The following is a 57,671-nucleotide window of genomic DNA, read 5'->3' on the forward strand; positions in this document are numbered from 1 at the left end:
CCAGTTTGCTGCGTGTTTCGAGATATTCCTGCTGGATAGGGATAAAATCAGGATTTTCGATCACGGCGATTACTTCACCTTTCCGCACTTTCATGCCTTGCAGCAACTCCGATTTTCGTACAAAACCGCCCAGCGGAGCGGAAATGCTCACCAGGTTCTGCGGTGGAATGTCGATTACCCCGTTCGCGGCGACGGTCCCGCTCAGTTTCCGCACAGAAAACCCGCCAGTTTCTATCCCGGCAGTTTCATATTGTGCCTCTGTCAGCTCCACCCGGCTCGTTGCTCCATTTTCAGGCACCGCCCCGGCCTGAGCAGTCTCCTTTTCACTCGCCGGTTTGCAGGCGGTTATTCTCAGGAGGAGAACCAGGCCTAATACTATATTTTTCATCGATATATTCGGATTACTGCTCATTTAAAAGATATTCTATTTGGATAACCGATTGATTGTAAGCATATAACAATTCAAGCCAACTCAGGCGAATGCTGAGCGCGCGGTTCCACGCCTGCCCGTATTCGATATACCCGATTTCACCCGATTCGTAAGCTTTGCTCGCATTGTTCTGAATGGTACCGGCCAGCACCAGCGTGCTGGTTTCGTATAAGCCAAGGTTTTCCCGGGCAGTTTCCAGACTTCGGATAGCTTGTTGAAGATCGCTTCCAAGCTGCAAACGGGCCGTTTCGACCTGGTTCCTGGCAAGTTGCTCGCCTATTGCCGAGGCCCTCACCCTCGCTTTGGAAGCGCCATTGAAAATAGGCAGCTGCACGCCTACCTGCACCCCCTGAAAGCGCTTGCCAGAACCGTAAAACACTTCCCCATTGCCGGTATTCTGGAAACCCGTCAGTGACTGATTAAAATACCCGATATTAAACTCCGGTAGCATGGCCGCTTTCTGCACGGCCGTCTGCCTGCTGCCGATAGCCGCCTGCTGTGCGAGGTAGCGCAGGTACGGATTGGCGTTCAATGCGGCGGTGTCCCGTGCTGCGAGGTCTAAGCGGACCAACGAATCGGTTTCGGCTTCGGCGAGACTGGTACCGTTCACGAAAGTCTGTAATGCGCGTTGCAGGTTGAGCAAGTCGCCCTGGTTCCGGATGATCTGCGCTCGCACCTCGCCGAGCTGGCTTTGCGCTGTCGCGAATTCCAGCTGATTCGTCTCCCCGGTTTTGAACCGGATTTCCGCTGCTTTTACAAACCGCTCGGCCCGAAGCAGCTCACCGGCAAGCAATTTCCGTCTCGATTTCAGCAGGATCTGTTGCTGGTAATTGACCTTCACCTGCTTTACCAGTTCTGCTTTTGTAATCTCCATTTCCGCCTGCGCGCCATTCATTTCCTCCGATAGCAACGATTTCCGCTTAGCCACGGCAACCGGGTTCGGCAGGTTTTGGGATAAAAGAAAATGATGATCAAACTTGACACTGTTGTATTGTCCGCCCATCCATACCAGCTCCGTCTTTCCCGGGTCGGCAGCCGTTTTCATCAGAGCCTGCCGGTAACCCACGCGGTACAAATCGCCTTTGATCACCGGATTACGCTCCAATGTCTCGTCGATCGCCTGCCGGAGCGAAATTATCCGGGTTGGCAATGCCTGCTGGGCATTCGCACGGCCCGGCATCAGCATCGCGAGCATGACCAGCACCCCGGCAGCCGCTTTGCCACCCGGCCCCGATCCCCAGCGCCGCTCGACGATCCCATACCAAACCGGGAGCACCAATAACGTGAGCAATGTAGCCGATACCAACCCGCCGATCACCACCGTCGCAAGCGGACGTTGCACCTCCGCCCCCGCGCTCGACGACAGCGCCATCGGCAAAAAACCCAGCGAGGCCACCAGGGCGGTCATCAAGACAGGCCGCAGGCGCGTATCGGTACCCAGAAAAATCACTTTTCGCAAATCCGTCTCGCCCGATTTCCGGAGCAGGTTAAACTCCGCGATCAGCACGATGCCATTTAATACCGCCACCCCGAACAGCGCAATAAACCCTATCCCGGCCGAAATACTGAACGGCATATCGCGCACCCAGAGCGCCAGCACGCCGCCTACGGCCGAAAACGGAATCGCCGTGAGTATCAACAAACTCTGCCGCAGCGAGTGAAATGTAAAATAGAGTAGTAGGAAAATCAGCAACAGTGCCACCGGTACCGCCACAGCCAACCTGCTGTTGGCTTCCTGCAAATTCTGAAACTGACCGCCATAGGTCACAAAATAACCCGGAGGCAGCTTGATTTCCCGGTCGATCCGGCTGCGCAGCTCATTTACAACACTTTCGACATCGCGGCCACGCACATTGAATGCGACCGTAATGCGCCGTTTAGCATCTTCCCGCTGGATCTGATTGGCACCCGTCTTCATTTCAATGGTCGCGATCTGGCCAAGCGGGACTTGCTGGCCTTCCGCATTGGTGACAAACAACCCGCGGACGTCGTCGATATGCTGGCGGTCGGCCTTTTGCAGGCGTACTACCAGTTCGAAACGTTTTTCGCCTTCAAAAACCAACCCCGCGCTTGCGCCCGCGAATGCGGCATTCAACGCACGATTGGCATCGGCTACCGGAATGTGGAATTGGGCCAATTTATCGCGGTCGAACCGGACCACAATTTGCGGCAGGCCCGTTACGGCCTCCACATAAATATCCTCCGCTCCCTGCACTGCGCCGGCAAGCTTGCCTATGCGTGCACCCTGGCGTGCGAGCACGTCGAGGTCTTCCCCGAAAATCTTGATCGCAACGTCCTGTTTCACGCCTGTCATGAGCTCATTGAAACGCATTTGAATAGGCTGCTGGAACCCGAATGTGACCCCGGCAATGGATTCCGAAAGAACCGCGTGCATCTTTTCAGCCAGTTCCTCCCGGTTCGCTGCTTTTTTCCAAAGCGATTTTTCTTTTAAAATCACCATCATATCCCCGGCTTCTACCGGCATCGGGTCGGTTGGGATTTCCGACGAGCCGATTTTACCGACTACTTCCACCACTTCATCGGGAAAGTGTTTTTGCAGCACCGCGGCGGCTTTTAGCGTGGCGTCTACCGTTTCTGATAGCGAACTGCCTGTGAGTACGCGCAATTCAACCGCGAAATCGCCTTCATCAAGCTGAGGGATGAACTCGCCCCCCATCCGGGAAAAGAGCCAGAAGCTTCCGCCCAGCAGTACCAATGCGAGCAGCGACACGAGCCATTTCCTTTGTAATGAAAAAGCCAGCGCCGGGAGGTAAATGCGGCGGAAAAAGCCAACGATCCGGTCGGATATGCCTGGCTTGTAGTCGTTCTTCTTGCTTAAAAACAGGGCCGACATCATGGGAATGTAGGTTAATGAAAGAATAAATGCGCCTAGGATCGCGAAGCTGACCGTCTGTGCCATGGGCCTGAACATTTTGCCTTCAATGCCGACCAGGGCAAGTATCGGCAGGTAGACGATCAGGATAATGATTTCTCCAAATGCAGCCGAGTTCCGGATTTTTGAAGCCGATTCGTACACCTCCCGGTCCATTTCGTCCTGCGTGAGGCGATGGGTGTAACGTTTCGAAACAATGTGATGCAAAGTGGCTTCCACGATAATGACCGCGCCGTCGACGATCAGCCCGAAATCGATAGCCCCGAGGCTCATCAGGTTACCCGAAACACCGAAAAGGTTCATCATGCTCACCGCGAAAAGCATCGCCAGCGGGATCACCGATGCCACCACGAGCCCTGCCCGCATGTTTCCGAGCAGCAGGATAAGCACAAAAATGACAATCAATGCACCCTCGATAAGGTTTTTTGAGACAGTACCTATTGCATTGTTGACCAGCTTGGTACGGTCCAAAAATGGCTCTATCACCACACCGTCCGGCAAACTCTTGCGGATTTGCGTAATGCGCTCCTTCACATTACCGATCACTTCTGAGGAATTGGCGCCTTTCAGCATTAATACCAGTCCTCCCACTACTTCGCCCTCATTGTTGCGCGTCATGGCGCCATACCGTACTGCGCTCCCGAAACCCACCTCCGCAATGTCCCGGATCAGTACCGGCAGGCCGGTTTCCGTTTCCCCAACCTGGATTTTGCGGATATCGTCCAGTGTGCCGATCAACCCTTCGCTCCGAATAAAATAGGCATTGGGTTTCTTGTCGATATAGGCACCGCCGGTGTTCTGGTTATTTTGTTCCAATGCTTCGAAAATGCGGTCAATGGAAATCCTGGCACTTCTGATTCTCAGCGGGTCGATGGCGATTTCATATTGTTTCAAAAAACCGCCGAAACTGCTCACATCGGCAACTCCGGCCGTTCCGAGCAATTGCCGCCGCACGATCCAGTCCTGAATGCTCCGCAGCTCCACGGGCGAGTATTTGGTTTCAAAACCCGGTTTGGTATGCAAAACATACTGGTAAATCTCGCCCAGTCCCGTGGTAACCGGCGCCAGGCTCGGCGTGCCGGTACCAGGAGGAATCTGCTCGACAGCGCTGTGCAGCCGCTCCGAAACCTGCGCGCGCGCCCAGTACACGTCGACATCGTCTTCAAAAACAATGGTCACAACCGACAGCCCGAAGCGTGAGATCGAACGGATTTCTTCGGTATGGGGAATGGTAGCCATCACTGTTTCTACCGGAAAAGTGACCAGCCGCTCCACTTCCTGAGCAGCCAGCGACGGGCTGGTAGTGATGATCTGAACCTGATTGTTGGTTATGTCAGGCACGGCATCGATAGGCAGCCGGGTAAGCGAGTAAGTTCCCCAGGCCACCAAGGCAAGCGTGAATATTCCGACCACAAGCTTGTTGTGGATCGAAAAATGAATGATTTTATCTAACATTTTGGAATTAAATAGAATGGATATGCCGCGTCACGTCAGTCACCTAATGCAACTGTGCGACGAATTGTCCGGTAAAAGAGTGCCAGCCGGCGGATTATGCCTCGTTCTGCGGTGGTTGCCAGAACCCGGCCCTGTCGCCGGTGTACAGAATTTGGAGGTAGGAGAAGCCAGCGGGTGGAATGAGCTGCGAAACAGCGGTTTCGGGCAGAACAGCGACAGCAGCGCTGATGGTCACGCTGGCACAGCATGCGCAAATACAGAATGGGGAACAGAGGTCGATGGCCTCCTGATGGCCGTCCTGGTCGCCGGAGACAACGGCCGCTGCGACGCCGCTGTCGGGCAAGGGCATCGCCTCGTCCTGGCACGGAATGCAGGACAGCGCGAACACGTAAAACGCCAGCAGATATGCAACGATGACTCTCATGTTTCAAAAGTAGGGGAAATGCCGATGCAACAGGTAGGCAAAAACAAAATCGCGGCAAGTAAACGGCGCATTGCCGTTAATCAGCCGTTAACACCGATGGTAATTTAGTTACTAGAAATATAACATTGCCGCGATCGCAACATATCTGCTTTTTTCTAAATTTGGATGCAATGCCATTCCAAAATCAATTCTTTCAAGCAAAAAACCATTAACATGATGAAAGTAAAGTATTTGCTAACCATGATCCTTGCTGTTACCATCTTCGCGGTAACCGCTAAAAACATTAAAACAGCCAACGATCTTGTTGGAACCTGGAAATATACCGTTTCTAATGTACCCCCCGAGTATGAAACCGGCATCATGACGTTCGAGCAAAAGGACGACAAAACGACCGGCTACCTCGGCCAGCAGGAGCGTATGGAAATGAAAGAACTAACCATAGACCAGGGCAAAGTAACCTTCAAACTGGACTTCCAGGGAGGTTTACTGACCTTCACCATGACGCAGGATGGCGACAAGCTCACCGGCACCATTGTTTCACAGGACGGCGAATTCCCGATCACCGCAACGAAGGAACCAGCCAAGTAAAGGGCAAGTAAATCATTAAAAGCCGGAGGTAATTATCCTCCGGCTTTTTGCATTACATCAATTCACCCGCACATACTTCTCGATGTTCAGCCGCTCCACTCCTGCCGCCTCCACCTTCTCCACACCATGTTGAACGAGCGTATCGTTTTGAATGGAAATTGTAAAATGAAACTCGTTGCCTTCCCACTCGCGGGCAGTACAATATTCCAGTTTTTCGGTGTAAGCACTGTCTTTCAAAGTATAAGCCCCGCCACCGGCGGAAAAACTCGCTGTGGAGTCCTTGCCCTTGTTCAGATCGTGCTGTAAGAAGGCAAAGTGGCTGTCGTTGATGACTTTAATGAAGGACACCTTCCTCGTATAATCGGTCACGGTGGTGTCCCCCTTCTCGATCAATGTGCCGTTAATGAGTTTCCAGGTACCTTCGAGCTCGCGCGGCTTGCTTTCATTGCTTTGTTCCGTTTCCGGGCGGCCGCAAGCTGTGAACATCGATACGGCGAGCAGCAATGCAGGGAAATGTGTTTTCATAAATGGTTGAAATGGCTGGGTTTTGGATGGCGCAAGATACATTCGAGAAAGGAGTTACCTCTTGCCGGCAACTCCTTTTTCATACAAAAGTTCTATTACTCCAAACCGGTCACTCATACCCCTTCACCGCCGAATACCCATTCGCAATCACATTCACTGCCCTGGCCCGGTATACATCCGGGTCGGTCGGCGCAGTAGTCGCAAGGCCATCGACGTACCGGTTGAACATGCAGAATGCGGCAGCGATGAGGACGGTATCGTGAATCTGGCGGTCGTCGGCGCCGTGCTCGCGGGCGCGGGCGACTTGCTCGGGCGTCACGTGCTTGCCGCCGCGCTGTACGCTGCCCGCGATCGATAACAGTGCCTTCATTCTTTCCGAAAGATCCGTTTCGGGGTAATTTTCCTTTACACTTTTTACGAACGACCAATCTTCATCTTCCAGGTAAGCGCTGGCAATGGCGCCGTGGATCGTCTGACAGAAAAAGCAGTCGTTTTGGGACGAAACGTAAGTACCAATGAGTTCGCGTTCGCCGCGGGTAAGCCCCTCGTCGGAACACATTAGCGCGTTAGCAAGTAAATTCATCGGTTCGGCAGTATGGGGGCTGAACCGCATCGGGCCGAGGATGCCGGGGAAGCCAGGTTCGAATTGGATGTGTGGCATGGTAAAGTTAATAGGTGAATGATTAAAGCTTTGCGCCCGCCAGCTTCGTTCCTTCTACGCGGGCCCGTATCTTTTCAAATGCAATCTCCCGTGCGGTTGAAACATCATCGGCGAAGGGGGAGAAACCGCAGTCGTCGGTGGAGCCTAGCTGGTTGAGCGGGATGTATTCGGCGGCTTGCACGAGCAGGTCGCGGATTTCGGCTGGCGTTTCGATTCTCGGGTTCAGGACGTCGGTTACGCCGAGAAATACCCGCTGCCCGGGCCGGACGTTTTCCCGGATCGATTCGAGCACCGATACTTTGTCTTTTTCTGCTGCATATTCCAGGTAAAAATTACCTGCATTCAATTGGAAAAACAAGGGCAGAAGGTCTGAATAGGGCACATCGGCACTGTGGGTTGAATCGTGGTCGCCGCCGGGGCAGGTGTGGACGCCTATCCTGCTACGCTCGTCGGCGGTGAAACGTTCGAGAACCTGGTTGTTGAGCGCGATAAATTGCTGCAAAAGCCCTTTGCCCGGATCGAGTTTCAGGGCCAGCCTGGCTTCCGTAAAATCGATCTGAACGTTGTAGGCTTGCTCGGTGAGGCATTTCCGGATGTCGGCCTCCGCCTGGTCGAGCAGGTCGGCGATGAACTGGCTTTGCGGATAGCCATCTATTCCGGCCGCCGGGTAGAGCAGGCTCATGGCCGACGCAGAAATAACGGCTTGCTTTACCGGCAATGCCGTATGTTTTCGTGCCTCCTTCAGGTAATCCACCGCGAAATTGCGGTAACGGAACGGCCCCGACGTCAATACCGGTAATTGCCGTGTATGCCCGTCTTCAAAAGGAATGGTTACACCTCCCGCACCGAGGTTCAACGCGCCGTGGATAGGGTACGTAGCAAAGCTGGGCTTACTCTGTTCGCCGTCGGAGATCACCGGCGAGCCCGTGCCTTCCAGGGATATGATCGTTTCGCGGGTTGCCTGGGAAAACAATTTGCCAAGGTCGGCGGTGGAAATTTCATCTTGGGTATATGCCTGCATCGCTTGTTGCAGGTATGCGGGCCGTGGAATGCTTCCTATCGGCTCGGTAGGAATAGTTGCCATATTTGAAAATGATACGAGTTAATGAATGGGTACCGTACATGCACACACACGCCTGCGCCAGTGGGCAGGCCGTTGCAATGCATTTAAAAATGTGTTACCCAATCATTTCCGGAGGTGGGGTGGCGCGATTGAGCACACCGGCTACGACAACGTGAAACGGCTCAGCAAAGCGGACAGGCCCGCGAAGCAGGCAGGTACCCTTAGCCCATTCATCTTTCGCGGTCGCGCCCGGCAAATAGGTCTTCGCCAGGTCACCCAGCATTTTCAGTAGGCTTCCCAGCGGCGTTGGCAGCGTTTTGGCAAGCTGCATTTCCTGCATGCGTTCCGACAATTCGGCAAACCTGTGCCAGGCCGATGCGTGGGATTGCGGCGCTAAGTTCTGCTCCGGCACCTCTCCCTTTTCCCCCGTAAAAAGCATAGCCACCGACCATCCCAGCGAATGGGATAGCAGCAATGCAAGCAAACCGAGACTGGCAACCGTTTTCATGAACAGGGAGATGTACCTTAAATCTACAAGAATACCGCATTATTCCTTGTAGCAATTATTCATTTCATTTAAATGAATCAATAAAAAATACAGTTTTACAAAACATTCGACTTATTCCTCCATATCCAAACTCAAACCGTAAAGTAATTCGATTCCTAACTACTGTTAACCACTTCTTTATAGCATTACTTTTACCTCCGTCAAACCCTTTTAGTGACAGGTCCAACCTTGCCTCGCGAACCCATGAACCGTTCTTTCACCACTTTTTTGTTCATATTATTCGCATTGAATGCTGGTAAGGCCCATGCCCAATGGGAGCATTTACTACACAAAACCTATCCGCAGCGTTATAAAGATCTGGGTAAAATCTACACCCGGCTGATCGACAACCGCGATTCGACATCGGTATTTCGTGAGATCGCCTCCATGAAGGAATGGGCAAAAGGCCGTCACGACAGGGATCTGGAACTAGAATCGGATCTGTTGAAAGCCTATTACCTCACCACTTGGCATAGAAACCAAACCCCTCGCATTGCCGCGATGCTCAATGAGCTTGTGGCAAAGACTGCCGGACAAGACATCAAACAGCTCAACGCACGGTCGCTTAAAGTACTCGGGGATTATTATTGGTCCGACGGCAGAAATTACGAATTGGCATTTGAAACCTTCATCCAGATGGAAAGCATTCTGAATGAATTAAGTACAGATAAATTCCCCGACAAAAGTTATGCATTGAGCAATATTGCCCACGCCTACTACAATTTTTCGGATTATAAAAAGGCATTATCCCTCTTCGGGCAGATCCTGACTTTAAAATTCAACCCGGACATGTATGCGGGACATAACTCGGCGCTCGTTATGACCGCCGTCATTTACCGGAAGCTGGGCAAGCTCGATTCGTCTGATCATTATTTCCGAAGGGTGCTCCGTAAGGAATCTCCCGGAAACTACAAGACTTGGGCAGCTATTGCACAAGGCGGACTGGGCGAAAACGCCTATCTGCGAGGCAATTATGCAGAATCGATGCCGTTACTGAAAGCCAATATCGATGAAGCTATTCTACAAAAAGATTACGGTTTGGCCGCCCAATCACTGATCACTCAGGCAGATATTCATTTAAAAAACAATGCTTTCGACAAGGCGGGGCAACTTGTCAATACGGCGCGGCATTATCTGGACGTTACGCATCCCGAACGATACAGGCATTTCCAGGATCTATACACGATTCTGGTAAAGTTGTCTGCCGCGCGGGGCAACCCGAAACTGGCGGAGGCATATCTGGACTCTGCCATGTTCGCCAAAGACAGCATGAACCGCAAATACAACGAAAAACTGATGCTGCGGGCACATCAGAAAATGGAGTTGCAAAAACTCCGGGGCAAGATGGAAAAGGCAGAGTCCGACCAGAAGCTGAAAATAACTGAGCGCAATCTCTCGCTAATCCTCGTACTGCTCATTGCGGGCGTGGCCATCTACGTTTATCGAACCCAACGCAAACGGCACCAGCAGGCGCAGCTTTTGAAGGAGCTCAAAATCAGGCAAAAGGAACAGGAACTGGAAAATGCGACCTTGCAATTAAGCGAGTTTGCCCGCAATATTTCCGAAAAAAGCAAACAGATCGAGGCATTGGAAAGCAAGCAGGGCCCCGATGCTGAGGCCCTGATGCAATTGCGTGAAAGTACCATCCTGACGCAGGAGGATTGGGATTATTTCAAAAAACTCTTCGGCAAAGCCCACGGCGATTATCTCCATCGCCTCCGCGAGAAGTTCCCCGATCTCACGCAGGCCGAAATCCGGTTCATTGCGCTCGCCAAACTGGGCCTGGGTTACCAGGAAATGTCGGTCACATTGGGCATCAGCAGCCATGCCGTGCGCACCACCAAATACCGGTTGCTAAAAAAAATCGATGTGCCCGACGACCAGAGCCTCGAAGAAGTCATGATGCAAATCTGACTTATTCGATCGCTATTTTCCGCGTCTGTACCACCGCTCCGCTTCGTACGCGCAGCAGGTAAATGCCTTTGGGTAAATTACCTACCGACAATACCACTTTCCCGTTTTTCAGCTCGTTACGCATCACTGCTACACCCTTCGTATCGAGCAGTTCGACATTACCCGAAACCGTACCGCCCGCCGTCATTTCCATTTGCAGCAATGTCGTTGCCGGATTAGGGAATACCTGCATTTGAAATGCATTCCGGTGTTCTGCCGTGACAATCTGGCTATATGCAAATGATCCGTCCATATCTGTCATTTTTAAGCGGTAATAATTCAATCCCGCGAGAGGCTCGACGTCGCGCGCTGAGTAGCGATGCCCCCCGCTACCAAAAGCGGCAGGTTGTTCGGGCAATACCTGCCAATGCCGTGCGTCGGCGCTGCGGTGTATTTCAAAATGGCTGGTATTAACCTCCTCGGCTGTGAGCCATTCGAGTAATGTGTTTTTTTCAACCGCTTTGGCCGTAAAACTAACGAGCTTTAAAGGCAGCGGGTCGGCATTGCTTATAAAGAAACCGCTGAACCCGGTCACGTCAAAACTGACCTCCCACCGGTTCAGGTCGCCGTTCCAGACAATATCATTATCATCGGGATTAATCGTGGTCGTGTCGCCGCTGTACGATCCGGGTTGTCCGGTGGCTGATGTACCGTGATACTGAACAACGAGCAGATTGGCCTTGCCAGTGCCGTCCGAGAAGAACGCCGGCAGTTTTGCAGCTCCGGCGCCGGCATTGAATGCATCAAATTCTGATTGGAGAAAAAACAGTTTGATCCGGGCAGTCGCATTTTCCGCATTAGCCGCCGGGAGGATTTCGTAATGTCTTTGTACAAAATTTACCGCTCCGCCGCTAATGATACCTCCCTCCACGAACGTCTTCACCTGCACGCTCCCGATGACGGGCGCCACGCCCATAGGCGTTACCTGTGCCAAAACACGGCATCCGGTGGCTAAAAAACCAGAGGTCGTACCACCAATGACATTGTTTGTCGCCACATCACCGTCCTGTGACAAGCTGGTCCCGTCACGGTAAGATTGGAGCTCGAAAGCACCGATATCGACCATAGTATCAAAAATTCTAACCTGCCGGAGAATATCAGACGGGGCAGTCACAAAAACATTCACTCCCTTATTGATGGCCGGGCTGCAAGGAAGCGGTTTTAACCCGTCGTCGGCTGTCATCCATTTCCCATCAGCACCGACGGGAGCCGGTTGGTTTGCAAAAAATGGGTCTTGGTTCAGAATAGAAGTTCCGGCATGACCGTCCTGCACAAGAGAGAACAATACATTGGGTGTGGCCGAATTGTCGTAGATGCCCGCCGGTGCCGGGCCACTATTCCCCCAGATCAGCGTGTTGGAAACAATTGGGTGCGCCAGCAGATAGTTATGCATGCCCGCGCCCTGGATAGCGCCCGAATTACCGGCAATAGTACAGTTCTGAATGGTTGCGCCGCTGTCATACCCATTGAAAATGCCGCCACCGGCACTCCCAGCAGAATTACCGGTAATGATACAATTAGTAATCAACGGATTAGCCGAGCTTCCGAAAACATAAATACCCGCTCCATCCGCACCTGAATTTCCTGTAAAAACGCAATTCGCAACAACCGGCGATGCGGAATAGAGCACAAGCCCTCCTCCTCCAAAAGCGATCACATTTGCTCCCAGGATACTTTGCTCGATACCAGCCCCGTTCGAATTACCATCCCGGACGATAAAGCCATCGAGCCTGGCCGTATTGTTATTGAGTACCGAAACAAGGGTGTGATAGGTGTTATCCGAAGCATTGGAAGGCACACCGATGTCGCCGGAAAGGATCGTCTGGTTCGCGCCCGCATCCCGCTGCCCGAGCGTTGCCTCATTACCCGCGAAGCCACCGTAGATGGAAACATTGTTTATCAGGTAAAAAGCGTTGTTCCGCGAGCCCGTCAGACTTGCATAATAGGGAAACCCGGAAGGTTTGTAAGTACCTGCTTTCACCCATATTTCGGTGATCCCGGTGCAACCGTAGGCTGCATTCAGCGCAGTACTGAGGTCACCCAGGGCATCTTCCCAGCCCGAACCTCCCCCGGAAGCTCCTTCCGCGACATACAAACGGTTTGCAACAACAGTCAAAAGCGCGCTGTTCGAGAAAGCGTCGCCGCAGCTGTTACTGATTTTGACCTTGAATTGACCGCCGTTATCACCGGCACCGATGTTGTTCACCGTGAGTGATGCCGTGTTGACGCCACTATATTTACCGTCATTGGACAATGGCGTATTCCCCAGGTACCATTGATACGACAACGTGGCGGGATTGTCTCCCGTAACGGTAAAAACGGCCGAAGAAGCGCCGGTACACGTTGTGACCTTAGCCGGATGTGTACTGATCGTCGGGCTCACTCCAGTTGCGAGGGCAACACGCGCCGCGGGGTCGGAACTGGTTAGGTAACCCGCCATGACATTGGCGCTTCCCGGTCCCACGCTGGTTGCGGTATAGGTAGCCGTGGCCTTGCCGTCGGCTTGAATGGCACTTTGCGCGCCCGAAATATTCCCGTTCTCTGAGCTGAAACTCACAGGCAAGCCGATCACCTGGCTGAGATTGCCTAATGACATGGCCGTGCCCGCGGAATTATTCAGAAAGCTGGCAGTCACGGTAGTCTGGCTCGTCGACGGCAAACAAAGCGCAGCATTGCTTACAGCCGGTTTCAGTACCAGGAAGGGAACGGTGGTGAGTGTACCCGTGCCTATTTCACCGATAACACTCGCGCTTTCGCTGCATGTACCGGCAGCCTGCGGGTCGGTATTGCATCCCCACCAGTTGTGGGTGGCATTCACCACCCCGTCGCCTGATTTACGCGACGACAGTGCTTGTTTTACCGAGCCGCCCAGCGTATTACCGGCAAAAACATTGTAATTGACATCCACGGCAAAATCGCTGGAAATGGAAATGGCCCCACCTTCACTGTTGGTGGTCGTCCCGGTGCCATTATTGAGAAATTTGTTCTTTTCTATTTTTGTGTAAAAAGAAGGGCTTTGGGGCGACTGCTCCGCATTCAAATGAATAGCCCCGCCGGCGGTAAAAAGCGTAGACGATACGAAGTTGCCGGTAAAGGCAGAATTGGTAATGCTCACGCTGCCTGTCACTGTAATGTCCGAACTAACATAGCCGATCAATATCGCACCGCCGCTGGCATTGTCCTGATTCGTAACATTGATCTGATTGTTTGTGAATGTGCAGTTGTCGACAGTGACCACGCCACCGCCCCCTATCGACAGCGCGCCGCCGCCACGGCCTGTGGACACATTGCCCTCGAACGCACAATTAGTGATACTGACAACATTGTTTGGCCCGCCGCAAAGAATGGCGCCGCCTCCATAGTTACCCGGACTTTTCCCACCCGTGAACTTGATGCCGGAAATAGCAGTCGTCACACCCGACACATCGGCGAACTCGTTGATCAAAAGGATACGGTTCTGCATCGTGGCGGTCATATTGACGATCGTAGAAGCCGCCCCGGCCCCTACGATCGAAATATTCTGCGCTTTGGTTCCAAGTTTGATCGGTCCCAGCGTCAGATTGTAAGTTCCCGCGGGCACATTAATCGTATGCGGCCCACCACCGAGCGCATCCGCCGCCAGGATTGCGCCCCGCAATTGCGAGGCGGCGTTGCCATCGCTCGTTTGGGTTACATTGAAGGTATTTGCATACACACCGGGCATTATGCCGGACACCAGCAATGCAATAGCCAAGATCCTGAACAGGCGAAGGCCGGTAGAAGTTTTCATCATAGATAATGTGGTTAAAAAGAATCAGGGGCGCTGAGGGTAAAAGCCAGCGCGCACGATCAGATATTGAATTGCCTGAAAGGGCATCATGTTGTTATGCGGCTGATCGCCGCCGACTTCCCCCAGGGCAGTTCGGTTCATGGGCGCGCCCGCGCCCTTTTGGCTGGCAAAGCATTTGACCGGCGGGCGGTTATCGTCGTTGGCCCATACCTGCCCTTCGGGACTTTGCACATTGCCGTTGATACTGGCCACGGCCGGGTGATAGTGCACCGGCATTTGGTCGGGTGTCAGTGTTACCGTCGTTACGCCCGCAGCCTGACCGAGCTGGTATTCCGTCAGTCCGAAATCGTGTCGGCCCGTTGCGAAACATACCGGCGCCCTCCCCCGCAAATCGGGCAATGCGAAAGTTGTTTTACCATCACCGCCATAGGACGAGCCTAGGAGAGAAAATAACGCCGTATGACTTGCTATGGGCAACACGCGGCCATCACAGGGAACACAATCTTCCGATTCCAGTTTTCCAGGAAACAGCTTGATGCTTCCAAGGTATCCACCGAAGTTCCCACTCGGAAAGATTCCCTCGGTAGCGATAGCATAGTTGATAGCCTGGTAGGGCGACATGTTATCGTGCCCCTTGCCATAACCGACCAGCTCGAGGGCAGCAACGCTCATGAGTGCATTACTTTCCTTGGTATACCCTGAATCGGCAGGCCAATAATGTCCCTCAGGCGTGGAACTATCCCGGTTAATAGTACTCGCAACAGCCTGGTGCGTGTGCCTTGGCATTTCATTCTCCGTAAGGGGGTGCCTCTCCTCGCCCCCCTGGGCGAAATAGGGATAAGCCGGGCCATTGCCAATCGTCACACGTTCACGAAGGTCCGGTAGTTTAAAAGTATTTCCATCACCGCCGTAGGTGTTACCGATCAAGTGGTAGAGTGCAAGATTAGTGGCAACAGGCAAGGACCTGCCGTCACAGGGAAGCCATCCTCTGGGGACAAATGGAAAGGCAAATGCCCTGATCTCGGAAAGATAATTATCCATTGGAATTTTGGTTAAAGGTTAGTAACTGTCAGGATTTACTCGGAAACACTCCCTCAACTGCCATGATATAGGACATCGCAAGAATCGGCATCCTGTTTTCATGCGGGACGCTGCTACCCACCTTCTCCACGCTGTCCAAGCCCAGCTTAGAACTGATGTCTCCTTTGTCTGAACCGTACCGGCGTCCTCCCGCCGGCGCGGCCGACCAGAAAGCATTTGTAGCGTCTTTCGTGTTCGCAATACCAGAAGTGCTGCATGCCGGCGTATGCGAGTGCCTCGGCAATTCATCCAGCTTCAACTGGATTGTTTCCATACCGGCTTTTTGCCCGATAGGAAAGAGCTCGCTCTGCCCCAGTGCAACGCGCGAGCGTAAATCCGGCAATGCAAAGTTGGTCACCCCGTCTCCGCCGTAGGTGGTCCCGAGGAGATCAAAAAGAACCTCGTAGTCTTTAATCAATAAAAGGCTACCATCGCAAAAGAGCCAGCCAATGGGAGCAAAATTTCCGGCAAATAACTTGATTTCACCGATATAAGATTCGTCCATATAATTTAAAAATAAAGGTGGTTTGGGATTGACGGACAAATAAAGGATCGGATGTCAACGAAGACCAAAAAAGACGCGTCACAAAAACGTCACAATTATCAAAATAGAGTTACAACGGCACAAAAAACCCGCCCTGAATCATTCCAGGACGGGTTTTGTTCATTATGCAAAGAAATTTTGAAAACTATGCCAATCCCTGAACGCTCCCCCTACATACGCGTACTCCCAGGCACGGATACGCTTGACATTATCCTCAAAAACACGCACTTTCCCGACGACCTGCTTTCAGAAAACGTCGAATGCCATTTAAGGTGGGAAGAAGGCACTCCGGTTTTGGTATTCCAGTTCAAACAGGCCGCCTACGATTTCAGCGAACCGCTCCTCGCCTCCGACTTGAAAAACAGCGAACGCGGCTGGCTGCAACAGCCTGCGATAACGGTACGGCTGTTGCTGGCTGATAGTGTCATCGCCGACAAGATTTCACAACGAACATTTTCAATATCTGAACACGAAACCGACGGGATCAGAAAGGCATTCGACTCATAAGGGCGGTGCCGTTCGGAGTTGTCAGGTGTTGTCAAGCAAGGCCTGGCATTGCAAAATTAATACCCCGGATTCTGCGGCGCCAGGTTTGGATTTACCTGCAACTCGACCCGTGGCAGCGGCATGAGATAGTCCCGGGTAGCGCTGAATGTCTCGTGCGGTTCGAGCGAATTGGGCCCTTTGAATACCTTTTCTCCCAGGTTGCGGCGCTTGATGTCGTACCAGCGTTTGTATTCGAAGGCAAGTTCAAGACGGCGGTCGTCGAGGATCAGGTCTATCAACGCATCCTTCGCCAATCCGGCTTTCACGTCTTCCGGGAAAGTCGTCTGCTTGCCGGCCCAGTTTCTGGCGCGTGCCCTGATCTGGTTGATATACCCCAGCGCCTCGGCATTCGGGCCGTTCACTTCCACGGATGCTTCGGCGGCGATGAGCAGGATCTCGGCGTAGCGCATCGCGGCATAGTTGTGATCGGAATCGCGGCCTTCGGAATTGGAATTACCTGCAAAACGGGCGTACTTGGCAATATGCGGGCGTTTAGTATTCGTGAATTCGGTGTAGGGAACAAGCTTTCCGCCAATCAGGAGCGAATCCTCGAAACTAACCTCCTTGCGATAATCGCGGTTATCCCACGTGCTGTATACTTTCATCGACGGTACGATCACACTCCATCCGCTGCGTGGCGCGTCGCCTCCGCGTACGCCGGTCATGGGTGCCATAATGTCGTCGTTAGCCCCGCCTTCGCCCGTTTTCATCCCGAGAAAATCAATGTCGAAAATATGCTCCTTCATATTCGGGGCTTGGGGTGCCTTGAATAGCGTTTGAAAGTCCGCTTCCAGCCCATAACCAAACTTGTCTTTGTTATCGATCACCCATTTCGCTTCGGTGTAGGCCTTCTGGTATTGCCCCATCGTGAGATGCACCGACGCCAGATAGGAAGCGGCCGTTCCCTTTGTAGCCCGGCTGCGTACCTCCGACGGCTGCTTGTCGGGCAGCCATTGTTTGGCAAATTCCAGGTCCGCGATAATGCTGGCATAAACCGTAGCCGCAGGCGTTTTGGAAATCGACTTGACGGACTCCGGATTTTTGATAAAATAGTCGATGTAAGGAATATCGCCGAACACCTGCACGAGGTGGAAATACGCGAATGCGCGTATGAAACGGGCCTCGGCAATGAGCGGATTGGCCGTAGCTTCCGGCAAATTCAGCCCCTGCGCGCCGAAAATGGCCGCATTCGTCCCGCTGATGACCTGATACCACACCGGCCAGAACTGGTTGACCATGTTGTTATTGTCATCCATATTGAAATCGTTAACCTGCTGGCGTTCGGCCGGCGTACCGCGGTCGCCAATGTCCTCCATATCGCTTCGGAGCATCAGCGCTGACACAAACTGCCGACCGTAGAGTCGTTCGGTGGCCATCCAGCCGTATGCACCCATGATGGCCGTTTCCACATCCTTGGAAGTCCTGAACAGCGACTCCGGTGCAAGCAGGCCCACGGGCTTTTCGTCCAGGTCCGCGCAGCCCAGCAGCAGCGAAACCGCCGCGGTAAGGAATATTGATCTATTGAATAAATGTTTCATGTTCTGTCCGTTTAATGCTTTAAAAGCCCAGATTCAGGCCGATGGTGTACGATTTAGCGTTCGGGTAGCTGCCGTAATCGAGTCCCAGGTTACGGTTACTGTCGGTGTTACCATCCGATGAATAGTTCACCTCGGGGTCGTAGCCTTTGTATTTGGTGAAAGTCAGGATATTCTGGGCGCTGGCATAGACGCGCAGTTTGCTGATTTTCAGCTTTTCAAGCACCGGTTTCGGGAAATTATAACCTACTGCGAGGTTTTTCATCCTCACAAAACTACCATCCTTGACCCACCTCGTCGATACCCTGCGCGTGCGGCCGACCGTCGCTTTGGGCACGTTCGTATTCGTATTCGTCGGCGTCCAGCGGTTCAATGCCTCGGTAGTCGCATTGTTGATCGCCGAGAGCAGGTTGAGCTCCATCAATGTATAGCTCAGCAGATCGTTGCCTTTCGATGCCTGGAAGAAAACATTCAGGTCAAATCCTTTCCAACTGAAATCGTTGTTCATGCCCCAGGTGAATTTCGGGTGCGGATTACCGATAATAGTGCGGTCGTCGCTGTTCAGCAGGCCGTCGGGCTCGCCGGTAAGCTGGCCGTTTGTGTTCTTTTTACCATTAATATCCCGGAATTTCTCACCACCTGCCACCACCTCGAAACCGCCGCCAGGGATAAAACTGTCGCCTTCCTGATATACGCCGTCATAGATCCAGCCGTAAAAACTGCCCACCGGATAGCCTTCGCGCAGAACCTGTGTTTGTCCCATCCCCACCATATGCCCCGGTGCGGAGCCATAAAGAATGTCCGTTCCCGCGGGTAGTTTTAGGATTTTATTGCGGTTTATAGAAAAATTGAGATCCGTGCTCCATTTGAAAGCACCGACCAGATTGCGTGTGTTCAGCGTGAATTCAAAGCCTTTATTTTCAACTTCGCCGATGTTCTGCAACTGGTTGGTATAACCTGAATATTGAGGCAGTTGGACACTGAAAAGCAGGTCTTTGGTCACACGCCGGTAATAGTCGGCTACAAGGTTGATCCGGTTGCTGAACAAACTCACATCCGCGCCGAGGTCAAACTGGTGCGTCGTTTCCCAGGTAAGATCGTCGTTAGCGACGGTCGTAGGACGAACGGCATTCACCGGCGTGCCGTTGATAACCGAGTAGACGTTCGAGAAGCGGGCCATCGTCTGATAAGGCTCGATGGCCTGGTTGCCTGTCAACCCGTAGCTCACACGCCATTTCCATTGACTGATCGCCGCAATGTGTTGCATAAACGGCTCGCTCGACATTTTCCAGGCAAATGCGCCCGAAGGGAACGTCGCCCATTTGTGGTTTTTGCTAAAATTCGAAGAACCGTCCTGGCGGATATTGGCCGTGAAAAGGTATTTATCTGCCAGAGAATAGGTTAGCCGGGCATAGTAGGAAGCCAGCACCCATTCGGTGAGCCCGGAGTTCGGGCTTTGCCACACCGACGAGCCGCCCAGGTTCCAGTAAGAAACCGCATCGGTAATGAACGACTGTCCTGAGCCGCCCCAGTTTTCGCTCGACGATTTCTGATAGGAATACCCCGCCATCACCGAGAAATCGTGCAATACACCGATCTTTTTGTTGTAGGTCAAATAGTTCTCGTTCAGCAGCAATGTGCTTTTCGAGCCATTCACCGTCGCCGCGCCGCCCACATTGCGCCCGTCGTTCAAAGTGGTTGGCGTAAATGTGCCTGTGCGGCCACTGTTAGTGGTTGCTCCCAGGGTAATCCTGAATTTCAGGTCTTGGAGGATGTTGTATTCTGCATAAAGATTCCCCTGAATACGATCGGCGAGCGATTCGTTTTCGAGCTGCGTAGCAATCGCATAAGGGTTATCGATCGGATCGCTGAGCCGCCCCACCGTAAACCGGCCGTTGGCGTCGCGGATCGGCTGGTCGGGTTCGAATTTCAAAGCCGCCGACATCACGCCGGGTGTAAGGCCTCCCGAGCCCTCCTGCGTACGCGACTGCTGGCGCGATACGCGCTGCGTAAACAGGTTCAGGCCCAGTTTCAGCCTTTTGGTTGCATTAATGTCGATATTGCTCGTCACCGAATACCGCTTGTACCCGGAATTCAGAATAATGCCTTTTTGGTCATAATAGGCACCTGATACATAGTATTTCACCGCCTCGCTGCCGCCTGCTACCGACAGTTGGTGGTTTTGAATGCCGCCGCGACGGAAGATCTCATCCTGCCAGTCGGTATCGGCGCCTTGCGAAACGATCGTGGGGCGCGCCTCCTTTACATAGTCGAGGAACTGCGTCGCATTCAGCAAATCGAGGCGATTGATCTCCTTCTGGCTGGAAAACGAAGTATTGAAATCGATGCGCGGTTTACCCGCCGTACCTTTTTTGGTGGTTACCATGATCACGCCGTTGGCGCCGCGCGATCCGTAAATGGCTGTCGCCGAGGCATCTTTCAGGATTTCGATCGATTCTATATCCTCCGGCGGGGGCAACGTGCCGCCTACGAAGCCGTCGACAACATAAATCGGGTCGCTGCTGGCATTAATGGAAGTCCCGCCGCGGATCCGCACCTTGAACGACGAGCCCGGCTCACCATTGTTGGCCTGTATCTGCACCCCGGCGGCACGGCCCTGCAGGGCCTGCACGGTCCCTAGCGCGGGATAGGCGGTCAATTCCTGTGATTTGACTGACGCCACCGAACCGGTAATATCGCTCTTTTTGACGGTACCATAACCCACTACCAGCACCTCTTCAAGCGATTTCTGATCGGTTTTCAGACTGATATGGATCTCCGTCCGGCCGCCTGCCTGAACCTCCTGCGGCTCGTACCCTACAAAGCTGTAAATGAGCACTGTATTAGCATTTTCAACCGTCAGTATGTAGTTCCCTCCGGCGTCCGTGGACGTGCCCGTTTGTGTACCCTTTACGAGGATATTCACACCCGGTAACGGTTCCCTGGTTTCCGAGTCTGTCACCCGGCCTTTAATGGTAATTTCAGCGCCGACCTGCCAGCCGCTTTTTACGGAAGTCTCAGGCTCGCCGGAGCTCCATTTGGGTGTTTCCGCCGGACGGATGACGATGTTCTTCCCCGAAACTTCGTAAGTAAGCCCCAGCGGCACCAGAAACTCTTCCAATACCTTCGAAAGCTCCTGGTTCGATTGCTGGATCGTCACCTTCCGCCCCGATTGTATCATTTTAGAACTGAATATAAACCGGACACCGGCCTGCTTTTCAATCTCGTGCAGGACTTTCTTCACTTCCAGGTCCTGTGCTTGCAGGCTGATGCGCTTGTTGAGCAGTTCCTGCGCATGCACGTCCGCCGCGAGCGCATTCCCGACCAGCCAAACCGACATTATCAATTGCGCGACGCTTATCCGCATAAGAACTAACCATTTACGATGGAACTGTACCGGTATTTTCATAAATTTGAACGGTTTTGTTAATTGAAACTTGGCAAAATCTTCCTCCTCATCCCATTTACATAGGATGTGACGGTCTGCTAACCACTGAGGATATCCGAGCCGGCCATGTTGGCGCATGGGCCGGCTTTTTCTTTAGTTATTTCTGCAACCTTTTCCCTCCACCACGATCCGCCCGTCGATGCTCTTATAGCTGGCGTCTACGGCCTTGCAAATCAGGTCCAGCTTCTCGTACAGCGACATTTCGGTAAGCGTGGCCGTAACCGGGCACTCGTCCATAATGTTCTTGTCATAAATAATTTCGATGCCGTAAGCGCTCTGCAATGCACTGAATACGGCCGACACAGGCGCTTCGTCAAACTCAAAATGGGGAGCGGCACCGGCGTTGGCAACAACTTCCGGCTCGGGGACGAGGCTTTTCGTGATTTTGACGGTTTTTCGTACAAAAACCACCTGTTGGTTCGGTTCGATTACCACGCCCGTAAGCTCGCGGGAGCTTTGCTTCTCTGTCGCGTCGGGATCTTCCCTCGAGAAAACTGCCACTTTGCCCGTTTTTACAGCCACTGAAACCTCCCGCTCGTTGGTATAGGATCTTATGGTAAAACTTGTACCCAATACTTTGGTTACCAACTCATTGGCATACACAAAAAAAGGTCTGGAAGGATCTTTGGCAATATCGAAAAACGCTTTTCCGGAAAGAAACACCTCTCGCCGGGCACCGGTGTGCCGCGCACCGCCGTGCCGGGCACCGCCGTGCCGGGAGCTGCTGAAACGTGCGGGATAACTCATTTTGCTCCCGGGATCGAGGGTAATGCGGCTGCCGTCTTCAAGGGCGACGGTCAGCGGATGGGTGGTCTTGTTTACGGTTTCGCGCATCTCGACGTTCGCAGCAGCAACAAGTTGGTCGTAACCGATCGCTTTCGGCTGATGACGCAACCAGAATATCCATGCTAACCCTGCCAGCAACACCAGCATCGCGGCGATTCGCGCCGGCCGACCTGCGTACCAGCGCAAATGCAGGCTTTCGACGACTTCCGGGCTTCTCACTTCCAGCCGCTCCACGATCCGCTCCAAAGCTTTCCTTTTTTCAGGACTGCTTAGTGACGCATTCGCCGGACGAATGGAAAGAACCAGCTGGCGTGCGCGCTCCACCGTTTCGCGTTTGTCGGGGTTGGCGGTGAGCCAGCTTTGCCAGGCCTCATCGTCCTCGCGGGTAGGGCTCAGCACCCAGCTGCGGAACGGTTTATCCCAGACAAACTCCCCCAAACTGAAATCGCGGTAATGGTCCATGTTCAAAATTTAGCTTTTCAAACACCATTAGACCATCACCGGACGACGATACTGTATTTTTCTGATTTTTTTTGAAATTTTTTAAATGCGGCATTTCAAATTCAAAACGGCAGGGTCAGGGCCAGCGAGACGATGGCTTTCCAGTGCGATTTGATAAACTTGAATGCCTCTTGCAGGAGATTGGAAACGGACTGAGGCTGAATGTCCATTACCATTGCAATCTCCTCACGTTCCATATCATTATAAAAACGAAGGAAGACAGCCTCTTTTTGCCGTTTGGGGAGTTCATTGAGCATTTCGGTCATACGGGAGGCTACCAGCCGGTCATTTTCGGATTCTATCAATTGGTACTCGACACTGAATTCGATATCGAAAACAATATCTGATTCATTGTAGTAATCCATGCAATCCATCCGCAGGCGCGACGCGAGGCGGTGCAGGCGGCGGCGTAGCGACGCCAGCAGGTAAGGTTTAGGCGGAATTTCCGGATTTAACGCGTTGCGCTTTTCCCAGACACTCAGAAAAACATCCTGAATGCAGTCCTTGATCAGCTCGCGGTCGCTGTTAAACTTCGTCCCATAGTGAAAAAGCAGGTCATAGGTACGATCAATAAGGTGTTCATAAGCGGTGACATCCCCCGCCAGCATTTCCCGCCACAGTTTCTGCTCTTCTTCGAAATACAAGTCCGGACGGAGTCCCGGACGGGTTAAGGCCTTCATGAAGACGGATGAATTTTAGACAGGTTCGAGAACAGAAAGCACCCCGGACTGCTTTCTTACTACCATACATTTCATTAAATCATGGAACAATTATACTTACTCAACTAACGCCAACCCTATACGCTGACGCCATTCTTACGATTTAAACATCGGCAGCGGATTGAGAGGATGGCGCAAAAAATTAGCGCTGATCTTTTTTATCAAAAACCAATGAAATCCGGCATTCGGGAACTTCCGGCGCAGGCGACGAAGCATTTGTGGGTTGGCACCGAATGTGAGCAGGCCTAGTGACACGTCGGTCCAGTCTGCTTTCCGAAAGGTTTCGACCGTTACTGAAAATGTACCGCGATAGGCCCTGATCTTGTGGTGCCAATAAATCATAGCTGTGATTTCGGCAACACCCGCGCCGCCTTGTGTGGTATTCAGGTAATGCTCAGCTTGCTCGATGGATGGCGGAAGGTAGTCGATCGTGTGGGCCGTCCAGATCCCGATGTCGTGAAATACGGCTGCAATGGCATATTTGTAGCGGTTTGCAGGGTCGGTATCGCGCATCACACAAGTTTCGAAAACCCGGTGAACGTGATTGGAATACTTTTCAAGGTCGGTACCGATTTCCTGTCTGAAACGTTCCAGGAGCTCGCCGATCAGCGGTTCGTGATCTCGCATCGCATTAAAATTGAGTGAATGCGATAATTTACGGATAATCGCGGTAATGGCATGAACTCCGGTGCTATTCGAAAATCTGTTTAGGTTTTGAAGGACTATTTCCGACTGCGATATGCAGCGAATCGGAGCCGAAATGCGTCTGCTAAGCAAGCAGTGACATACCAAAGGATTCAATGGTCATCTTGTGCGCAACAAGGATAAATCTGCCCTTTTGATACTTGATAAAAATAAGTTAAGTTGCAATAAGTTACAACACTATACAATTCAGTTACAAGACATTCCATATCATTTCCAGATCTGCAAGCCCTGTAAAAAATCTAAATCCAACAATAGCCAACCATGAAGACAAATCTATTTCTATTCGGCATTCTCATCATTTCTGCAATCGCCAGCCATGCACAAAACATCCAGGGAGGTCTTCGTCACGGCGGCACGTCCAGCCAGGTCATTTTTGTGATCAAAAACAATGGATCGACCACCATTACGGGAAACCTCACAGGGATAAAGTACACCCTCAGTTTCGGCAGTGGTAAGACCCCGATCAGAAGGAAATTCTTACCTACCTATCCCGACCCGAAAGACGTCATCAAGGATAATTCGTATTACAATTTTGGTGTAAAAAACATGCAAACATGGACCGGAAGTTTGCCCATCTCCCTCGCTCCGGGGGCCACGCTGGATCTGGTCGAATTTGAACTTTACGACGCGCAATGGGGGATCGGCGGGAATTCGAATATCGCCCTGATCGGAGGAGAAATCGAGGCATATCATGAGTGGTCAGTTAAGGTAAATGGTGTAGAAGCGGCTGATCAGGTCAACAGGTTTTTTAGTCCCGAACCCAGCGTAAACGTGTCTAATGATGCAACGCGAAGCTTATTATACATTCAATTGTTTGTCTTACCGCTCCCTGTGGTTTTGAAATCTTTCTCCGCTTCGAAAGAATTGAATCAGACCGTCTTGAATTGGGCTACCACCGAGGAATCCAATAGCCGACACTTCGAAATACAAAGAAGTCCGGATGCAAAACAGTGGTCTGCCATCGGAATTGTGACCTCGGAAGGCGAAAGCAAAGAGCTGAACAACTATACATTAGTCGATCCCACTCCGTTCGCCGGATCAAACTACTACCGGCTCAAAATGGTGGACAACGACGACTCATTCGCTTACAGTAAAATTGAGGTTGTCAACTTCCCCGAATTTTCGCAGGCCTGGCCCAATCCTACGTCGGGGGTGATCCATCTTTCACCGACTGTCGGCCGCAAAATCAAGGCAGCGCAACTTTGGGATATGTCGGGAAAACTGGTAAAAAGTTTCGAGCTATCGGCTGATAATACGGTCCATGTCGGCTCCACTGCCGGAGGGCTCTACCTGATGAAAATTTTACAAGACGACAACAGCCAGGTCACATCCAAGATTGTAGTTAACAAATAAAATCTGTGCTATTCGCTCCCGTGCTGAAAATCCGTTGATGATGGTAAAATTCAGCCGGGAGTGCATAGACTCGATCAATCAAGTCTATTCATTCTTCGAATTCGACTTATCAATAATCACCGCCAGCAAAATCACCAGCCCCTTCACCACCTGCTGCCAGAACGGCGATACATTCAAAAGGACCAAACCGTTGTTCAAAACCCCAATGATAATCGCTCCCTGCACGGTGCCGAGAATGCTCCCGCGTCCGCCCGAAAGCGAGGTGCCACCGATAACGACGGCCGCGATCGAATCCAGTTCATAGCTGATACCCGCGTTGGGTTGGGCGGAATCGAGGCGCGATGTGACCATGATCCCCCCCACCGCCGCGAGCGCTCCGGCAATAGTATACACGATTATTTTGACCTTATTGACATTGATGCCCGATAACCGCGAGGCACTTTCATTGCCTCCAATGGCGTAAATGTAACGGCCAATGCGGGTTTTATCGGTAAGGAAAACGGCGAGCGCCACCACCACGATAGAAATCCAGACCGGCACCGGAATACCCAGAAACCAGCCCGTACCGATAAACAGAAACGTATCTCCCAGCCCGCTGATCGGGAAACCGCCCGTCCAGAGCATGGTAAGGCCCCTCGCGACAGTAAGCATGGCCAACGTAGCCACAAAAGGCGGCACGTTGAACTTGGTGATGGCCCAGCCATTGAATGCGCCCATCGCCGAGCCGGAAAGCGCGCCCGCAAGAATTGCGCCCAACACTGTAAAGCCGATAAACAGATTTTGGCCCGGCAATTCAATACCGTTTTTAAGCAAACCCGCCGTAATAGCCCCGCATAATGCAAGTACCGAGCCGACGGATAAATCAATCCCCGCAGTTAGCACAATCAGAGTCATCCCCACCGAAATGCAGATATTGACCGAAATCTGCCGCATAACGTTCCAAAGGTTCGAAAACGTCAGAAACTTGTCCGACAAAATGCTTAATGCGAGGCACAGCAGGAACAGCGCGATGAGCGACTGGAACTTGGCAAGGTTTTTGGGGCTGTATGCAATAGGCATTAGGCTGTATACTTATGTTGAATGTTCATGTTTACTGCGTCGTAAAAGTGCTTACAGCCTACTGCATAGAACTTATAGCCTTTTTCAAAATCCCATCCTCCGACGCTTCGCTTGCCAGAAACTCGCCCGTCAGACGCCCCTCCGCCATTACCAGGATGCGGTCGGAAATGGCCAGAATTTCGGGGAGTTCGGAAGACACCATTAAGATACCCAAACCTTCGTCGGCAAGCCTGATAATGAGTTTGTAAATCTCCGTTTTGGCATTGATGTCGATGCCGCGCGTCGGTTCGTCGAGCAAGAGCACTTTCGGGCGCGTCGCCAGCCATTTGGCGAGCACGATCTTCTGCTGGTTGCCTCCGCTGAGGTTTTTAGCCTTCTGTTCTTTGTCTGGCGTTTTAATGCGTAACTCACTGATATAGTGATCAGCCAACTCACATTCTTTCGAGTCGCTGAGCGTGCCCAGCCGCTCCATTTCCTGCAATGTGGTGAGGCTGATATTGTTTTTTACTCCCAGGCCGAGCACGAGACCGTCTTTCTTCCGGTCCTCGGGTACGAGCGCGAGCCCGGCTGCGATGGCACGCGCGGGAGAATCGCAACAAATGGATTGTCCGCCGAGCAGCACCTGCCCGCTAGAACGTGCCGGATGGAGCCCGAAAATGGTTTCAAGCAACTCGGTACGTCCTGCACCCATTAGTCCGAAAAGACCTACAATTTCCCCTTTACCTATGTTAAAAGAAACATTGCTCAGCACATTCCCCGCTTTCAACTGGCTTGTTAGGCTCAGGTTCTTCACTTCCAGCAACGGTTCGCACACGCCGCGGTCAGTGGTTTTACGCATAACCTCAATTTTCCGCCCCACCATTTTACTGATCAGCTGATCCTGGGTCATGCCCGCCATTTCGCCGGATTCGATACTTTTACCGTCCCGCAGTACCACGTAATTATCGGCAATGCGGAAGAGCTCGTCGAGCTTGTGCGAAACATACACAACGGCTTTGTTTTGGGACTTAAGATCGGCGACAATATCGAAAAGGACTTCCACTTCCGCGCCCGTAATAGCGGAGGTCGGCTCATCCATGATGATCAGTTCCGCGTCGGTAAGCAGCGCTTTGGCGATTTCGACGATCTGCTGCTGCCCTACCTTGAGCTTAAAAACCTGCGAATCGGGATTGACTTTCAGCTTCAACCGGTCGAGCAATTCCTGCGTGCGCTTACGCATGCGGCTTTTGTCCATTGTGCCATACTGGGTCACGAATTCGCGGCCCAGGAAAATATTTTCAGCAATGGTCAAATAGGGAATCAGGTTCAGTTCCTGGTGGATGATCGCCACACCGTGCTGCTGCGCGTCTTTCGGGTCCGAGAACCGCGCCGGTTCTCCTTTGTAATAAAATTCCCCTTCAAAATCCGGGTAAACGCCCGACAAGATCTTCATCAATGTCGATTTTCCCGCCCCGTTTTCGCCGATCAGAGCCGTAACCTTGCCCGCTTCGATCGACAGTGAGACTTCGTCCAGCGCAACCACACCCGGAAACCGCTTCGTAACCTTCTTCACTTCCAACAATGTCGCTGTTTCCGTCATGGCTTTTCGATTTGGAGACTTACGGGAATAACTTCAATGTCATTCACCTGCAAATGCTCGCGGTTCAGTTCGATCGCGCCGTGAAATACCACGCGATCACCTTTTTTTACTTTGGATTTGAATGCCCGCACCACCTTTTCGCGGATCAGCTTGTTGATCTCGGCCGATACGTTATTAAAATCCATGGAATTTGTAAATGCATTAATATCGATAGCGCCCGAAGCATCGCGGACCGCATTGCCGAAAATGTATTCGGTAGCAATGCGCGCTTCATTCCCGCCCACTTTCAACGTCACCTCATTCTCCTCCACATCGCTTACAACACCTGCTCCTTTTACGAGGAAATAACGGATGTTACCAATGCCCAACGCGTGTGAATGCGCACTGAATGCTTTTTCCTTGTCGGTTTTCAAAAGTGTGGTCAATGCGTTCAGGTCCACGGCTTTGGAAAGGCCCGGCGTTAGCTTTTTTTGCCAGAAATCCCTGGCATAACGGGCGGCGTCGAATGACGTGGTGCCGGCCTTCACTTCATCCAGCTTTTTAAAATACACCGAATTATAAGCCAGTAATGCAATCACCGCCACGTAAATCAGGTATCGGATCGGTTTAGGCATAGCTATTCTTTTTCGCCGTAAGCGGCATAATTTTCGACATTATCCTTTTTCACCAACTCCACAGCCACCGGCATTTTGCCCGGAAAATCACGTTTTCCTTTGAAGTACTCGTCGGCAAAAGTGGCTGCCGTCTGCGCCATTACCTCCGGAAACTGCATGCCTGTTGCCAATATCTTCCCGTCCTGAATAGATTTCACCACATCCTCGGCACCATCGAAGCCAAATACCTTCACGCGATCGGCCTTTCCGGAAGCAACCAATGCCTGGTAAGCGCCCATGGCCATGGCGTCGTTGCCGCAGAATACCCCATCGATATCCGGATGCGCTTGCAGGATCGATTCCATCACTTCCATGGCCTTGTTACGGTCGAAATCGGCACTTTGCTGTGCGACCATTTTTAAACCCGGATAGAAATCCACCACGCTGTGAAAGCCCTTCGAACGGTTCCAGGTGTTGTTATCGCCTACCATCCCGAGGATTTCGACGTATTTACCTTTCTTGTTTAATGTCTCGACGAAATACTTCCCGATAGCCACGCAGCCGGAATAGCTGTCGGACAGGATCTGCGAAGTAGCAGCGCCATTGGCATTCACCTCCCGGTCCATGCAAAACACCGGTACGCCCGCTGCTACTGCATTCTTCACATTCACAATGGATCCGTCGGCATCGGTAGGATTGAATAGAATGGCGTCGTAGCCCGACGCAATCGCATTGTCGAAATGGTCGGTTTCCTGGGCGGTATTGTTTTGGGAATCAAATATTTTGGATTCATAGCCCAGCTGCTTCGCTTTCGCCTCGGCTTTTTGAGCGAGGAAAACGAACCAAGGGTTGTTTAGGGTCGACACGACGATCGCGATCTTCTTCGGCTCGTTTTCGGATTTTTTTGTTTTACAACCTGTAAATCCAAGCCCGAACAGGATACTAAAAAGTGCTATCCGGTAATGTATGCTGATTTTCATGCTTCAATGGGTTTAGACGGCTGCACTTACTGGCCCCCGGCCAGGGGGCCCGGCTAGGGGTACACGGTCACAATCACGCGCTGGTAACGCGTCAGCGCGGGCGAGCCATTGTCGGTAACGGCCAGTACCACGTGAATCGTCTCCGGTTTTTCCACCTTTGGAGCCACAAAAGACGTCTGTGTGGCTTTTATATCCTTAATGCCGAGCGATTCTTTGATATTGTAACTACCCGGCTCCGGGTAATAGATCCACTCGTAGGCTAATGCGTTGCCATCCGGGTCCTGCGAACCTTCCGCACTCAGCTGCACGGTTTCACCCACTTTGGCATGAATGCGCGTACCGCCTTTCACGACGGCTTTTGGCGGATGATTAGCCTCTTTGTAAGGCTTGATCGTCCAATCCATCCGCGCTGCGAAATCGTACTGAAATGCTTCGCGCCAACGCCAGAGCGTCGCTTTGTTGCTGGTATGGTAGGCACCGTCCACGCCTTTCACCTCGTCCATCGCGTCGGTATAGATCGGACGGGTTTCGGGTTCATAAAAATATTTGAGTGTACGCGGCGTATAAAGTTCGTACCGCCCGCCCCAGCCGCCGTACTCGGGGTGCTCGGGATCGTTTAAGCCATTATCAATCAATCCTAAAAAAGAAGGTGTATCGCCCTCCATCAGGAATTTGGTAAATGGATATTCCTTGCCCATCGGGCCGTGGCTGCGTACGTGCTCGTCGAGCCAGGGGTTGTCTACTATTTCAAAGTTAGCGCCTGCAAAACGGCCGTGAAACTTGTCACCGCTGATGCCCGACCAGGTGGCATAGTGGTAAGCGCCCGCCGCGTGATAGCCGGGGCTGCCCACGTAAAACAATTCCGGAAAATTCTTACGGATCCACGGACCTGTATCGTCCTGATCCGAAATAGTATACATTCTTATTTTAGACACAAACTTCTTAACGTCTTCTGGCGAACGGGTCATTTTAACCTTCCAAAGTGCCTGTGCCAAGCAGTTGGCACCGCCCCAGACGGGAATCCATACCGGCCGATCGTCTTTTTTATCTACTACTTTGATAATCCATTCAGAACCTTCCGAATCTTTGCCCTTGCCTATTGCATTCAGGCCAAAATCGGGATAGGCGCTCTTAGTAATACTTATCAGATAGTCTGCCTCAGGATAACCTTTTTCGTGCAAAAGCAGGTTCGGACGCACTTTGCGGTAGGCTTCTATGAGCTGTTTGATTTTTTCCGGTGCCACCCGTTTTTGCTGGTGAATGGAGGTCGTGGCTACGAGGCCCTCGATGTCCCATTGATTGGAATAGGTCAAAAACCGGATCATCGACTGGGTGTCGTCCGGCTCGTTCTCAATGTCTGTCAGTACCAGCACGCGGTGTTTGGGCGTGTCCACGCCGGGCGCTTCCTGTGCACACGCGACGCGGCCGGCTGCAAGAAGCAGCACGGCAGCACAGCACATTTGTCTTATCAGTTTCATAAATTTTGACCAAATAACCCTATTTGAAAAATACCTGATGCTACAACGACTAATTAACCGACCGTTTACACTTACACGGACTGTTGCTTACCTGACAAGGCCAAGTGCCGCGGCGGCGATGCCTCCTTCCGAAATGCCGTAATGGTTGAAAATTTCTGTTTGAGAGCCGGTAACGGTGTATTCATCGGGAATACCCATGATCTTGAACCGGTTATGAAAGTTATGCTGAATCAAAAACGAAGCGCAAGCCTCACCAAGCCCCCCGTAAATGCTATGCTCTTCTACCGTAAGAACAGGCTGGCCGGCAGCAGCGATATTTTGCAAAAGATCGTAATCCAGCGGCTTGATCGTGTGCATGCTCACCACCGTGGCGGAGACATTGTACTCGCGTTCGAGCTTTTCGGCAGCCAGTAATGCAGGTGCCACCGTTTCGCCTGTTCCGATAATGGTAATGTCGCTTCCCTCTCGCACGATGCGCCCTTTCCCGAACCCGAAAGTCTTTTCATCCTCGGAAAGCAAAGGCATCTGTTTCTTGCCAAAGCGGATGTACACCGGAATATTGCTTTCCGCAGCCAGCAAAATGGCTTGCTCCGTTTCGAAATTATCTGCCGGAGCTACTACTATAATGTTGTTAATGGTGCGCAAAACGGCAAAATCGTGCAAGCTGTGGTGCGTGGAGCCCAATGCGCCATAGCTCACGCCGGCACTGATACCGATCAGCTTCACCGGGTTGTTGGAGTAGGCCACATCGTTTTTGATCTGTTCCAACGCGCGGGCCGTCAGGAAACAGGCGGGAGAAACGGCAAAAACCTTTTTACCTGCCGAAGCCAAACCTGCCGAAACGCCCACGAGGTTTTGCTCGGCAATGCCTACCTCGATGATCTGCTCGGGAAATTTTTGCCCGAACGGCACCAGTTTTCCGGAGCCGCGCGAGTCGCTCGTTACCACGATAATGTCCCTGTCGGTTTGGGCGAGGTGCTGCAATGTGCCTGAAAAAACTTCCAGGTTAGCACGCTGGCTCACAGCAATGTTCTCGATAGTCGCATCCAATATTTTTTGCATTTAAATTGGTTATCGGGAGTGGCTCAGGAAAGTGTTTCTTCCAGAAGGTCCAGTTCCTGTATCGCATCGGCATACTGCTTTGGATCGGGTACGCCGTGGTGCCATTTCAATTGGTTTTCCATATAACTCACACCCTTGCCCTTCACGGTGTGCGCGATAATCAGGCTTGGCTTGCCTTTTTCAAAGGGTAATGCATCAAATGCCGCCATAAGCGCTCCCATATCGTGCCCATCCACATTCCGCACGGCCCATCCGAATGCTTCAAATTTCTCGTCGACAGGATCGGTATTACACACGGCGCTGGTTGGGCCGCTGATTTGCAAGGTGTTTTTATCCAGAATAGCGCAAAGGTTGTCGAGCTTGTAATGCGCTGCCGACAATGCAGCCTCCCAGTTGGACCCTTCGGGCAGTTCCCCGTCGCCCAGGATGGTGAACACGCGGTAATCGCGCTTGTCGAGCTTGCCCGCGATAGCAGTCCCCACGCTGAGCGAAAGTCCGTGGCCCAATGCACCGGTATTTTGCTCCACGCCATGCACTTTGCGGGTAGGGTGGCCTATGTAATGCGATTGGTATTTGCACAAAGTATCCAGATCCGATTCCGGGAAAAAGCCCCGGGAGGCGAGCACCACATACAACGCTTCCACCGTGTGTCCCTTGCTTTGAATATACCGGTCGCGGTCGGGCGAGTCGAAATGGTCGGCGTCGACATGCATCGTGTAATTGTAGAGCACATTCAAAATATCGATACACGACAGGCTGCCGCCGGTATGCCCTGCTTTGGCCTGGTAGATATATTTGAGTATTTTCTTACGGTATTCCACCGATTTCTGCGTCAGTTCCTTTTCCGACATGACTTTTAGCATTAGTCCGGCATTGCCGGTATTTGTAATTCCGATAGTTCAGGGTTTCAGTTTTGCGAAACGAGTTCGCGGTCGGGCATGCGGGTGGGGTTCGGTTGCTGCGTGGGTTCGTCGAACACCTGCACTTCCCAGCCCATATAGTTGCCCAAAGCTTCTTTCAATATGCCCGCCGTTTTGGATGCATTCATCACCACATGGTGTTCGAAACCATTGCGGCAGATGTATTGCATGAGGTTTTGCAGGTTCGGAATCTCGGCCACGGCACGGTTACCGAATGTTTTCAGCGAATCGTCTGTCAGCCTACCCTCGCCTATGTACGCCTTCATTACGCCGCGCGGGTCGTCCGTGCTGATGCGCCCGTACGTGAGCGGCATTGCGGGCGTGCGGCCAGCCAATGCACCCCAGGTATTCTCTTCTCCCACCGATGTGCCCAGAATCGGCGCCGTCGCGATTTCGATATCCGGCAAGAACGATTTTGCCCAGTTACCGCAGTGGAAAAGCACGCATTTGTTATCGTCGTTGGCGTAGTTGTTATTCCAATCCACCAGCGCGCTCGGCGAGCCCGAGGCCAGTTGCAATGCATACATACTTAATGTACCCGTCACATCCACCTCACAGCCGCTCGGCATCATATTTTCGCTCATCATGCTCATGCTCGTGCATACATTACAGCCATAATTCTGCTGCACCGAAGTCCAGCATTGAATGGCCGTTGCATCCAGTGCATTCGCCTCAATAAAATCTCCCAAAACCACGTCCAGCTTCGCCATTTGGATCAATGCTTCATCAGGCGTGCGCCCCCGCGAGGCATAGGAAGTGATTTTGTCTAAACGCTCCTTCACTTTCAAATCCTGCGCGTGAAGCTTGTTGGCATTACCCAAAATCTCCGACAAATCGACCGTAACAACCGAAATGCCGTTGCGCTGCAAAATTTTCTCGCTGTAACGCACCGTGTTGAACCCGCCGGGGCGAGCACCGATAGCCCCTATGCGCACATTACGCAGCCCCTTGGTCACCCGGCAAACCGCCACGAAATCATTCAGATCTTTAATAAATGAAGGATCGGTCGGATGCACGACGTGTTTTGTGGTGAGCGTGTATTTAATACCAAATTGATACAAATTATTACAGGCGGAAATCTTCCCACACCACGAATCGCGGCGACGGGCTACATCCAGCTTGTCGAGGTCGTCGGGATAGCCCTGAACCAGCACGGGCACATTCAGATCGGCGAGTTTCAACGTTTCGGCGATACCCCGCTCATCCCCAAAATTGGGCAACACTACCAGCACGCCAATGATCTCATCCCGGTGTGCCCGGAATAATGCCGCACATTTCTGCGCGTCCTGAAACGTCTCGACACCACCCAGCTTCGTAGCCTCGGTGTCGAGCATAATGCCATTGATATTTAATTTTTTAAGTAAATCAACAATCTCCACCCGCGCCTCGGCCACCAGCCGGTCCGGAAAAAAATCCCTGTTACCAATAATGACTCCGATACTTTTCATATTCATGGTATGTATTAAAATCCGCTCCGTCCTTGCCTTCTTCCTTCCCCCGGAAACCTACTCCGCGATGATCAATTCAATCTCATTATCATGAAACAACTGCTGATGCTTCTCCTCGATCCCCGCGTCGGTGATGATGTAATCGATCAACGACAGCGCCCCGAGGCTCGCGAATGCGCTTTTTCCTACTTTCGTAGAATCCGCAACCAGGTAAGTCGTATCCGCTGCGTCGATCATCGCTTTTTTTACAACCAGGTCGGCGATACTCGGGTACGTAAGCCCTGCTTTCAGCGACAAGCCTGCCGTGGCGAGGAACAACTTCTGCACATTCAGGCCTTTGAAAAAATCAGCGGCTTTCTGACCCGTCAGCGACAAGGTAGGCGGCTTAAACTCGCCTCCGGTCATGATCACCTCGATGCCCGTTTCGGCTCCGAGGATTAATGCGATATTCAGCGCATTGGTAATCACCGTCAGGTGCTTATTACTGCCCCGCAGCTTCTTCGCAATCTCCGTCGTGGTAGAGCCCGAATCGAGGATGATCGTATCGCCATTGGAAATAAATTCCAGGCATTTGGCGGCGATCAGCTCCTTTTTATCGAGATTCTCCTGGTTGGCCAGCGAAAAATTGCGGACCTGATCTTCGACATTCTTCAAAAACGCCCCGCCGTGTTCCTTGATCACGAGGCCGTCTTTTTCGAGTTTGTCCAAATCCTGACGGATCGTTACCTCGGTTACTTTAAAGAGCCTGGCGAGATCGATCACCTTCGCCGAGCCATCTTCTTTTAACAGTTCAAGTATTTTCTCTCTTCTCTGATTTGCCAGCATTGTATCAACTTTTGTTTTTTACCTAAAAATAGATGGAAAAGAAACAATTCGTCACATACCGACAAAAAATAAACCTATTCACAGCTCAAATAGAACACCTAAACTTATTAAAAGCAAATTTACGTAAATAAAAGAAAATAAAAAGAGAAAATTGAAAATAATAGTGAGTTATCGTGCTACTATTTCTTTGTATATCAACAACAGTCTGATTTATGCTTCATTTTGCTATTCCAGTCATGCCACACAAATACGCTATAAAGTACCTGTTCACCGGGGCACTTGTACTGGGGATCAACGCTCTGGCCACCGGCCAATCCGGAAAGGAAGACAAATTACCCCCGCCTTCCGCGACCGAAGACTGGTCGTTCAAACCAGCGCTCGTGACGCCGGGCGAAACCTACGCGCAGCCGCCCTCCGATGCCATCGTGCTATACAGCGGCCAAACAGACCTCACCAAATGGGAGCATCCCGATGGCTCGCCCGTCAAATGGAAAACAGACGGCGAGGCGATTACCATCGTCCCAAAAGCTACCGACATTCGGACGAAGCAGAGGTTCGGCAACATGCAGCTTCACCTCGAATGGCGCACGCCCGACCCGTCCGAAGACAAGGATTTCAACCGTGGCAACAGCGGCGTGCTCATCATGGGCCTCTATGAATTGCAGATTTACGAATCCTGGAACTACAACACCAAAATTTACTACAACGGCCAGGCCGGCAGCGTCTACAAACAGCATGCCCCGCTGGTGAACGCCGCCAGAAAACCTCAAACCTGGCAGACCTACGACGTGATCTTCGAAGCCCCCGTCTTCCGCGCGGACAAGACGGTTGAGAAACCTGCCTACATGACGGTTTTTCACAATAATGTGTTGATTTTAAACCATGTAGAATTGAAAGGACCGATGGTGTATCAGGGTTATCCTAAATACAAATTCCACGACTCAAAGCTGCCTTTGCAATTGCAGGAACACGGGAGCCGGGTAAGTTTTCGGAATATTTGGGTTAGGGAGTTGTGAGGAAATCCGTTTGATAAGCAAGCAAGTGCATTTGGGAACAAAAATCACTCTCAACAACAATTGTTTTTAAAATTGAAGCTGTAACTTCATAAAGCAAACTTGTGGTTGTTGTTTCTCACAAAGCGATCAGAATATTCTGTTTAAATAATAGAGACCTGGAAGGCCCGCTAGACAATTGGTATAAAGGAGCCCTGAATGCGAGCTGGGCGAATTTTGCCGATGTCAAACAAACTTTCAACTCTGTCGATTCTGTTGGTAATGCCCTGTTTGTGTTTAATATAGGCGGCAACAAGTGTAGGCTAATAGCACGAATCCTGTTCAAGAAACGAACGCTATTCATTCGGTTCATTGGTACGCACAAACAATATGATGAAGTAAATTTGTCTACATTGTAAGACAGTGATATGGAAACTTTGCAATCAGAAAAGCAATACGAAGACGCATTGGAAGAGCTAAACAGCTTGATGAAAAAGGGCGACGAACATATTTCGGACGAAGAAGCGGACCGTGTGGAGGTGCTTGCGCTGGCGATCCAGGCATACGAAAAAATACATTATCCTTTCCCAATGCCAAAATCCATCCCGGAATTGGTCGAAAGTAAACGCTTCGAGCTTAATCTTACCCAGGCAGGTCTTGCCGATTTGCTGGGATTGGGGAAGGAAAGACTCTCCCAAATCCTGAATGGCCGACGAGAACCAGATGTCACGTTCTTAAAAGCAGTTTACCACAAGCTAGGTATTGACCCCGGTGTTTTGCTGGATAATGCATAAGCTACTACCTTACCAGCGGCAGCCAAACCGACATATCCCCATGCCCCCGGTTCCCCCAGGCATAATAAGGCACCAGTCGCACGGGAATGGTTTTGGGCGCCTCGGCTGATACTTCGCGGTACAACTTTTTGCTCCAATCCGAATTATCAACCAGCACCGCATCGCCCTGCAAGCTCATAATCGGGCTATTTTCGATGGTTAAAAGCGACGGTTTGAAGTTATTTTTAGCGCCGATCGCTACATCAAAGATCGTTTTACCTTGGGGCAGATCAATGGATTCCACACAATAAACGACCGGGCCACGCTTTACGGCGACCTGGTTACGGGTTTCCTCTACCAACGGATTGGATTCGATCAGTTTGACGGGCATATCGAGTGTTAATTCAATCTTATCGCCTGATTTCCAAGCTCTCCGAAGCTCAGCATAACTTCCCGAAGCCAGTTTAACAGTTTCCTTTTTACCATTAACCACCAAACCCGCATTGCTGCACCAGCCCGGAATGCGGAAAAATAATGACACCGCTTCTTTTGGCGCTTCTTCAAGCGTTATAGAGATTTTGCCATTCCACGGATAATCAGTGGTTTGTGTCAGGCGCAGCTTGCCCCCTTTAATCGCTGTTTGAAACTTATTCCCGCCATACAAATTAAAGAAAACACCCGCGTCTGCGAGACTATAAGCATACTGGCTCACTTCCGCGACTGTGCGGACTGTGTTCGGCGGACAGCAATTGGATTTCGAAATGTAGGCCTGCCGGTCCTTCTCCCAGCGTTGCTTGAACGGCAATGCATCGGAATAGGCCAAGGGATTGGTATATAAAAACTTGTCACCTTTGAGATTAATGCCGGAGAGCACGCTATTGTATAGTGCAAGCTCCACGATATCAGCATATTTGGCTTCGCCGGTGATTTGGAGCATGCGCCAGTTCCAGAGGACATTTCCGATGTTCGCGCAGGTTTCGTTGTGGGCGGTGAAGTTGGGCAACTGGTAGTCGCGGCCATATGCCTGATGGATCTTCTGGACTTCGTCGGGCTTGTAGGAGGTACCATCGGGTGAAACCCCGTCGTACAGTGCGCCACAGCCGCCGGTGACGTACATCTTGTGTTGGGTAACGTCGTCCCACATGGCGTGCAGCTGCGCGAGCAGCGCCTCGTCGCCGGTTTCTGCGTACACATCCGCTACGCCTGCGTACAGGTAATTGGCCCGCACAGCGTGACCCATCACTTTGGTTTGTTTCAAAAACGGAATGCGGTCCTGGTTGTCGTCGGTGCCTTCGGTGGCGCCTTTAATGGCGATCAGGTGCTTTACCAGGGTCAAATACTTTTCGTCGTGCGTGGTGCGGTAGAGCTCCGAGAGGCCCATGTAATGTGCCGGACAAATGGCATTGCGGCTTTGCTCGGGGGTGGCCGCATTATAGAAGGTTATCAGAAAATCGGCCGCTTTTTTGGCCACATCCAACATCGTGGTTTTGCCCGTGGCGCGGTAATGCACGCACGCGGCGGTCATGAGGTGGCCAAAGTTGTAGGCTTCGAAACTGAGGCGATCGGCGAACATTTTGCCCTCGCCCTGCTGCTTTTGCTCTATAATGGCTTTGGTATAAATGTACCCGTCCGCTCGTTGCGCTTTGGCGATCACCCCGATGGTTTTGTCCATCAGCCCGTCCAGTTTCGGGTCTTTCGTGGCCGCGTACAGGCTGGCTACTGCTTCAAATGTTTTGTAAAAATCGCCGTCGTGAAAAGACGGACCTTTAAAATTGCCGGGTTCGAGGCCCGCTGCGATCTCGAAATTGCGGAAGGAATGGCTGAGGTTCGGGTCGGTATAGATTTTCCAGAGCTGCGGCACCATCGTTTCGCGGCATACTTTGAAACGATCGGCCCAGAAGCCCTGCGTCCATTGCACGGCGGTCATGTCTGCGCCGTGGAGTTTCACGAATTTACTTTGTGAGGTATTCACAAGCGCCTTTTCCTGAGCAAATGCATGGAAGCTCAGCCCTATCGAAAGTGCAATAATGGTTTTAGTAGTTTTCATATTTTCAAAAATCAGCCATGCCTTTCCGGCAAAAACCTGCATTAGAATGGCTTGGTAATCAAATAATCTATTTTAAAAACCGCCTCCGGGTCCTGAATACCTGCATTTGGCAGGTCGTACATCTGGTCCGTGGGCGTATCGGCATCGGGAAAGCGGCGGGTTTCGCCGGTACGGAATGCAATGCGGCTCACAGCTTCCAGCGGGGCGAAAAGCACACCGGTCCCCACCTGTTTACCATTCACAACGACACTGTAAAGCCGCGTTTCGGTGTTGGCCTGCACCTTAATGTCGTAGCGCTGTCCTTTTTGGTATTCCAAAAGCGTTTTGTTGCGGTAGCCTGCTTTTAACCTGAATATCCCGGTTGAATCAAAAGACAAACGAATGCCCGGCGTACCCTTTGCATCGAGGAATTCTATGTCTAATAAACCGGTGTCGTTCTGGCTGGGCGTCACCGAAAATTCGGCATCCAGCTTTTTCGTCGCGGGAATCACGCGCTCAACGCGGGCATAGTCGAAGTGATCTGTATCTTTGATAATCAATGATTTACCATTTTGACCTTCACCAACACTTACCGGCGCCTGCAAAGGACTGTAAATATTCCATTCATCAAGTTCCTTACCATCCGGCATTTGCGCAAAGCGGTCGGTGGCGTGCTTTTCGGCCTTCTCGCGTACGGGAACGGGTATTCCCGACACCCAGATATCTTCCTTATTCATGCTGTAAGTCACCCAGATATTGCCGTCCGGTGGTGCGCCATCGCCTTCGGAAATACCACGGACGTATTGCGGGCCGTAGGATTTATAGTTGCCTCCGTAGCGCATTGAGGTGATTTCGCCATTTACTAGCAGCAGGTTTTTGTAATCCAAACCATCATCACTCACCGAAATCGCCAGCGGCCAGCGGAACTCGGAGGGATTATAAACCGTCGCGTACTTGCCGTCCGACGTTTTTTGCCCCCAGATTTTCGCATTACTATTCACAAAACCCGGCGCGCGCCTGGGATTGTACAGCCACGTTTTGCCCTCGTTCCTGCTGATACTGGTCAGTGCATTTTTCCAAAGACCGACCACACGGCCGTCGGGTAAGTGATAGGAACTGAATGCCTTATATTCCCCTTTCAAACTGATCACCGGGTCATTACGGTCAGCTTCTTCCACCCATTGCTGGGTTACGAGCTTATTGGCCAGCAGTTCGTCGCAGGCTTCTACAAAGCCTCTGTCCTCGCTTTCGGTGTACATTGGATAATCCGAAGGCGCTTTCCAAGACGCATTGTGCCGAATAAAATAGATCGGGCCGTAAGTACCATCTTTCCTAATCTCCCGCACCACCCGTCCGACCCCGTGACCGTCGTTCGGATCGTCTTTGGCATCGAGCACCATTCCGAAGTAGGCCAATGTGAGCAAACGGTTGCTTTTGGAGACATAAAAACCCATCCGCTGATGCATTACCGCGTACAAATCTTTCGCTACACCGGGGTGTCCCTCCTTTTTCGTACCGTCGGGAATTTTGTAAGGCGGGAAAATCGCAACCGGCTTCGTCCAGGTTTTACCGCTTTTCGAGGTTTGTAAAAGGGTCTGTCCCGGCGGGATGTGCTCACCGACGGGATTACTGAGATAATTCAAATAAAATGTACCATTCCAGTAGGCCAGCATCGGGGCGTGGTTATAGGTCCAGGTAATGGCCGAATCCCTGCTCGCATCGGTGCGGTTGGCCCGTAAAGTCTGGTACGAATGCACGCCGATGGCGGGGCTCAATTGTCCATGGTGGTAGTCGACATTCACAAGCGTTTTGCCTGTGTAACGAATGGTTTCCTGCGCATTTGCCGTTCCCATCGCCATCAAAAGGGCGAACATTCCTGCTAATTCCTTATGCATACCGTTATTTTTCCAACACCAAAACCCAATCGTTCCCGTTTCTAACCCCTCCGGGCGGGTCAAATGTTTTGATTCCTCTGTTTGTTACTTTTCCTAAAATCCGGGTTTGCCCTGTGCGCGGGTCATACCAGCTCGCATTCAACTTGGCACCACCTATTTTCCCCATATTAATCTTCATATCACGACCATTCCAGGTGTAAATCAATGCATAATCTTTCCCACGGGTGGCCAGCAGGCGATCGTAGCGTTCGCCATTTTCGGCAAGGAGCGACTGGTCGGGCACGCGCTCGAAATAGGGTTTCGAGTGCATCAGGTTTTTCAAATGGATCATCTGACCGGCCCCGGGATCGTCAATCGCCTCTTCCCAGGAAGGCAGTTTCGGGTCTCGTGCGTACCGCATTTGCATTACGCCATTGTTCCCGTACGTGAACCCGCAAGCGCCCGCGAACACCGACCAGTAAGCATATCGCCGCACGTCATCGGCCGTCCAAACGGGCAATGTCTTGTCGTGCAGGCCGTACCAGATGTTTTCGTACGATGGCTCGCCGTCGAGCACCGGTTTGATGGGCGTGCGGGCATAATCAGCCTCTACATAACGCCAGTTGTCCTCGCCATACCGCAAATCTTTGGCCTCATTATCCTGTGTATACGTGCGGTGGCCCGACTGGAACATATTGAAATCCAACCAGTCGCGATCATGAAACCATTTCGAAGACTGCATTCTGCCAAACGGATGAAAGGTAATGAGATGGTTCGGATCTTCCGCCCGCAAGGTACTGCCAATCGCTTCCCAGACATCAGGAACAACGTCACCCTGAATGTCCCCGCCATTGATCCATACAATATTGGACCGATCCCTGTAACGCCGCGCCAGAAACTGTGCATAGGCCCTCGCCTGCGCCGCGCTCGTCTTCCCGTTCTTCACCGCGTTGCCCCAAATAGGCACCATACCGATCTTAATGCCCTTCTCAGCAGCTTTTCCGACGACATAATCAACGTGATCCCAGTAATCATACTCCTCCGAACGCTCAAAAGCATTCCCGTCAGTCACTTTCGGCTCGCCCAAATCGTGGTTTGTCAAAGCGGAATCGCCATATACATTCACCGTTCTCAATGCCTGCACCACCATTACCTGCACCACATTAAAACCTTTTTGCTGCCGATCGGTAAGGTAGCGATCAGCTTCCTCCCGGGTGAGGCGATTGAAAAGCAGCCAGCCCGTATCGGCAAGCCAGAAGAACGGTTCCCCGTCCTGATCTGTGAAAAACCGCCCGTTTTCAGAAATTTTCAGCGTCTTCGACTGACTATAAACAGGCTTTGTGCCGGCGATAAAACCGGCACAAAGGAGCATCAGGAGTTTAAGGTTCAAGAGCTTAGAATCCATGCGTCAATACCCTGCATTCTGCGTAATCTTGGCGTTCTGATCCCTGACAAAGTTCGGAATCGGGAATACCAGTTTGTTTTGCGTTACGGGCTTGCCTTTTGCCACCAGGACATCTATCACGCGGTTGGTGCGTTTTAAATCAAACCAGCGATGAAATTCGAATGCGAGCTCCACGCGGCGTTCGTGCTCTACTGCCAATGCTACCGTGTTGTATTTCGCGGGGTAACCGGTTTCTCCGTACAATGGCAATCCGGCCCGTTTCCGCACCTGATTCAGGTAAGTGGCGTCGCCGGTCGCCTCGGAAAGTAACAGCAGCAGATCGGCGTAGCGCAGCACCATGAAATTGTTGTTCGCGGCGATGTTCTGGTTGATCAGCGGCGCGGTTTTATCCTGCCATTTTTTAGGGAATTTAGCTTTGGTAAAATTGCCTTTTGCATCTGTAAAGCCGGTATCGATCGAAGCCTCGCGGCGGCCGTCGCCTTTTTCGTATTCATTCCAGATATCGTCCACAACCTGATTCATACCTGCGCCGTAAAAGCCCAAAGCATTGGAATTCGGGAAAAATTCGAGGTAGTAGTTGCTGTAAGGCGATGTCGCCGAGCCTCCCAGGAACTGGATTTCAAAGATCGACTCTTTCGTATTTTTGTTTTTGGCATCCCAAAGCGATGCATAAGCCGGCAGCAAATCGTATTGCTTGCTGTCGTATACCTCTTTGAGCTCCTTCACGCCATTGGTTTTGTCGCCAACGGCCAGGTACACCTTCCCGAGCAAGGTTTGCGCAGCGCCCTTCGTAGCCCGGCCGGTGATCGCCGATGCAGCCGGAAGTTTGGATTTAGCTTCCGCCAGGTCTTTGGTAATCTGGGCGTAAATCTCAGTCGCCGGGGTACGCAGGATGTCGTAGGCTTCCGCCGCGCTTACCGGACGTGTTACCAGCGGCACATCGCCCCAGAGCTGTACCATATTATAGTAATACAGCGAGCGCAGGAAGAGCATTTCGCCTTGTGTCTGGGCCTTGTAGTTGGCATCGAGATCGGCGCCCTGGATCCTGTCCAAAATGATATTGATATTGTAGATCGAACGGTAGAAATCCTGCCAGAATTGGTACACCATCGTGTTTGCAGGAGCGAGCGTATAGTCACGGAACTGCCATTTGTCGGCTTGGTTGCCCGAAATGTTGTAGATCGTGACGTTGTCCGACATCAGCTCGCCGGCGTAGGAAACCGGGCCCTGCGGGTGATACACGGTATAAAGCGTGTTGTAGGCCGCATTGGCAGCGAGGTCGAAATCCGATTTTGTTTTGTAAAAATTCTCCGCACTCGGGTTCGATACCGGCGCCAGTTCGAGAAATGAGTCCTTGCAGCTCCATTGCGTAGCGATCAATGCGGCGAGGGCTATGGATTTGATATATCTTTTCATTTTTCGTCTTTTAAAAATCAGCCTTAATCCCAACAGTAATCACCCGAGGCAGCGGATACGATCCATAATCAACACCCTGGAAAGCGCCCGGTACAGGTGCATTACCACTGCTATACGAGCTGGAAGTTTCCATACTCGAAGAATAGGAAGTGGTACCATAAGTAGTATTCTCCGGATCGTAACCAATGTATTTACTCCACAAATGCACATTCTCCGCATTCACATATACCCTCGCCCCACTCACTTTCAGCTTTGAAGCCCATTTGCCAGGCAGCGCATACGATACGCGCACATTCCGCAAGCGTACGAACGTCGCATCCTCGACCCAATAGGAAGAAAACTGCTTCTGCAACCCGAGGTAATTCACCGACGGCTTGAAATGCTTCCCATCGCCAGGATTGCTTTCCGACCGCCAATAATTGTACATATCGGCGAAGAAATTCCGGCCATTATCCCAGGTACCGAGGTAGCGCACATTGTTGTTGGCAATTTCGCCGCCGAACGAGCCTTGGAACAGGAACGACAATTCGAATCCTTTGTAACCCACCGTATTGGTAATACCGGCGATAAAATTGGGCTGGTAATTACCCAGAACTGTCCGGTCGGCATCGCTGATCTTGCCATCTCCATTCACGTCACGCACTTTCGGATCACCCGGTGTGGTGCTAGTGTGGTGCGGATAAGCATCTATTTCGGCTTGATTTTTGAAAACCCCGTCGAAAATGTAGCCGTAAAAATTGGAAACAGGCTGGCCTACTTCGGTACGTACGGTCACTACGTTATCGACATACTGGATAGGTGCGTTGCCAGGGCCAAGTTGCAGCACTTTGTTGCGGTTTCTGGAAATGTTAAAATCGGTTGTCCAGGTAAATGCGCCCGTCAGGTTTTTGGTTGAAATATTCAATTCCACGCCCCGGTTGCGCATTTTACCAATGTTGGTAAGCTGAGTTGAGAAACCGGTAATGTCGGGCACCGGCACGAAAAGCAACATATCGCGGGTCACAGAGCTGTAATACTCGGCCGAAAGGTTAATGCGGTTATTGAAAAGGCCTAAATCAACGCCGATGTTGAACTGATTCGTCTTCTCCCATTTCAAATTCGGGTTCGCCAGACTACTCACTTTCAAACCATTGGCCAGGTTTGTCCCATTCACATATTGCGCCGCAGCCAGCAGACTGATCGCCCCATAGTTCGGGATCTGGTTGTTACCGGTCACCCCGTAGCTCGCGCGAAGTTTCAGATTGTTCACAGCCGTCACGCCCGACATAAATGCCTCGTCCGAAAGCAACCAACCCGCCGAAACGGAAGGAAAATAGCCCCATTTGTTGTTCTCGCCAAAGCGCGACATTCCGTCTCGGCGCAGCGCTCCGGTCAGGAAATACCGGTTTTTAAAATTGTATTGAACCCTCGCCAGGTAGGATAGCAGCGACCATTCGCTGGCTGTCGTGTTACCGGCTGTCACCGTTCCGGCATTCAGTGTGTGGACGAGGTCGTTCGGGAAATTGTTGGCCGCCACGTACATGGTTTCGTCGCGCTGCTTCTGACTGGTGTAGCCAAGCAGGCCGGTCAATGCATGTTCGCCAAACTTCTTATCGTACGTCAATGTATTTTCACTCAGCCAGTTCAGCATGTACGCATCGCTCGCATTGCCCTGAGCGGCCAGTACAGCAGAATAGCCGTATTTCTGTTTATCATTCCAATAAAAATTGCTACGCGTATTGTAAAGGTTGCCGCTCAGGCTCGTACGGAACCGGAGCCCGTCGATGAGTTCGTATTCCAAATAACCCGTCGCCAGCGTATTGAACGACTTCCGCCCCTTATCTACCTCGCGTGTAAGCGAGTACGGGTGCCAGAGGTTCATATCGGCAAAAGAAGTAAAGCGAAACCAGGTCGAATTCGGATCGCGGAAACCGAGGTTGCCGTTTTCATTGTAGACGGGAAAAATAGGGTCGCTTTGCAGGCCGAGGCTGATCACGTCACTTTTGCCTTGCGTACCCTCCGTACGGTCGAAAATAGAGGTTATTCCAATATTCAAACCTGCGCTGAGCCGTTTCGTAATCTGGGTTTTAAGGTTTGATCGCACAGCCAGGCGCTTGTAATAGTTAGCGTCCAGTACAGCCGTCTGATCCAGATAAGCGCCTGAAAACATGTACTGCGTCTTTTCGGTGCCGCCCGTGATCGTCACTTGCGCGTTATACGAAGGTGCCGTGCGGAACATCACATCCTGCCAGTCGGTACCCTTCCCGAACTGTTGCGGATTGGTCGTAAAGTCTTCCGGAATACGCAATGTCGTCGGACGGGCGCTGTTGGGATCGCTCGCATTCCCCCCTTGTGCGGTCCATGCGTTGTTCTTTGCATCAATGTAAGTCTCGATATACTGCTGCGCATCCATCATTTTTACGCGGCGCGTTACTTTCTGCGAACCGTACTCGACGTTCGCACTCACATTCACCTTGCCTGGCTTACCGGTTTTCGTGGTCACGATAATCACCCCGCTCGATCCGCGCGACCCGTAAATCGCGGCCGAAGAAGCATCTTTGAGTACTTCGATCGACTCGATATCCTGCGGGTTGATCAGGTTGAGATTGAAGTTTTCCAACGGCACGCCGTCCACAACGATCAGCGGGTTGGTACCGGCGGTAATCGAACTGATCCCGCGGATTTTAATCACCGGCGAAGCACCCGGGGCACCTTGTGATTGCGAAATATTTACACCCGGCAGCGTTCCAGCCAGCGATTGGCTGACGTTGCTGAATGAACGGTCTTTGAATTTGTCATAATTGACGGAAATAACCGCGCCGGTCACCGCCCGCTTGCTTTGCGTTCCGTAACCTACTACCACCACTTCTTCGAGTGATTTGTTTTCAGGCACAAGCCTTACGCCGATGTCGGTGCGGGTACCGACAGTTTCCTCCACAGATTTGTAACCTACAAAACTGAATACCAGCACGGTAGCCTGATCCGGAACTTCGATCTGGAAAGCTCCGTCCGAATTGGTGGTCGTGCCGCGCTGGGTGCCTTTGATGACGACACTCACACCCGGCAGCGGGTCGGCGTCGCTTACACCCGTCACCCTGCCCTTCACGGACAGCGTCTGCGCATGAACCGCCGGAACTACCAGGAGACATGCCAGGATGATGCGTAAGAGTTGTTTCATAAACATTCAAACGATTAGGGAAGTAGTGATTTTCTTTTTCTTTCTTTTATATTCTAATTTTTACGAAAAGTATGAACAATTTTATTTTAAAAAAATATTTGTAAATTTTTTCTGTCTTATTTTTATAAATAATTGTTAAAATCGGGTTTTTGTTACTTCAAGATGCGTAAACAGGGCATTTAATTGCCTTTAAATCGAATCAAAAAGAACTATATTCGTAAGTATAAATATATCATCAGGAAATAAATGGAAAGAATAACGGCACGGTATTACATTGAAACCCCCTATCCAGTCGAAAGAGCAGCAACGGTGCTGGCCGGCGAGCAATCGTCGGGAACATTCGTGGCGGTGCCGGGCGAGACGGAGGAGCTGAAAAACCGATTCGCAGCCCGTGTGGAACAAATCGAACACCTCGAAACCGTTGCTCAACCAGCCATTCCGGGCGCTTCTTCCCCCGACGGATTGTATCGCCGTGCATTCGTAGACGTTTCCTGGTCGGCAGAAAACTTCGGACATAACCTCCCTACGCTTATCTCGACCTTGCAGGGTAACCTGTACGAAATCACGCAGTTTACAGGCCTGAAACTCATGGATATCCGCTTCCCGGAATCTTACGCAAACTACTATTACGGTCCCCGATTCGGCATCGACGGCTGCCGCGAGCTTACAGCCACCGATATCGGCAAACCGCTCATTGGAACGATCATCAAGCCGAGTGTGGGACTTACGCCTGCGCAAACGGCCGAAACCGTGGGGGTACTGGCAAATGCAGGCATCGATTTCGTGAAAGACGACGAGTTGATGGCCGCCACCGCCAACTCCCGCTTCGAAGACCGCGTGGATGCGGTAATGCAGGTCATCAACCGCCACGCCGACCGTACCGGCAAAAAAATAATGTACGCATTCAATATCAGCGACGAAATGGAGCCGATGCTCCGGAAATACGAGCATATAGTCAAATCGGGCGGAACCTGCGCGATGATCAGCCTCAACAGCGTCGGCCTGTCGGGCACCAAGCGCATATGCGACCTGGGCGAGCTAGCGATCCACGGCCACCGCAACGGCTGGGGCATGCTGAACCGCCACCCATTGCTCGGTATCGAATTTCCGGCTTACCAAAAACTCTGGCGGCTCGCCGGTGTGGACCAGTTGCACGTGAATGGCATCCAAAACAAGTTCTGGGAATCGGACGATTCCGTGGTACGCTCAATTGCCTCGTGCCTCGATCACGCACCGCTGGATAAACCGATCCTGCCGGTAGTATCCTCCGGACAATGGGGCGGACAGGCATTTGAAACTTACCGTCGCACGAAAACCACCGACCTGCTTTACATGGCCGGAGGCGGCATCATGGCACATCCGGGCGGACCTGCGGCCGGTGTTGCCGCATTGCAGCAAGCCTGGGAAGGCGCTGTAAACGGCTTGACACTCGAAGAAGCCGCACGGCAATATCCGGAATTCGGGCAGTCGGTTGAAAAGTTCGGAAACCTGCAATTCGACCGCGCATGAGTTCCAGCAACGTGCTCCTGGCCTTTTATGGTGACGATTTTACAGGCTCCACTGACGCGCTGGAGATCCTTGAACGAAACGGCGTCCGCACCGCATTATTCATAGAACCACCGACGCCGAAAGACCTCGCCCGCTTCCCGCATATCCGGGCATTCGGCATCGCGGGGATGACGCGCGCGATGGCCCCGGCGCAAATGGAGGCTACGCTCCGCCCTGCGTTCGCGGCGCTTAAAACTTCCGGTGCGCGGCATATTCATTATAAAGTCTGCTCCACGTTCGATTCGTCGCCGGCCATCGGCAGCATCGGCAAAGCCATTGACATCGGAGCGGAAGTATTTGATCCGAAATTCACATCATTAATCGTGGCGGCGCCTGTGCTCGGTCGCTATTGTGCATTCGGGAACCTATTTGCAAGGATGGGCATCGGCAGCAACGGCCACATCCACCGACTCGACCGCCATCCTAGCATGAGCAAGCACCCGACCACACCGTCGGATGAAAGTGATCTACGGCTGCATTTGAGTAAGCAAACGGGCAAACTCTGCGGCCTGATCGACATTTTACAGATCGAAAAGCCCCGGAAAGAGACCTCGGCATTACTCCAAACCATTGTCGAGGGAAATGATATTGTACTTTTCGACGGACTTTACGAACACCAGATGCGGCGTATCGGCGCACTTATCGACCCATACGGAAGCCCCGCCGCGCCGCACTTTTCGGTTGGTTCATCGGGCGTTGAAATGGCGCTGACCGGATTCTGGGAAACCGAAGGTATTGTCCAAAATCGCACCCAATGGCCCGATCCGGGCGAATCCACACCGTTACTAGTTATCTCCGGCAGTTGCTCGCCAGTCACAGCGCAGCAAATTGAATATGCATTGGCGCGCGGTTTCACCGAAATCGCCCTCGACACACCCGCCATAGCAGCGGGAACGCACGACGCTGCCTTTTCAAACGAAACAAACAAAGCCATGCACCTGCTCGCGACAGGTAAAAGCGTGATCATCCACACCAGCAAAGGCACCCAGGACGAACGTTTTATACAATCTAATAACGTTCTAAAAAGCAAAGGCCTATCATCTACGGAAATTCAGGCACTTACCTCATCCCTGTACGGCGAAGCGCTGGGCAGTATTGCCCGATACGTTATCTCGGCCTCTCCTACCAAACGCATTGTCATCGCCGGTGGCGACACATCGGGTGTGGTAGCACGGGCAATGGGCATCAAAGCGGTTGAAATGATCGCCTCTTTGTCCCCCGGCGCACCACTCTGCCGCGCATTTGCGCCCGGCACGGTTGCTGATGGGCTGGAAGTTGTTTTTAAGGGCGGACAGGTTGGTGGGGAGGATTATTTTGAGGTGGTTCAAAGAGGAAGCCGCACTGACCGATAGTAAGTCAGAGCATTCCTTCTGCTGATCCATATATAGTGGTTGATAAATAGCACTCCAAACCTCCTATTAACTTCGTATCTTTATTAAAATCAATGTTTCAAAATCATGCAGCACTGGCAGGAACGGATCAGCATTAATCCTGAAATAAGGTTTGGAAAACCTTGTATTAAAGGTACGAGAATAGCTGTACGTGACATACTGGGTTGGCTAGCGAGCGAAATGACATATGAGCAAATCATCGAAGACTTTCCACCAATCACCCGTGAAGATATTCTTGCTGCCCTGGAATTCGCGGAAAACGGGGAAGAAAATTCTAAAATTCTGATCACAGCAACATGAAATTTCTTTTTGACGAGAACATATCTTACCGAATCGTCAAAAAGTTAAAAGCCTCATTGCCCGATTGCATTCATGTTAGTCAAACGCCACTGAGATACGCCTCCACAGACCGCACCATTTGGGAATACGCCAAGGCCAGAAGTTACATTATTGTAACCTTTGATGCGGACTTTAAAGGCTTGGCCAACGTACTCTCATTTCCCCCAAAAGTCATCCTTTTAAAAACCGGAAACTGCTCCACAGAGTCCGTAGTGACCTTATTGCAAAATAGGCTGGGGGAAATCTCAAAGTTTAACAAATCTGAAATCTATGGCGTGATGGAGATCTCCTGAATCTCCTCCCCCCGTCTTATCTCTTTCCGCCGCCAGTAATTCGCCAATATCGACCCTGAAATATTCATCCAGGGACTAAATACAGCCGCGGCGAGCCCGACCGTCCCCAATTTCCCCATCGCCCCTGCCAGGCCCGAGGCCATTCCGCCATTTTGCAACCCCACCTCAAATGCCATTGTACGCGCCGAGGGTTTATCCAGGCCCAACAGTCGGCTTAGCCAATACCCAAAAAAATACCCGGCCGAATTATGCACAACCGACACGAAAAAGAGCAAAAACCCGACTTGCAAAAGATTGTCGCGACCGGCCGCGGTGGTTACGCTGGTGAAATAAATAATACCGAACATAGAAACGTAAGGCATATACCGGTCAAGTTTTTTGAATGATAATGTGGCTAAATGATACACCAAGCCTACCAGCACAGCACCAGCGAAGAATGACAGCACTTCCAGCGATTGCAATGCAGGTTCGGAAACCGCTTCGGCCAACCACGACCACAAGCCGAAAGTCAGCGATCCCAGCCACATCAAAGACACTAACGCTACTCTATAAACGTTTCTTTTTCCATGAGGCGTCGAAGTTTTCATAAAGTCGTGGATCAACGCGGCGCCTATGGGCACAATGACGATCTTGATGATCTCCATCATCATATCCAGAAACCGGATCTGAATGAGCGTTCCCGCAAGAATTTTCATCAGGAACGGGGTCAAAAATGGAGCGGCGAGAGTCGTCATGGCAGTTACGGCCACGGAAAGCACGAGGTTCGCTCTCGCAATGTAAACCATCACATTGGAAGCCAATCCGCTCGAACAAGAACCTAGAAGGATGATCCCCGCTGCAATTTCAGGGTCGAAATGAAAGACCTTAGTCAATGCAAAACCGGTAAGGGGCATGATGGTGAAATGGCTGCACAGGCCAACGAGAACTCCTTTACCCGAGGTAGCAAGCTCCGAGAAATCACGCAGGCTCATCTGTATGCCCATTCCGAACATGACAAATTGCACCACGATCAGTATCAGCCACTTATTTCGCAGATCAAAATCTCCCACATGCAGCAAAGATTGCGGATATGTCATGCCGGCCACTACCGCAGCAGCGATCCAGGCCGTGTATTGATACCCTTGCAAAAACGGGACTGCGCCCATGCCGATAGCCGAGGCGACTGCCGTACCCAGCGCGGCTGCCCTGAACAGCTCATCAGCCTGTGTTAACCATGCGAAAGCCAGTAATGCGAGGCCAAACGAGGCCAATGCAAGACATATTTTCCTGAATATCAGCATCATTATAATGGGTTAATAACCGAAGCCAGGTAACGTACCGCTTCCGGCGGGCTAGCTATAATCGGAACCGTTTTCTCCGCCTCCGACAGCGCGTCCACAACACGCGCCATCGACGCCTGCGCGAGCAGGATCACATCCACTTGCGCAGATAACTCGCGTAACGCCTGCGCGACCATCTGATCGTGCAAACCCGGATTTCCGCCCATCAGCGCGTCGAAAGCACCCTCGCAGAGCCTGGTGGTCAATTCAATTTCCTTTCCCGCAATTCGGGCACGACGCGTTACCAGATCGGCGGTCGGTTCCAGCGTAGTGGGCAATGTCGCCACCACGCCTACTTTCTTTCCTTTCGCAACGGCCAGATCCGCCATAGGCTGATCAACACGGAGCACCGGCACCGACGAAAGTGCGGCAGCGGCCTCCACAGCTCTTCCGATGGAGGAGCATGTTACCAGAATATGGTCCGCACCCGCCGCCTCGGCCGAGGCCACATAATCGACAACCCGGCGGGCCGTTGCCGGCACAAGCTTCCCTTTCGCGATGACATCCTTGATCAGACTATCGTCGACGATATTGAACACATTTACGCCCGGCAGGTATTCACGGCATAGTTGCTGAAAGATCGGCACGAGCGTGGCCGAGGTGTGAATCAATCCTAATGTTACTGGTTTCATGAATGAGCTTTCGGAAATCAATTGTGGACCTTGTAGCGGAGTGAAACGAAAAAATCTTTCGTTTATATTCTAATTATTTCGAAATTTAACTAAATAGAATAATTTCACAAAGATAAACCAAAAAAAGACCGGACATCGCCCGGTCTTTTTAATCCTTTACTATCTATGTTAACCAATCAAAGTCTTTGTCATTCCCGGTATTCTTTGATCCGGAGCGCCAGGTACGGCGTCACAGGCAAGCGGATCGATGTTCTTTTCTTGTCATAAATGCGGTAATCACTTGTTTCGGAGATCTCGAAAACCTCTGGTCGCACATCGACCGTCATGTTCCAGGTGTCGATTACTTCTACCTTAAACTTCCTCCCTGCTCTCGGCCCGCCCTTGCGCGGAAGGCTGAATTGCCATTCAGGCTGCATATTTTTACCCAAATACACCAGGTAATAACTGCTGTCAGCACGCGACGTGTGATGGTCTTTCCACGGATCCGATAATTCCAGCGGACCGGGCGCCTCTTCCAGTATCTTTCTCAAAAAACCAATCCGTGCCGGACTACTGCCAATCAGGCGGCCGCCTTTGGCCCAAAAAATAGTGTCGCCCTCGTTTTGATACGTCTCCCCATGCGTTACATACGTACCCGCGATCACGCCCTGCCAGAATGCTTCGGTCATTTCCTCTCCGCTCAAATGGCCCCAGCGCTGCTGCAAATCGCCTTCATAACACACTTCGTCGTAAACCATGGGCTTGAAGAACACATCTCTTAGCAGCGTCGCCCTGCCAAAGTCCTCCACTGCCGAACCATTCTGAATACTGACATGCGTAAATTCCGACTTCCAGTTGTCGTAGTAAACGCTACCGTTATGGATCGAGCAAAGGTGGCCATATGGATCTGCATCCACTACGGCCTTCGTATAAATGTCCCAATCGTCGCGCGGCTTCGTTTTGACGTAATCAAACTCATTGGCCATCGACCACCATACATTGCGGAATGATGCCAACCGGGCCGTCAGGTATTGAATATATTTAAGGTCGTTCTCCCTACCAAGACTATCAAATCCCCAATGACCCTTATCGTAAGGATGAAAAACGATCACATCTGCTTCGATACCCAGCTTTTTCAGATCGTCAATCCGATCTTCGAGGTGTTGAAAAAAAGCTGGCTCAAAACGCGAATAATCCCATTGAAATTTGATTTTACCTTTCGCATCCTTCTTTTCAGACGTTTTTACATAGGGATAGTACGGAGGCTCATTCTCCACATGCGAGTAATATTTCGGAAAAACACACATCCTGACCTTATTGAAGGGTGCATTCGCCAGCGTTTTGAGCGTAATTTCTTCCAAACCTTCGGGCTGGTGCGTCCAGGCATACAGCGTTGTACCGAACGGATAGTAGCGTTTGCCATCCGCATATTTAAAATGATACGTGTCAGCCACTTGAACCGGTCCGTGGTTATCCTTCCCTGGCTCTACACAAGTGAAAGTCCCTTTTTTGCCGTTGAGTGATTTGCTGTTGCTGGTCGTTAGATACTTCCATTTGCCTGTTTTTTGAGGCATAAACCGCACCTTATACTGGCCATTGCCATCATAAAAGCCCGCCACTTTTACCTTTTCCGTACCATTTGAAAACTCGGCCGACAGATTCACGTCAGCGAAAGGATTTCCGGTTTGCGGTCCTGGCAGCGTCACTTCGAACCGCTCCCACCGCTCCACGGGGCGCTCCACACCATCCTGGCCGGAAGCACTAAGAATACACCAAAAAAAAGCAAAAAACAGATAAAAAAACTTCATGATCAATGTGTTATATAAACTTGCGGAACAGAGCCCACGGCTTCCTGCCAACCGCGATAGACCGTTTTTACCGCATCGTTGGCAGCATTGGGCGCGACAGACAAATGCCCTGCGTTTAATTTCTGCAAATAGTCGATATCAGGATAAACACCTGAATATAAACCCGAAAGATATGCTGCGCCCAGTGCCGATACTTCCGGAAATCCGAGGTTAACGACCGGTTTTTCCAGTAAATCCGCAAGCATCTGTACGACGAAATTATTGGAGGTTAACCCTCCGTCAATTTTCAATTCCTGCAATGCGATCCCCGTATCAGTTTCCATGGCCACGATCACATCTTTGATCTGAAATGGAATGGATTCCAGGGCAGCGCGTACGATATGGTTTTTATTTGAATTAAATGTCAGGCCGGTAATCGACGCTTTGCGGTTCATGTCCCAATGCGGCGCACCAAGTCCGCTGAACGCCGGAATAAGGTAAACGCCGCCGCTATCTTTCACGGAAAGCGCCATGGATTCCGTCTCCCGGATGTCGTTGAAAAATCCGAGATGTGTTCTAAGCCACTCGATCGTCGCTCCGCAGGTCACAATCACGCCTTCCAGCGCATATTCTACCCGATCGCCCGCACTCCACCCGATCGTCGTCACCATTCCCTGATGAGACGCTTTCGGCTCGGGGCCGATATTCATTAAAATCGAAGACCCGGTTCCTAATGTAGCCTTCGCAATACCCGGGAAGAAGCAACCTTCCCCAAATGCAGCCGCATGCGAGTCGCCGATCATCGCTGTGACCGGTATGGATGCTGATAACAAACCACCAAAGTCAGTCTCGCCGAAATGCGAGGACGACGACTGGATATCAGGCAAATGCAAGCCATCCAGTCCAAACGACCGGATCAATTCCTCGTCCCAGGAGCGTGTTTCGAGGTTAAAGAAAAGCGTGCGCGACGCATTGGTATGATCGGTGAGGTAAGCGCCTCCATTAGTCAGCTTGTAAAGAAGCCAGGTATCAATCGTGCCAAAAAACGCGTCGCCGTCCGAAATAGCTTTCCTGACACCTTCATGATGAAGATTCAACCAGATTACCTTCGAGCCGGAAAAATACGGATCGGCCAGCAGGCCGGTTTTTTGCCGGATCATTCCTTCCAATCCCGCAACCCGCAATTCCTCGCAAACCGCTGTCGATCGCTTGCATTGCCAGACTACCGCATTATGCAGTGGCTTTCCGTCATTATCCCACAGCACGAATGTCTCCCGCTGATTGGAAATTCCGCACGAACGGATGTCCTCTATACGTCCCTCTTTTGCCGTAAAATCCGCAATGCATTTCGCAACCGACGTCAATACATTCTCATAAATTTCCTGCGGATCCTGTTCCACAAAGCCGCCATCGAGGTACATGGTACGCAACGGTTCGCTACCCCGCGCCACAACCTCTCCTTTTTTATTAAAAATGACGGATTTAGTACTGCTCGTACCCTGATCGATCGCCAGAACAAATGGGCCGTTCAACATTCCGGAAGCCTTGTTATGAACTTGTTAAACCATTCTTATTATTAAAACAAAGAAAAGAAAAACAATCGAAAACAAAGCTAAAAATAGATGGAAAAATATTAATTTATTTATGTGATATATTAGCTAGGATGCAATTTTATCCTCTAAATTCAATTGCTTAAATTTTAGTAAGACATTTTTGCTGCAAACGAATAGCATTACAATGCCGCCTAGACCTAGAAACATCAGATCAACTCCGGATTCAGCCGTACAGACCGTCCGATCAAAAGACAAGCAAATAATTTTTAGTGCAGAACAAATTGCCAAACAATCTGCAAAAACGGTTACAATGTTTCTTTCCTGAACATTCTGGAATCCGTGCTTAATCGCTGCAACAACCACATAAATTAAACAGCCCAGTAGACTAACCGCCAATGTGACGGCATACAGGTTAAAATACTTTTCCATACAATCATTATCGTAATTAATGATTGCAATCAATAACCGACTGTTTTTCTGATTGAGCCCCGACAGCAACTTCGCCGGAAGATTTAATGGATTCACTTTCTTTTCTATCAAACCAAAAACCAACGGCTGCGCCGAGCACAAAACCTCCGATTGCACCCGCAGGGCCCAAAAAAGCCCCAATTGCAAGACCAAAAGTCACTCCAAAGGAAATCGGCGCTGCTAATTCGTTTTTATTTTCTGTATTCGTATTCATATCCGAGTGCGTGGTTTAAGTCTGACAGAAGATTTACTTAATGTCAAAACTAGCACTATTTAAAAACCATGTCAAGACTCTAACTTTATTTAAACGTTTACAATCGTTTAAAAGCGATTAGCCACACATTTAGAACAAATTACGTCATTTCTTCGATTCTCCGGCGTCACTTTCAGGTTCACCATTTTACCTCCTTTCCACTCTCCTTCGACGACCGTATTCAGCGGTGCGTGGAGCTTAAATTGCACATCCCAGTCGTCTGGCCAGGCGGGCAGAATGTAGATCGAATCAGCATGGGTCTGTATGAGCATTTCCTGCAAGCCGATCATCCCGGAGCCGCCCCAATTATGGTCGGGTACCCAGTCGTGGCCGGGACCCCAGAATGCGGGGAAGCGGCGGCCGGAGTTTTGCAGCTTTTTAATGGTCAATGCGGCAGCTTCTTCCGTAAGCCCCAGTCGGGCGCAGAAGATATTATCCTGGTGCCAACTGGTGTGGTTGCGGTTTTTGATCGCTTCGGTGTCGTATTTCCAGGTATTGACAGCCGTTTCAAGATCAGGCTGACCGATGCCGTAAATGCCGTAGGGAAAAACTGGGTACAATTGCGGAATTTCAGTGTTTTGGATACGCTCCCACGCTTGTGCGGGAGCGATTGTCCGGTGGCCTTGCATTTCGCGGAAGCTCAGCGGCGGAACGCGCCTCAGTATCTCCTTCCAGTGCGTGCGCTGCGCCTCACTGCCATATTGCGAGGGTAATGCTACCATCCTTTCGAGCACGATTTTTAAACCCGCAACCGTCGTCACGGAATTATAGGCCATTTTATAAGTTTCAGCGGCGCTGCCAGGGAACAGAACCAAATGCCCATTCTGATCAAGTTTCGCCGCGCCACGTTGGGCGGCCAGGTATTGGTAATGCTCGTCGAAAAACACGACACAGCTTTCGATCAATGGAAGGTACCGCGTAATGTCTGTTCCGGTAAAATGCTGCTGGTCGAGGATCATCAAACAAAATTCCAGCGAAGTATCCCAAAGGTATTCCA

General features: G+C 51.4%; 47 protein-coding genes (2 of these 47 running past the window's edge). 12 read left to right on the forward strand and 35 right to left on the reverse strand.

All coding sequences use genetic code 11. From position 1 onward, the window contains the following. Positions 1-388: the 5' end (the start) of an efflux RND transporter periplasmic adaptor subunit gene (locus ACTJJJ_RS19940; RefSeq protein WP_440702770.1), read on the reverse strand. Its footprint begins 770 nt before the window's first position; the window shows 388 of its 1,158 coding nt (coding positions 1-388); its start codon is at positions 386-388; the stop codon falls past the left edge of the window. A 13-nt stretch (positions 389-401) separates the two neighbouring features. After that, complete coding sequence (locus ACTJJJ_RS19945) at positions 402-4,778, reverse strand: CusA/CzcA family heavy metal efflux RND transporter (protein ID WP_440702771.1); 4,377 nt, start codon at positions 4,776-4,778, stop codon at positions 402-404. Between the two features lie 22 nt (positions 4,779-4,800). On the opposite strand from ACTJJJ_RS19945, the gene ACTJJJ_RS19950 reads away from it, so the two are divergent. After that, on the forward strand, positions 4,801-5,310 hold the full coding sequence (locus tag ACTJJJ_RS19950) for a hypothetical protein (RefSeq protein WP_440702772.1): 510 nt from the start codon (positions 4,801-4,803) through the stop codon (positions 5,308-5,310). 105 nt (positions 5,311-5,415) lie between these two features. Continuing rightward, complete coding sequence (locus tag ACTJJJ_RS19955; RefSeq protein ID WP_440702773.1) at positions 5,416-5,790, forward strand: hypothetical protein; 375 nt, start codon at positions 5,416-5,418, stop codon at positions 5,788-5,790. A 57-nt stretch (positions 5,791-5,847) separates the two neighbouring features. On the opposite strand, the gene ACTJJJ_RS19960 is transcribed toward ACTJJJ_RS19955, so the two are convergent. The 4 genes from ACTJJJ_RS19960 to ACTJJJ_RS19975 form a co-directional block, all read right to left on the reverse strand. Beyond that, the gene (locus ACTJJJ_RS19960) at positions 5,848-6,315 is read right to left on the reverse strand and encodes a hypothetical protein (protein ID WP_440702774.1); all 468 of its coding nucleotides are present in this window, start codon (positions 6,313-6,315) and stop codon (positions 5,848-5,850) included. A 109-nt stretch (positions 6,316-6,424) separates the two neighbouring features. Next, complete coding sequence (locus tag ACTJJJ_RS19965) at positions 6,425-6,976, reverse strand: carboxymuconolactone decarboxylase family protein (protein ID WP_440702775.1); 552 nt, start codon at positions 6,974-6,976, stop codon at positions 6,425-6,427. 22 nt (positions 6,977-6,998) lie between these two features. Continuing rightward, the gene (locus ACTJJJ_RS19970; protein ID WP_426295494.1) at positions 6,999-8,060 is read right to left on the reverse strand and encodes a cobalamin-independent methionine synthase II family protein; all 1,062 of its coding nucleotides are present in this window, start codon (positions 8,058-8,060) and stop codon (positions 6,999-7,001) included. A gap of 94 nt (positions 8,061-8,154) precedes the next feature. Beyond that, complete coding sequence (locus tag ACTJJJ_RS19975; protein ID WP_440702776.1) at positions 8,155-8,547, reverse strand: hypothetical protein; 393 nt, start codon at positions 8,545-8,547, stop codon at positions 8,155-8,157. A 243-nt stretch (positions 8,548-8,790) separates the two neighbouring features. Here ACTJJJ_RS19975 and ACTJJJ_RS19980 point away from each other — a divergent pair, with 243 nt between their 5' ends. Beyond that, on the forward strand, positions 8,791-10,500 hold the full coding sequence (locus tag ACTJJJ_RS19980) for a tetratricopeptide repeat protein (protein WP_440702777.1): 1,710 nt from the start codon (positions 8,791-8,793) through the stop codon (positions 10,498-10,500). Position 10,501: 1 nt separating this feature from the next. Here ACTJJJ_RS19980 and ACTJJJ_RS19985 read toward each other — a convergent pair whose 3' ends face one another. The 3 genes from ACTJJJ_RS19985 to ACTJJJ_RS19995 are packed head-to-tail and all read right to left on the reverse strand — an operon-like array spanning position 10,502 to position 15,893. Beyond that, positions 10,502-14,311: a right-handed parallel beta-helix repeat-containing protein gene (locus ACTJJJ_RS19985; protein ID WP_440702778.1), complete on the reverse strand. Its 3,810-nt coding sequence runs from the start codon at positions 14,309-14,311 to the stop codon at positions 10,502-10,504. Positions 14,312-14,332: 21 nt separating this feature from the next. Next, positions 14,333-15,349, reverse strand: coding sequence for a phage tail protein (locus ACTJJJ_RS19990; RefSeq protein WP_440702779.1), 1,017 nt, complete (start codon positions 15,347-15,349; stop codon positions 14,333-14,335). A gap of 28 nt (positions 15,350-15,377) precedes the next feature. After that, positions 15,378-15,893: a phage tail protein gene (locus ACTJJJ_RS19995; RefSeq protein ID WP_440702780.1), complete on the reverse strand. Its 516-nt coding sequence runs from the start codon at positions 15,891-15,893 to the stop codon at positions 15,378-15,380. A 186-nt stretch (positions 15,894-16,079) separates the two neighbouring features. On the opposite strand from ACTJJJ_RS19995, the gene ACTJJJ_RS20000 reads away from it, so the two are divergent. Further along, positions 16,080-16,439: a hypothetical protein gene (locus ACTJJJ_RS20000; protein WP_440702781.1), complete on the forward strand. Its 360-nt coding sequence runs from the start codon at positions 16,080-16,082 to the stop codon at positions 16,437-16,439. Positions 16,440-16,495: 56 nt separating this feature from the next. Here ACTJJJ_RS20000 and ACTJJJ_RS20005 read toward each other — a convergent pair whose 3' ends face one another. The 5 genes from ACTJJJ_RS20005 to ACTJJJ_RS20025 form a co-directional block, all read right to left on the reverse strand. Continuing rightward, positions 16,496-18,016, reverse strand: coding sequence for a RagB/SusD family nutrient uptake outer membrane protein (locus ACTJJJ_RS20005; protein ID WP_440702782.1), 1,521 nt, complete (start codon positions 18,014-18,016; stop codon positions 16,496-16,498). Between the two features lie 19 nt (positions 18,017-18,035). Next, positions 18,036-21,353, reverse strand: coding sequence for a TonB-dependent receptor (locus ACTJJJ_RS20010; RefSeq protein WP_440703472.1), 3,318 nt, complete (start codon positions 21,351-21,353; stop codon positions 18,036-18,038). A 201-nt stretch (positions 21,354-21,554) separates the two neighbouring features. Next, a complete protein-coding gene (locus ACTJJJ_RS20015; protein ID WP_440702783.1) occupies positions 21,555-22,709 on the reverse strand; it encodes a FecR family protein in 1,155 nt (384 codons plus the stop codon). A gap of 101 nt (positions 22,710-22,810) precedes the next feature. Continuing rightward, positions 22,811-23,428, reverse strand: coding sequence for an RNA polymerase sigma factor (locus ACTJJJ_RS20020; RefSeq protein WP_188937847.1), 618 nt, complete (start codon positions 23,426-23,428; stop codon positions 22,811-22,813). 135 nt (positions 23,429-23,563) lie between these two features. Then, on the reverse strand, positions 23,564-24,094 hold the full coding sequence (locus ACTJJJ_RS20025; protein WP_440702784.1) for a hypothetical protein: 531 nt from the start codon (positions 24,092-24,094) through the stop codon (positions 23,564-23,566). A gap of 339 nt (positions 24,095-24,433) precedes the next feature. Here ACTJJJ_RS20025 and ACTJJJ_RS20030 point away from each other — a divergent pair, with 339 nt between their 5' ends. Further along, positions 24,434-25,525 (forward strand): T9SS type A sorting domain-containing protein, encoded by a 1,092-nt coding sequence (locus ACTJJJ_RS20030; RefSeq protein WP_188937845.1) that lies wholly within the window; start codon positions 24,434-24,436, stop codon positions 25,523-25,525. Between the two features lie 84 nt (positions 25,526-25,609). On the opposite strand, the gene ACTJJJ_RS20035 is transcribed toward ACTJJJ_RS20030, so the two are convergent. The 9 genes from ACTJJJ_RS20035 to ACTJJJ_RS20075 form a co-directional block, all read right to left on the reverse strand. Next, the gene (locus ACTJJJ_RS20035) at positions 25,610-26,584 is read right to left on the reverse strand and encodes an ABC transporter permease (RefSeq protein ID WP_440702785.1); all 975 of its coding nucleotides are present in this window, start codon (positions 26,582-26,584) and stop codon (positions 25,610-25,612) included. 58 nt (positions 26,585-26,642) lie between these two features. Then, on the reverse strand, positions 26,643-28,163 hold the full coding sequence (locus tag ACTJJJ_RS20040; RefSeq protein ID WP_440702786.1) for a sugar ABC transporter ATP-binding protein: 1,521 nt from the start codon (positions 28,161-28,163) through the stop codon (positions 26,643-26,645). After that, positions 28,160-28,777, reverse strand: a complete 618-nt coding sequence (locus tag ACTJJJ_RS20045; RefSeq protein ID WP_440702787.1) for a DUF2291 domain-containing protein — start codon at positions 28,775-28,777, stop codon at positions 28,160-28,162. The genes ACTJJJ_RS20040 and ACTJJJ_RS20045 overlap by 4 nt, the downstream gene beginning before the upstream one ends. A gap of 2 nt (positions 28,778-28,779) precedes the next feature. Then, a complete protein-coding gene (locus ACTJJJ_RS20050) occupies positions 28,780-29,736 on the reverse strand; it encodes a D-ribose ABC transporter substrate-binding protein (protein WP_440702788.1) in 957 nt (318 codons plus the stop codon). A gap of 53 nt (positions 29,737-29,789) precedes the next feature. Next, on the reverse strand, positions 29,790-31,214 hold the full coding sequence (locus ACTJJJ_RS20055; protein ID WP_440702789.1) for a nucleoside hydrolase-like domain-containing protein: 1,425 nt from the start codon (positions 31,212-31,214) through the stop codon (positions 29,790-29,792). An 87-nt stretch (positions 31,215-31,301) separates the two neighbouring features. After that, the gene (locus ACTJJJ_RS20060) at positions 31,302-32,276 is read right to left on the reverse strand and encodes a transketolase family protein (RefSeq protein ID WP_440702790.1); all 975 of its coding nucleotides are present in this window, start codon (positions 32,274-32,276) and stop codon (positions 31,302-31,304) included. Positions 32,277-32,299: 23 nt separating this feature from the next. After that, positions 32,300-33,127 (reverse strand): transketolase, encoded by an 828-nt coding sequence (locus tag ACTJJJ_RS20065; RefSeq protein ID WP_440702791.1) that lies wholly within the window; start codon positions 33,125-33,127, stop codon positions 32,300-32,302. A gap of 56 nt (positions 33,128-33,183) precedes the next feature. After that, complete coding sequence (locus ACTJJJ_RS20070) at positions 33,184-34,644, reverse strand: L-fucose/L-arabinose isomerase family protein (protein ID WP_426295515.1); 1,461 nt, start codon at positions 34,642-34,644, stop codon at positions 33,184-33,186. Between the two features lie 57 nt (positions 34,645-34,701). Next, positions 34,702-35,469: a DeoR/GlpR family DNA-binding transcription regulator gene (locus ACTJJJ_RS20075; RefSeq protein WP_090156563.1), complete on the reverse strand. Its 768-nt coding sequence runs from the start codon at positions 35,467-35,469 to the stop codon at positions 34,702-34,704. Positions 35,470-35,705: 236 nt separating this feature from the next. Between ACTJJJ_RS20075 and ACTJJJ_RS20080 the strand changes: the two genes are divergently transcribed. The 3 genes from ACTJJJ_RS20080 (at position 35,706) to ACTJJJ_RS20090 (ending at position 37,255) form a co-directional block, all read left to right on the forward strand. After that, entirely contained in the window at positions 35,706-36,485 is a 780-nt protein-coding gene (locus ACTJJJ_RS20080) for a 3-keto-disaccharide hydrolase (RefSeq protein ID WP_440702792.1), read from the forward strand. Between the two features lie 101 nt (positions 36,486-36,586). Then, positions 36,587-36,880 (forward strand): type II toxin-antitoxin system HigB family toxin, encoded by a 294-nt coding sequence (locus tag ACTJJJ_RS20085; RefSeq protein WP_440702793.1) that lies wholly within the window; start codon positions 36,587-36,589, stop codon positions 36,878-36,880. A gap of 9 nt (positions 36,881-36,889) precedes the next feature. Continuing rightward, the gene (locus ACTJJJ_RS20090; protein ID WP_440702794.1) at positions 36,890-37,255 is read left to right on the forward strand and encodes a helix-turn-helix domain-containing protein; all 366 of its coding nucleotides are present in this window, start codon (positions 36,890-36,892) and stop codon (positions 37,253-37,255) included. Positions 37,256-37,259: 4 nt separating this feature from the next. Here ACTJJJ_RS20090 and ACTJJJ_RS20095 read toward each other — a convergent pair whose 3' ends face one another. From ACTJJJ_RS20095 to ACTJJJ_RS20115, 5 genes are read right to left on the reverse strand one after another with little or no spacing between them, the layout of a single operon-like run. Next, on the reverse strand, positions 37,260-39,281 hold the full coding sequence (locus ACTJJJ_RS20095; protein ID WP_440702795.1) for an aceric acid hydrolase: 2,022 nt from the start codon (positions 39,279-39,281) through the stop codon (positions 37,260-37,262). A gap of 41 nt (positions 39,282-39,322) precedes the next feature. Continuing rightward, positions 39,323-41,155, reverse strand: a complete 1,833-nt coding sequence (locus ACTJJJ_RS20100; RefSeq protein ID WP_440702796.1) for a six-hairpin glycosidase — start codon at positions 41,153-41,155, stop codon at positions 39,323-39,325. Positions 41,156-41,159: 4 nt separating this feature from the next. Then, positions 41,160-42,539, reverse strand: coding sequence for a glycoside hydrolase family 140 protein (locus ACTJJJ_RS20105; protein ID WP_440702797.1), 1,380 nt, complete (start codon positions 42,537-42,539; stop codon positions 41,160-41,162). Positions 42,540-42,542: 3 nt separating this feature from the next. Continuing rightward, positions 42,543-43,955, reverse strand: coding sequence for a RagB/SusD family nutrient uptake outer membrane protein (locus tag ACTJJJ_RS20110; protein ID WP_440702798.1), 1,413 nt, complete (start codon positions 43,953-43,955; stop codon positions 42,543-42,545). A gap of 10 nt (positions 43,956-43,965) precedes the next feature. Then, positions 43,966-47,112: a SusC/RagA family TonB-linked outer membrane protein gene (locus ACTJJJ_RS20115; RefSeq protein ID WP_440702799.1), complete on the reverse strand. Its 3,147-nt coding sequence runs from the start codon at positions 47,110-47,112 to the stop codon at positions 43,966-43,968. A gap of 246 nt (positions 47,113-47,358) precedes the next feature. Here ACTJJJ_RS20115 and ACTJJJ_RS20120 point away from each other — a divergent pair, with 246 nt between their 5' ends. The 4 genes from ACTJJJ_RS20120 to ACTJJJ_RS20135 all read left to right on the forward strand — a co-directional run bounded on the left by ACTJJJ_RS20120 (position 47,359) and on the right by ACTJJJ_RS20135 (position 50,683). Beyond that, a complete protein-coding gene (locus ACTJJJ_RS20120; RefSeq protein WP_440702800.1) occupies positions 47,359-48,621 on the forward strand; it encodes a ribulose-bisphosphate carboxylase large subunit family protein in 1,263 nt (420 codons plus the stop codon). Continuing rightward, positions 48,618-50,012 (forward strand): four-carbon acid sugar kinase family protein, encoded by a 1,395-nt coding sequence (locus ACTJJJ_RS20125; RefSeq protein WP_440702801.1) that lies wholly within the window; start codon positions 48,618-48,620, stop codon positions 50,010-50,012. The genes ACTJJJ_RS20120 and ACTJJJ_RS20125 overlap by 4 nt, the downstream gene beginning before the upstream one ends. A 105-nt stretch (positions 50,013-50,117) precedes the next feature. After that, the gene (locus ACTJJJ_RS20130) at positions 50,118-50,351 is read left to right on the forward strand and encodes a DUF433 domain-containing protein (RefSeq protein WP_188937810.1); all 234 of its coding nucleotides are present in this window, start codon (positions 50,118-50,120) and stop codon (positions 50,349-50,351) included. Beyond that, positions 50,348-50,683: a DUF5615 family PIN-like protein gene (locus ACTJJJ_RS20135; protein ID WP_188937807.1), complete on the forward strand. Its 336-nt coding sequence runs from the start codon at positions 50,348-50,350 to the stop codon at positions 50,681-50,683. The genes ACTJJJ_RS20130 and ACTJJJ_RS20135 overlap by 4 nt, the downstream gene beginning before the upstream one ends. Here the strand turns inward: ACTJJJ_RS20135 and ACTJJJ_RS20140 are convergent. From ACTJJJ_RS20140 to ACTJJJ_RS20170, 7 genes are all read right to left on the reverse strand, one after another. Then, positions 50,659-51,966, reverse strand: coding sequence for a bile acid:sodium symporter family protein (locus ACTJJJ_RS20140; RefSeq protein ID WP_440702802.1), 1,308 nt, complete (start codon positions 51,964-51,966; stop codon positions 50,659-50,661). The two genes, ACTJJJ_RS20135 and ACTJJJ_RS20140, sit on opposite strands and share 25 nt — an antisense overlap. After that, the gene (locus ACTJJJ_RS20145; RefSeq protein ID WP_440702803.1) at positions 51,966-52,634 is read right to left on the reverse strand and encodes an aspartate/glutamate racemase family protein; all 669 of its coding nucleotides are present in this window, start codon (positions 52,632-52,634) and stop codon (positions 51,966-51,968) included. The genes ACTJJJ_RS20140 and ACTJJJ_RS20145 overlap by 1 nt, the downstream gene beginning before the upstream one ends. 188 nt (positions 52,635-52,822) lie before the next feature. Continuing rightward, the gene (locus ACTJJJ_RS20150) at positions 52,823-54,421 is read right to left on the reverse strand and encodes a DUF5060 domain-containing protein (RefSeq protein WP_440702804.1); all 1,599 of its coding nucleotides are present in this window, start codon (positions 54,419-54,421) and stop codon (positions 52,823-52,825) included. A 2-nt stretch (positions 54,422-54,423) separates the two neighbouring features. Then, positions 54,424-55,935 carry an FGGY family carbohydrate kinase gene (locus ACTJJJ_RS20155; RefSeq protein ID WP_440702805.1) on the reverse strand — a complete coding sequence of 504 codons (1,512 nt, stop codon included), beginning with the start codon at positions 55,933-55,935 and terminating at the stop codon, positions 54,424-54,426. A gap of 123 nt (positions 55,936-56,058) precedes the next feature. After that, on the reverse strand, positions 56,059-56,382 hold the full coding sequence (locus ACTJJJ_RS20160) for a hypothetical protein (RefSeq protein WP_426295528.1): 324 nt from the start codon (positions 56,380-56,382) through the stop codon (positions 56,059-56,061). Positions 56,383-56,398: 16 nt separating this feature from the next. Continuing rightward, complete coding sequence (locus ACTJJJ_RS20165; RefSeq protein ID WP_440702806.1) at positions 56,399-56,635, reverse strand: hypothetical protein; 237 nt, start codon at positions 56,633-56,635, stop codon at positions 56,399-56,401. 107 nt (positions 56,636-56,742) lie between these two features. Then, positions 56,743-57,671: the end of a DUF5703 domain-containing protein gene (locus ACTJJJ_RS20170; protein WP_440702807.1), read on the reverse strand. 1,408 nt of this gene lie beyond the right edge of the window; the window shows 929 of its 2,337 coding nt (coding positions 1,409-2,337); its start codon lies beyond the right edge, outside the window — the gene reads right to left on this strand; its stop codon occupies positions 56,743-56,745.

The organism is Dyadobacter sp. 22481, from assembly GCF_052044875.1.
In the GTDB taxonomy this organism is placed as follows: domain Bacteria; phylum Bacteroidota; class Bacteroidia; order Cytophagales; family Spirosomataceae; genus Dyadobacter; species Dyadobacter endophyticus.

Bases quoted from the DNA above. Each gene is read 5' to 3' on its own strand.
- ACTJJJ_RS19945 (WP_440702771.1), bottom strand. From the start codon at position 4,778: ATGTTAGATAAAATCATTCATTTTTCGATCCACAACAAGCTTGTGGTC.
- ACTJJJ_RS19950 (WP_440702772.1), top strand. From the start codon at position 4,801: ATGCCGCGTCACGTCAGTCACCTAATGCAACTGTGCGACGAATTGTCC.
- ACTJJJ_RS19955 (WP_440702773.1), top strand. From the start codon at position 5,416: ATGATGAAAGTAAAGTATTTGCTAACCATGATCCTTGCTGTTACCATC.
- ACTJJJ_RS19960 (WP_440702774.1), bottom strand. From the start codon at position 6,315: ATGAAAACACATTTCCCTGCATTGCTGCTCGCCGTATCGATGTTCACA.
- ACTJJJ_RS19965 (WP_440702775.1), bottom strand. From the start codon at position 6,976: ATGCCACACATCCAATTCGAACCTGGCTTCCCCGGCATCCTCGGCCCG.
- ACTJJJ_RS19970 (WP_426295494.1), bottom strand. From the start codon at position 8,060: ATGGCAACTATTCCTACCGAGCCGATAGGAAGCATTCCACGGCCCGCA.
- ACTJJJ_RS19975 (WP_440702776.1), bottom strand. From the start codon at position 8,547: ATGAAAACGGTTGCCAGTCTCGGTTTGCTTGCATTGCTGCTATCCCAT.
- ACTJJJ_RS19980 (WP_440702777.1), top strand. From the start codon at position 8,791: ATGAACCGTTCTTTCACCACTTTTTTGTTCATATTATTCGCATTGAAT.
- ACTJJJ_RS19985 (WP_440702778.1), bottom strand. From the start codon at position 14,311: ATGATGAAAACTTCTACCGGCCTTCGCCTGTTCAGGATCTTGGCTATT.
- ACTJJJ_RS19990 (WP_440702779.1), bottom strand. From the start codon at position 15,349: ATGGATAATTATCTTTCCGAGATCAGGGCATTTGCCTTTCCATTTGTC.
- ACTJJJ_RS19995 (WP_440702780.1), bottom strand. From the start codon at position 15,893: ATGGACGAATCTTATATCGGTGAAATCAAGTTATTTGCCGGAAATTTT.
- ACTJJJ_RS20000 (WP_440702781.1), top strand. From the start codon at position 16,080: ATGCCAATCCCTGAACGCTCCCCCTACATACGCGTACTCCCAGGCACG.
- ACTJJJ_RS20005 (WP_440702782.1), bottom strand. From the start codon at position 18,016: ATGAAACATTTATTCAATAGATCAATATTCCTTACCGCGGCGGTTTCG.
- ACTJJJ_RS20010 (WP_440703472.1), bottom strand. From the start codon at position 21,353: ATGTCGGTTTGGCTGGTCGGGAATGCGCTCGCGGCGGACGTGCATGCG.
- ACTJJJ_RS20015 (WP_440702783.1), bottom strand. From the start codon at position 22,709: ATGGACCATTACCGCGATTTCAGTTTGGGGGAGTTTGTCTGGGATAAA.
- ACTJJJ_RS20020 (WP_188937847.1), bottom strand. From the start codon at position 23,428: ATGAAGGCCTTAACCCGTCCGGGACTCCGTCCGGACTTGTATTTCGAA.
- ACTJJJ_RS20025 (WP_440702784.1), bottom strand. From the start codon at position 24,094: ATGCGAGATCACGAACCGCTGATCGGCGAGCTCCTGGAACGTTTCAGA.
- ACTJJJ_RS20030 (WP_188937845.1), top strand. From the start codon at position 24,434: ATGAAGACAAATCTATTTCTATTCGGCATTCTCATCATTTCTGCAATC.
- ACTJJJ_RS20035 (WP_440702785.1), bottom strand. From the start codon at position 26,584: ATGCCTATTGCATACAGCCCCAAAAACCTTGCCAAGTTCCAGTCGCTC.
- ACTJJJ_RS20040 (WP_440702786.1), bottom strand. From the start codon at position 28,163: ATGACGGAAACAGCGACATTGTTGGAAGTGAAGAAGGTTACGAAGCGG.
- ACTJJJ_RS20045 (WP_440702787.1), bottom strand. From the start codon at position 28,777: ATGCCTAAACCGATCCGATACCTGATTTACGTGGCGGTGATTGCATTA.
- ACTJJJ_RS20050 (WP_440702788.1), bottom strand. From the start codon at position 29,736: ATGAAAATCAGCATACATTACCGGATAGCACTTTTTAGTATCCTGTTC.
- ACTJJJ_RS20055 (WP_440702789.1), bottom strand. From the start codon at position 31,214: ATGAAACTGATAAGACAAATGTGCTGTGCTGCCGTGCTGCTTCTTGCA.
- ACTJJJ_RS20060 (WP_440702790.1), bottom strand. From the start codon at position 32,276: ATGCAAAAAATATTGGATGCGACTATCGAGAACATTGCTGTGAGCCAG.
- ACTJJJ_RS20065 (WP_440702791.1), bottom strand. From the start codon at position 33,127: ATGTCGGAAAAGGAACTGACGCAGAAATCGGTGGAATACCGTAAGAAA.
- ACTJJJ_RS20070 (WP_426295515.1), bottom strand. From the start codon at position 34,644: ATGAAAAGTATCGGAGTCATTATTGGTAACAGGGATTTTTTTCCGGAC.
- ACTJJJ_RS20075 (WP_090156563.1), bottom strand. From the start codon at position 35,469: ATGCTGGCAAATCAGAGAAGAGAGAAAATACTTGAACTGTTAAAAGAA.
- ACTJJJ_RS20080 (WP_440702792.1), top strand. From the start codon at position 35,706: ATGCCACACAAATACGCTATAAAGTACCTGTTCACCGGGGCACTTGTA.
- ACTJJJ_RS20090 (WP_440702794.1), top strand. From the start codon at position 36,890: ATGGAAACTTTGCAATCAGAAAAGCAATACGAAGACGCATTGGAAGAG.
- ACTJJJ_RS20095 (WP_440702795.1), bottom strand. From the start codon at position 39,281: ATGAAAACTACTAAAACCATTATTGCACTTTCGATAGGGCTGAGCTTC.
- ACTJJJ_RS20100 (WP_440702796.1), bottom strand. From the start codon at position 41,155: ATGCATAAGGAATTAGCAGGAATGTTCGCCCTTTTGATGGCGATGGGA.
- ACTJJJ_RS20105 (WP_440702797.1), bottom strand. From the start codon at position 42,539: ATGGATTCTAAGCTCTTGAACCTTAAACTCCTGATGCTCCTTTGTGCC.
- ACTJJJ_RS20110 (WP_440702798.1), bottom strand. From the start codon at position 43,955: ATGAAAAGATATATCAAATCCATAGCCCTCGCCGCATTGATCGCTACG.
- ACTJJJ_RS20115 (WP_440702799.1), bottom strand. From the start codon at position 47,112: ATGAAACAACTCTTACGCATCATCCTGGCATGTCTCCTGGTAGTTCCG.
- ACTJJJ_RS20120 (WP_440702800.1), top strand. From the start codon at position 47,359: ATGGAAAGAATAACGGCACGGTATTACATTGAAACCCCCTATCCAGTC.
- ACTJJJ_RS20125 (WP_440702801.1), top strand. From the start codon at position 48,618: ATGAGTTCCAGCAACGTGCTCCTGGCCTTTTATGGTGACGATTTTACA.
- ACTJJJ_RS20130 (WP_188937810.1), top strand. From the start codon at position 50,118: ATGCAGCACTGGCAGGAACGGATCAGCATTAATCCTGAAATAAGGTTT.
- ACTJJJ_RS20135 (WP_188937807.1), top strand. From the start codon at position 50,348: ATGAAATTTCTTTTTGACGAGAACATATCTTACCGAATCGTCAAAAAG.
- ACTJJJ_RS20140 (WP_440702802.1), bottom strand. From the start codon at position 51,966: ATGATGCTGATATTCAGGAAAATATGTCTTGCATTGGCCTCGTTTGGC.
- ACTJJJ_RS20145 (WP_440702803.1), bottom strand. From the start codon at position 52,634: ATGAAACCAGTAACATTAGGATTGATTCACACCTCGGCCACGCTCGTG.
- ACTJJJ_RS20150 (WP_440702804.1), bottom strand. From the start codon at position 54,421: ATGAAGTTTTTTTATCTGTTTTTTGCTTTTTTTTGGTGTATTCTTAGT.
- ACTJJJ_RS20155 (WP_440702805.1), bottom strand. From the start codon at position 55,935: ATGTTGAACGGCCCATTTGTTCTGGCGATCGATCAGGGTACGAGCAGT.
- ACTJJJ_RS20160 (WP_426295528.1), bottom strand. From the start codon at position 56,382: ATGGAAAAGTATTTTAACCTGTATGCCGTCACATTGGCGGTTAGTCTA.
- ACTJJJ_RS20165 (WP_440702806.1), bottom strand. From the start codon at position 56,635: ATGAATACGAATACAGAAAATAAAAACGAATTAGCAGCGCCGATTTCC.